Source organism: Stappia stellulata DSM 5886, from assembly GCF_000423705.1.
Lineage (GTDB): Bacteria > Pseudomonadota > Alphaproteobacteria > Rhizobiales > Stappiaceae > Stappia > Stappia stellulata.
The window spans coordinates 395,056-452,726 of the sequence record NZ_AUIM01000004.1 but is presented as its reverse complement, the minus strand read 5'-3'; the positions used below and the strand labels follow the sequence as shown (position 1 = coordinate 452,726).

Genomic DNA, 57,671 nt, shown 5'->3' with positions numbered 1-57,671 from the left:
CCCGAGGCCGATCGCCTCGCTTTCGAGCGGGCGGGGCTTGCGGTCTATGCCCCGTTTTCCTTCGAACGGGAGCAACGGCTTTCCGATGGCGGCAGCCGAAAGGTCGGCTTCGACCTGACCTTCACCCGCGACCCGAACGATGCGGTCAACGGCTTCTTCACCTGCTTCAATCGCTACCCGGAAAACTTCTGGTCGGCCGATTACCAGATCCACGCAAACGGGGTTCGCACGCTTAAGGCCATCGTTGTCGTGTGCGAGGAACCGGCGATGCATCACATCTTCTACTCGGCCTTTACCGGCGAGCGGGAAATGCGCGCCACAAGCCTCGGAATCACCATCGCCACGCCCCGGGGTGATCTCAGGCTGATGACGCCGCAGGCCTATGAGCGGCTATTCGGCGAGAGCGTGGAGCTTGTCGACCGGCAACCGCGCATCGCCGCCGCCCTGTTTTCCGGCGGGAATCGGTCGCAAATCGAGGCCCGTTGCCGGGACGCCGGGCTCGAAACACGCGTCGCGCCGGAGGGACTGGTCGTGCCGGCTTCCTTAGGGGCCGGATTGGCGCTTGTTTTCCTGTGACATTGCTGTGTAACGTTTTCAGGTCATTCGTCCGTGTCCTCTCGTGGCGGTGACCGTTCATTTTCATGGAGTTTCAAGATGGCGATCGCCGGATCCTGGATACGACCTTTGGCGATTGCCGTCGGGTTTTCGGGGGCAGTAGCTGCCTGCAGCCCGTCAGAGGAGGCTGCCGCGCCGTCCGCCCCGCCGCCGTCTGTGACCGTTGCCGCGGCTGTTAGCCAGGAAGTTCGCCAGTCCGCGGAGTTCGTCGGCCAGATTGCAGCGGTCGACAACGTCAATCTGATTTCACGCGTGTCCGGATTTCTGAACAGCAAGGAAGTCAAGGACGGCGCGACGGTGAAGGCGGGCGACCTGCTCTTCACCATTGAACGCGCGCCTTACGAGGCATCGCTTGCGTCGGCGAAAGCCGAAGCCGCACGTGCCGAAGCGGAAGCAGCCCTCAAGGCCGCAGACCTGGAACGCGACAAGGACCTCTTTGAAAAGGGGCACGTCTCCAAGGCCAAGTACCAGGCGACGCTGGCGGCCAAGGAGCAGGCGGAAGCCGCCGTCGATGCGGCCAAGGCCGCCGTTACCCAGGCCGACCTCAATCTTTCCTACACCGCCATTCACGCGCCCTTCGACGGCCAGCTCGGCAAGACAAATTTCAGTGTGGGCGATGTCGTGGGACCGTCGTCCGGCCCAATTGCCCGTCTGGTGCGGACCGCGCCGATGTACGTCAGCTTTTCGATTAGCGAGAAAGACTATCTGGACGCCATTCGCAGCAATGGCACCTCGCCGGAAGACCTGAGGGAAATCGGAAACCACCCCGATATTCATATCGTCCTTCCCAATGGCCAGAAGTATCAGGAAGACGGTGAGATCGTTTTTGTCGACAATGCCGTCGATCCCGCGACGGGGACGATCGCCATTCGCGGCCGGTTTCCGAACAGTGACAGGCTTCTGGTCGCCGGGACCTTCGTCACTGTCGTGATCGAGGCAGGCGAAAGCGCCGAGGAAATCGTGATACCGCAGTCCGCGGTGCAACGGGACCAGAGCGGTCCCTTTGTGCTTGCCATCGGCAGCCAGGAAAATGTCGAGCAGCGTCGCGTTAAGCTGGGCGAGCAGATCGACACCAAATTCGTGGTGAAGAGCGGATTGCAGGAGGGCGAGAGGGTTATCACGGAAGGGCTGCAAAAAGTACGGCCGGGCGTTCCGGTGAACGCGGTTCTTGCCGACGACAAGTCGGAGTAGGCCCGGATGTTTTCACGCATCTTCATCTATCGGCCGAAGTTCGCGCTGGTCATTTCCCTCGTCATCACGATTGCCGGCGTTTTGGGGTATTTGTCGCTGCCTGTCGAGCAGTTCCCCAATATCACGCCGCCGGTTGTGAACGTTTCCGCCAGCTACAGCGGTGCCAATTCGACCGTGCTGGAGGAGACGGTTGCGGCGCCGATCGAGGCGCAGGTCAACGGCGTCGACAACATGATCTACATGTCGTCGAACAGCAGCGACAACGGCAGCTACTCGCTGAATGTCACATTTGCGGTTGGAACCGATCCCGACATCGCGACGGTCAACGTGCAAAACCGCGTCAGCCAGGCGACCAGCCAGTTGCCGAGCGACGTCACCAAGAATGGTGTCACGGTCCAGAAGGCCAGCACCAACATGCTTCTGGTGGTGACGCTCTATTCCTCGAACGACGATCATGACGAGGTCTTTCTGTCCAATTACGCCTCGATCTACCTGAAGGACGCGCTGGCGCGCGTTCCGGGGGTGGGCAAGGCGGATGTCCTCACCGACTTCGCCTACGGCATGCGGATCTGGCTGGACCCCGATCGTCTGGCAAGCCTTGGCATGACGCCGTCGGATTTCATTTCCGCCGTCAGAGACCAGAACGTGCAGGTCGCGGCCGGCCAGATCGGGGCGCCGCCGGTGCCCGAAGGGCAGCAGTTCCAGTATACGGTGACGGCCCAGGGGCGGCTGAGCACCGCTGAGGAATTCGAGAACATCATCCTGCGCACCGGCGCCGACGGTGCGGTCGTTCGTATCCGCGACGTCGCCAGGGTTGAGCTGGGATCCCAGTTTTATTCCGCAAACGGACGCTTCAATGGCACGCCCTCCACGGTTCTGGCCGTGTATCAGGCGCCGGGGGCCAACGCCCTCGCGGTGGCGGAAGGGGTCTTGTCGCGTCTGGAAGAGCTTTCCAAGGCGTTTCCGGAGGACATGTCCTACGGCGTTCCCTTCAACACGACCAATTTCGTCGAGAAATCCCTTCAGGACGTGGTCACGACGTTGCTTCTGACGTTCTCGCTGGTGGTCGCTGTCGTCTTCGTGTTCCTCGGCAACTGGCGGGCGACACTGATCCCGCTGGTGGCGATCCCGGTGTCGTTGATCGGGACATTCGCGATCCTTCTCGCCGCGGGAATGTCGCTCAACACGATCTCCTTGTTCGCGCTTGTCCTTGCCATCGGTATCGTCGTCGACGATGCGATCATCGTGGTGGAGAACGTCGAACGGATCATCGCCGACGAGGGGCTTTCGCCGCAGGAGGCGACCGCCAAGGCGATGGGGCAGATCACGACGCCGATCATCGCAACGACGCTCGTTCTGCTCGCCGTCTTCGTGCCGACGATGTTCATGCCGGGCATCACGGGCCGGCTCTATTCCCAGTTCGCGACCACGATCTCCGTGGCCGTGGTGATTTCCTCGATCAACGCGCTGACGCTGTCCCCGGCGCTGTGTGGCCTGATCCTCAAGCCGCGAAAGGGACCGCCGACGGGTATTTTCGCGGTGTTTGAGTCTGTCGTGGACCGAATGCGGAACGGCTATGTCGGTATCGTGTCGCGGCTTCTCCCGCGATCGTTCCTGGGAATTGGCGCCGTTGCCCTCGCCATCGGGCTGATCGTCCTGCTCGGCGGCCGGCTCCCGAAGGGGTTCCTGCCGCTTGAGGATCAGGGATACCTGATGGTCGACGTGCAATTGCCGGATGGCGCGGCGCTGCCGCGGACAACCGCGGTGACCAAGGACATCGAGGGCCGGCTGGAAGGGATCGACGGCATCGAGAACGTCGTGACCGTGAACGGGTTTTCCATCCTGAACTCCGGTCTTGCGCCGAACACAGCGCTGCTGATCGTCACGCTTGAGCCCTGGGAAGAACGGGAGACACCCGCGCTCAGTGCCAACGGGATCCTTGCCCAGCTCTGGCGTGAATTCGCCACCATCTCGGGGGCGAATATCATCGCCTTCAACGCGCCGCCGATTCCGGGTCTCGGGACCACGGGCGGTGTGGAAATGAAGATCCAGCAAACCGGCGGAGGGACGCCGCAAGACCTTGCCTCCGGAATCGGCTCAATGGTCTATTCCGCCAATCAGAGGCCGGGAATCGCGCAGGCCTATTCGACATTCCGGGCCAATGTGCCTCAGCTATTCGTTGATCTGGATCGCAGCAAGGCAAAGCTGCTCAAGGTCGGGATCGGCGATGTCTTTCTGACGCTGCAGGCCTATCTCGGATCCTACTATATCAACGATTTCAACTTGTTCGGGCGCGTCTACAAGGTGATGATTCAGGCCGAGGGCACCTTCCGTGACCGGCCGGAGGACATCGGCCGTTTGTATGTGCGCTCCCAGGACGGCAACATGGTCCCCTTGCGCACGCTTGCGACGGTGGAAAACACGCTCGGGCCGCAGATCCTCAACCGGTACAACATGTTCCGGGCAGCCTCGCTGAATGCAGAGCCGAAGGCGGGAACCTCGACCGGTGTCGTGATGGCACAGCTTGAAGCCGCGGCACAGGAAGCCTTGCCCTCCGGCTACAAGTACGAGTGGACCGGCTCCGCCCTGCAGCAGCAGGGCACGGGCGCCATCGTGATCTTCATTTTGCTGCTTGCCATCCTGTTCGCCTATCTCTTCCTGGTGGCCCAGTACGAAAGCTGGACGATGCCGGTCGCTATCCTGATGTCGGTGACGGTGGCGCTTCTCGGCGCCTTCGTCGCGGTGCTGGTGACCGGGCGTGACGTCAATCTCTACACGCAGATCGGCATGATCATGCTGGTCGGGCTTGGTGCCAAGAATGCGATCCTGATCGTCGAATTCGCGATGGAGGAACGCGCGGCCGGCAAGTCGATCATCGAGGCCGCGCGGGCGGCCGCGCACTTGCGCTTCCGGGCGGTGATGATGACGGCGCTGTCCTTCCTGCTTGGCGTTGTTCCGCTTCTGGTCGCCAACGGCGCGGGGGCGGCCAGTCAGCAGGCCATCGGATTTGCTGTGTTCGGGGGAATGCTGTTTGCCACGCTCTTCGGCGTCATTTTGATCCCGGTCCTCTATGTGGTGATGCAGATCCTGCGCGAACGTGTGAAGGGGCAATATCGCGGTGCCGATACCGAGCGCACTCCGGAGGACCTCACCCCCGGCAAGGAGGCCGCGCCGCAGGCCGGTTGACATCGTCTTCGGGGCTCACATGACAAAGACCCGCCGCGCTCCTCTCGGGCCGGCGGTTTTTTTGTTTTCTGAAGGAGTTCGGGCCAGCCACATGCCGGATTGGCGCGGGCGTTTCCTGTCCGCAGTTGAACCTGGGGTAGATGAGGCGAAGGGTGTACGACCGGGCTTCGTTTTCCTCAGCCGCGAATTGGTTCCGCGCCTGTGAGGTTGGCCATACAGCAGACATGTGTTGTGGTCAGTTGGCATATCCTGGTTGAGCAGCGTCTTATAAATGCTGATTAACACTTGATAATCTGCTATGACCGCCCTCCTGGAAACACGAGAATGGCCGAGGACACTCCTTGAAGAAGGAAACTTCCCTGAACAGCCTGCGTCGCGGCTTTCTGATCCTCGAAACCTTTGGCGTTGGCGAGGACAGTCTGAGCAATGCGGAGATATCGGCGCGCACCGGAATGCCGAAATCGACCGTTTCGCGGCTGACCAGCGTTTTGTGCGACATGGGGTACCTCAGTCCGGCGCTTGAGACCGGCGGTTTCCGCATCGGTGCCGGGGCCTTGCGCCTGGGCTATTCGGCGCTGGCGAGCATGAACATTCGCCAACGCGCTCGCCGGCCCATGCAGGAGCTGGCGGACCGGGCTTCGGTTTCGGTGTCACTGGCCATCCGGCAGGGCGTGCATATGCTGTATATCGAGCAGGCGCGCGGGGCGGCTGCCGTCACCACTCGGCTGACGGTCGGCGACCGGCTGCCAATTGTCGTGTCCGCCATCGGCCAGGCCTATCTGGCTGCTTGCGATGGAGGGGAGATCGCCGAAATCGCGGAGCTGCTGGCGGAGAGCGATCCGCAGGCGGCGGCCACCCTTGGCGACAAGGTCACCGACGCCCGTCGGCAAATCGCCGAGCAGGGGTTTTGTCTGTCAATGGACACCTGGCTGCCGGGCATTCATGCCATCGCCGCGCCGGTGCTCGATCTGGATACAAAGACGCGCATGGCGGTCAATTGCGGCGGGGTGGCCACGCTGTTGCCAAAACAGCGGCTGCTGGAGGATCTGGGGCCGGCAATCGAAGCGCTCGCCTCCCACATCTCGGCGCTGCCGCCGCGCGCGCTGGTGGCCGAGGTCGAGGCCGGGCGGCAGGTCTGAAGCCCTGGCTTGTTGTTTCGGTCAAAAGAAAACCGGGCTGACATCTGGAGATGACAGCCCGGCTTCAAAGCGGATCAGCGGTCGATGGGGCCGGTGATCAGAAGCGTCCGCAATCCAGCGTGATCGTTTGTCCGGTCATTGCTTCGTTGCGGGAGAGAAACACGATTGCCTCTGCGACATCCGATGCTTCCACCCAGCGCTTCAGCGTGGTCGCCGCCAGCGAGCGTTCGGTGCGGCTCTCCGGCCAGGTTTCGGTCCAGGGCGTGCGGGTCAGGCCCGGGGCGACCGCATTGACGCGGATGTTCGGGCCCAGTCCCTTGGCTAGATTGATGGTCATGTTGACCAGCGCCGCCTTGCTGGCCGCATAGGCCATGGAGCTGGCGCCGCCGCCGAGGCCGGCAATGCTGGCCGTGTTGACGATGGCACCGCCGTCGCGCAGATGCGGGGCGGCGGCGCGCGCGCACCAGAACGGCCCCATCAGGTTGGTGTTGAGGATCTTGTCCCAGAACGCATCATCGAGACGGTCGAGGTCCGACATGGGGATCGGTTCCAGGGTGCCGGACGTACCGGCGTTGTTGACCAGAACGTCCAGCCCGCCAAGGTCGGCGGCTGCGGTCTTGACCATGCTTTCCGCCTCGGTGCGGACGGAGACGTCACCGGGGGCGGAGAGAACGCGGCCTTCGCCGTGCTCCTCAGTGAGACGGACGATCAGCGCCGGGGCATTCTCATCCCCCGGCAGGTGATTGATCGCAACGGTTGCCCCTGCGGCCAGATAGGCCTTGGCGGTGGCAAGGCCAATGCCTGAGGAGCCGCCGGTCACCAGGACCCGGGTTTGCGCGGAAATCTGCATCAGTTCAGCGAAGCTCCAGGATTTTGCGGGCTTCGGCGGCATTCGCGGTTTCCTTGCCCAGACCTTCCAAAATCTGGACGGCACGGCGCACCAGCGAGGCGTTGTCCGGTGCCAGGACGCCGCGCGACAGGTAGAGATTGTCTTCCAGTCCGACGCGCACATGGCCGCCACAAACCGCCGAAAGAGCCACGATATCGAATTCCTGCCGGCCGATGCCGAAGGCGGCCCAGTTGGCGTTCTGCGGAAGCTGCGACTGCAGGAACAGGTGGGACTGCGGCGTGGCATCCGCGCCATAGGGGATGCCGAGGCAGATCTGGAACAGCGGGGTGCCGGTGAGGGCGCCCTCGGCGATCAGCTTCTTGGCGAGCACGATGTGGCCGATGTCGAAGACTTCCAGCTCCGGCTTGGTGCCCGCGTCCTCGACCAGCCGCGCCATGGTGCGCAGATGCGCGGGCAGGTTGAGGAAGGCATGCTCGCCGAAGTTCATGGTGCCGATGTCCAGCGTGCACAGTTCCGGCTTCAGCTCCAGAACATGGGAGACGCGCTCTTCCGGAGAGCAAAGTGTCGTACCCGGACCGCCGACCTGCATGTTGTCGGCGGACGGCACGTAGCGTGCGCCGGCACCGGTGGTGAGGTTGAGGACGATGTCGACATCCGCGTCGCGGACGCGCTCGACCACTTCACGGTAAAGGGCGATGTCCATCGAGGGCGCCGCGGTTTCGGGGTCGCGCACATGAATATGCGCCACCGCTGCGCCGGCCTTGGCCGCGCCGATGGCCGAATCGGCGATCTGCTTCGGCGTTACGGGGACCGCATCGCTCTTGCTGGGGGTGTCGAAGGATCCCGTGATCGCACAGGTGATAATGACTTTGTCGGCCATACGCGTTCCACTCCGGAAGTTCAAAAAATCTGAATCGACACGGCACGGCGCACGAACATGCGCGGCGCCACGGCGCGGTAGCTGTGCCACAACCTTAACTGTTCCGCAATATGGAACAGTGTGCCATTTTGTGCTTTCCCAAGTTGTGATTTTGTGCAAGCTGCCTATAGGAGGGACGAATCCACCCTTCGACGGGTAATTTGTCAGCCGAGAGGAGAATGACTTGAACCGCTATTCGAAAAACGCATTCGCTGCCGCCGCTCTTGCCGCGACCATTCTGGGTACGGCATCGGTTTCGGCACAGGAACTGCCCAAGACCATTGCGTGGTCGTCCTATGGCGTCGGTGGCGCGAGCTACAACCAGGCCGTCGCTATCGGCAAGGCAATGAAGGAAGAGCTGGGTGTGAACCTGCGCATCCTGCCGGGCAAGAACGACATCGCCCGCACCATTCCGGCCCGTGCCGGCAAGGTGCATGCGATTGCCGGCGGCGTTGCCAGCTACTTCGCTCAGGAAGGCGTGTTCGACTTCTCCGGAACCGACTGGGGGCCGCAGCCGATCCGTATTGTCATGACCTCAATCGGCGATACCAATCTCGGGCTCGGCGTTGCCAATGATATTGGCGTCAAGACCCTGGCCGATCTCAAGGGAAAGCGCGTTGCCCGTATCAAGGCGGCTGCGGCGCTGAACTACAACACCGAGGCTCTGCTGGCTTCCGCCGGCCTGACCTGGGATGACGTTGAAGTGGTCGAGTTCTCCGGATTCGGCGATTCCTGGGACGGCATCATCTCCGACAAGGTGGATGCTGCCTTCGCCCTGATGGCGACCGGCCGTGCCTACCAGCTCGAAGCCTCGCCGCGCGGCCTGATCTGGCCGGAAGTTCCCGAGGACGACACCAAAGCCTGGGCCGCGCTCAAGGCCAAGGCGCCGTATTTCGTCTACAGCGTGGGCACCGAAGGTGCTGGCGTCAGCCCGGAGAAGCCGCATCACGGCGCGCTCTACCCGATGCCGCAGCTGATGGTCTACGCCAACCAGGATGACGATCTGGTCTATGCCATGACCAAGGCGATGGTCGACCTTTATCCGAACTACAAGGACGGTGCACCGGGTGCGTCGGGTTGGGCTCTGGAGCGGCAGAACTTCAAGTGGGCCGTTCCCTACCATGATGGCGCCATCCGCCTGTTCAAGGAAAAGGGCGTGTGGACCGACGAGATGCAGGCGCACAACGACCAGCTGATCAAGCGTCAGGACGTTCTGGCCTCGGCCTGGACCGGTTTTAAGGCGAGTGCGGGTGCTGACCTGTCCCGCGATGCTTTCGAAAAGGCCTGGCTCGACGCTCGCGCCGCAGCTCTGACCGAAGCCGGTATGGAGCCTGTCTTTAGATGACAACGACGGGCGTCGATGCGCCCTCGACTGAGGAACGGAACGATACGGTAGCGGAGTCTCTCCGCTACCGGACTCTGACCGGGACTTGGCGCGTCGTTCTGGTCCTCGCCACGATCGCTGCGGTGGGGGTTGTCGTCAACCAGCTGTTCAATCTGCAATTTCTGATTGGCTATACGCTGGTGGGGTCGTCCTTCCTCTATCTGCTTGCGCTCTTCATCCTTCCGTTCATCTTCATCGTCGCCCCGGGGAGCGCTTCTGCTCCGCGCGACAGGGTGCCGCTATACGATGTTGCGCTGGCACTGGTGGCGGCGGGCATTCTGCTGTTCTTCAACTTCAACAGCGAAACCATCGTCATGGCCGGCTGGGAGTACGTGGCTCCGGTCTCGGCCCAGATCGTCGCAGGGTTGTTCTGGCTTCTTCTGATCGAGGCCAGCCGCCGGGCCGGTGGCACGGCGCTCGGCATCATCGTTGCGACTTTCTCGCTCTATCCGCTCGTCGCGGATCTGCTTCCCGGACCCATCCAGGGATTCCCGCAGGAGCCGGAGACGGCTGCCGGTTTCTACGCCTTTTCCAGCGAAAGCGCCTTCGGTATTCCGATGCAGGCCTTTGGCGGACTTGTCGTCGGCTTCATTATCTTCGGCGCGGCCCTGCAGGCGACCGGTGCCGGCAAGGTGTTCATGGATCTGTCCTTCGCGATCCTGGGCACCGTGCGCGGGGGCGCGGCCAAGGTCTCGATCTTTTCCAGTGGCCTTCTGGGGTCGATGAGCGGCAGTGTCATCACCAACGTGCTGACCACCGGCGCCATGTCGATCCCGGCAATGCGCAAGACCGGCTTTGACAAGGAACACGCCGCCGCCGTGGAGGCCTGTGCCTCGACCGGTGCGGTCTTGATGCCGCCGATCATGGGCGCGACGGCCTTCATCATGGCCTCGTTCCTGCAAATTCCGTATTCCGACGTGGTGATCGCCGCGATCATTCCCTCGGTGCTCTACTATCTGGCGCTGTTCCTTCAGATCGACGCCTATTCGGCCCGTCGCAAGCTGAAGGGCATTCCGCGCGCGGAACTGCCCCGGGTGCGCGACGCCCTGAAAGGGGGGTGGCATCACATCTTCGCCTTCGCGCTGTTGATGTGGATGCTTCTGTTCCTGAAGCAGGAGGCTGCGGCGCCGTTCTATGCAACCGTCGTTTTGCTGGTGGTCAATCAGATTTTCGGCAAGCGGTTGAACTGGTCCGCCGCCACCAATCTGATCTATGACATCGGCCGCACGCTGGTGGAGTTGACCGCGATCCTGACCGGTATCGGCCTGATCATCGGTGCGCTGGTCGTCACCGGTCTGGCCGGAACTCTGGCCACGGATCTGATCGTTCTGGCCGGTGGCAGCGCGGTGCTGATGCTTCTGATGGGCGCGATCACCAGCTTCCTCCTCGGAATGGGCATGACGGTGACCGCCGCCTATGTGTTCCTTGCGATCATTCTGGCGCCGGGGCTTGTCTCCGCCGGTCTCGATCCGCTGGCGGTGCATTTGTTCATCCTCTACTGGGGCATGCTGTCGTTCATCACCCCGCCTGTTGCGCTCGGGTCCTTCACTGCGGCCAGCATTGCCGGCGCCAGCCCGATGCGGACCGGCCTGACCTCCATGCGGCTCGGCAGCATCATCTACTTCGTGCCGTTCTTCTTCGTGCTCAATCCGGCGCTGATCCTGAAGGGAACGCCGCTGGAGATCGCCTACATCTTGGGAACCGCCGTCGTCGGTGTCTTCTTCATCTCCGCCGGCACCCAGCGCTATCTGGTCGGCTTCGGCTCCCTGGGACGCGGCGTCGCTGGCTTGGTTGCCCAGATCCTGATGCTCGTGTCCGGCCTTTGCCTGCTCTATCCGGGCGGCGTTGGCGGGGTGTCGTCGCAGCTGGTGCTGGCTGTTGCCGTGGCGGCTGCAGTTGTCGCCATCGGGTTTGCCTGGGTCTTTCCCGAGCGTGCCGGGCCGGAGCGTGCAGGGGAGGGGGCGTAGAATGCGTGATCCCGATATGATCCAAACCGTGGCCGTGATCGGCCTCGGGACGATCGGTACCGGCTGGGCCGCCCGGTTCGCCGCCGCCGGACTGCCGGTGCGAGCCTTCGATCCCGACGCGTCACAGCGCGAAGCGCTGCCGGAAACGATCCGGCAGCTTCTGGTCGAGGGCGGACACGGCGAGGCTGCCGAGGCGATGCAGATCAGCCTGCATGACACCCTCGAGGGGGCGGCCGCCGGTGCCGATTTCATTCAGGAGAACGTGCCGGAACGCCAGTCGATCAAGGCCGATGTCCTTGGCCGCCTGGATCGGGCCGCGCCCGCTGAGGTGATTATTTCCACCAGCACCTCGGGCCTGATGCTCGGTCAGTTCCAGGAGGCACTTTCCGCCCCCGAACGGACGGTTGTCGGTCACCCCTTTCACCCGGTCTACCTGATGCCGCTGGTCGAGGTGGTGCCGGGACCGCGTACCGCACCTGAGGCGGTGGATGCCGCCGCCCGCTTTTATGAGCGGGTCGGGCATGTGGCTGTGACCTTGCAAAGGGAAGCCCCCGGCCATCTGGTCAACCGCCTTCAGGCGGCCCTGTGGCGGGAGGCGGTGGCCTGTGTCGAGGATGGCATTGCCTCGGTCGAACAGGTCGACAAGGCGGTGGTCAACTGCCTTGGCCCGCGCTGGTCGGTGGTCGGCCCGCACATGGCCTTTCACCTCGGCGGAGGACAGGGCGGCCTGCGCCATTTCGTGGAGCAGCTCGGCCCCGGGATCCAGAAGCGCTGGAACGATTTCCGCACGCCGGATCTTGCCGCGATGACCGACACGCTCGTGCGCGGTGTCGAGGAAGAGGCCGGGGGCAGGGATCTCGACACCTTGCAACGGGAACGGGATCGCAAGCTGAGCGCCTTGCTTGCGCATCTGGCCAGCTGACCCTCTTGTCGGCGTGGCCCCTTGCGGTTGCGCCGGCCCCACACCTTTTCGCATTGCCGTAAACGCCGGGCTCTCCGGCAAGAGGACTGCACACCCATGACTGACCAGACGGAGCCATCGGTCGTTTACGACGCGGGCGATGGCTATGCAAAGCTGACGCTGAACCGCCCGAAAACGCTCAATGCCTTCACCCCGGACATGCATGCCGGGCTGATGGGGGGGCTGGCGCGGGCGGAGGCGGATCCCGCTTGCCGCGCGGTGCTGATCACTGGATCGGGCCGGGGCTTTTGCGCCGGGCAGGACCTGCGCGACCGCGATCCGCGCAAGATGGACGGACCGCCCGATCTCTCCGACTCCGTCGGGCGCTACTACAACACCCTGGTGCGGCGCATTCGCGAGTTCGACAAGCCGGTGACCTGCGCCGTCAATGGTGTGGCGGCCGGCGCCGGGATCGGCATTGCGCTTGCCTGTGACATCACGCTCGCTGGCGAGGACGCGCCCCTGGCCATCGGCTTTTCCCGCATCGGGCTGGTGCCGGATGCCGGCACCAGTTGGACGCTGACCCGCCGCCTGGGCGAGGCGCGGGCCATGGGGCTGGCGCTCACCGGCGGCCGGTTGAGCGGACGCGAGGCCGCCGATTGGGGCCTGATCTGGCGGGCCGTGCCGGGCGAGGATCTGGCCACTGAGGCCGAAAACCTGACCGCGCAACTGGCGCGCGGCCCGGCGCAGGCACTGCGCCTGACCCGAAACGCCATCCGCGCCGCCGCCGATCAGCCGCTCGACGACCAGCTTGAGCTGGAGCGCGGCTATCAGGGGCAGGCGGGCCGGAGCCCGGATTACGCCGAAGGCGTTCTCGCCTTCCTGGAAAAACGCAAGCCTTGCTTTGCCGGGGCGCATGACGAAGCGGAGCACTCAAAATGACGGATGCCTTTCTCTGCGAAGGTTTGAGAACCCCGATCGGCCGGTATGGCGGAGCGCTGTCCTCGATGCGGCCCGACGATCTTCTGGCCGGCGTGCTGCGCGCGCTGATGGAAAAGGTGCCCGGGCTCGCGCCGGATGCCATCGACGATGTGATCATGGGCTGCGCCAACCAGGCCGGCGAAGACAATCGCAACGTGGCGCGCATGTCCGCACTCCTGGCCGGGCTGCCCGAAAGCGTGTCCGGAACCACCATGAACCGGCTGTGCGGCTCCGGGCTTGATGCGGTGGCGACCGCCGCCCGTGCCATCAAGGCAGGCGAAGCCGAGCTGATGATCGCCGGCGGTGTGGAAAGCATGAGCCGGGCGCCGTTTGTCATGCCCAAGGCCACAAGCGCCTTCAGCCGCGCCGCCGAGGTGCATGACACCACCATCGGCTGGCGCTTCGTCAATAAGCTGATGAAAGAGCGTTACGGCGTCGATTCCATGCCCGAGACCGCCGAGAACGTGGCCGAGGATTTCGGCATCTCCCGCGAAGACCAGGACGCGTTTGCCTTCCGGTCGCAGCAGCGGGCCGTCACGGCGCGCAGCGCCGGCCGCTTCGCGCAGGAAATTGCGCCGGTGTCCGTGCCGCAGCGCAAGGGGGATCCGGTGATCGTCGAGCATGACGAGCACCCCCGCGAGACCAGCCTTGAAAAACTCGCCGCTCTGCGCACGCCCTTTCGCGCCGGCGGATCGGTGACGGCGGGCAATGCCTCTGGCGTCAATGACGGGGCGGCCGCGCTGATCGTCGCCTCCGCGGAGGCGGTGAAGAAATACGGCCTCACGCCGCGTGCCCGCATTGTTGGTGCGGCCAGCGCCGGCGTTGCCCCGCGCATCATGGGCTTCGGGCCTGCCCCGGCGACCGAGCGGCTTTTGGCACGGACCGGCTACAAGATCGACGACATCGACCTGATCGAGCTGAATGAGGCCTTCGCTGCACAGGCGCTGGCGGTGACCCGGCATCTCGGGCTGCCCGATGACGCGGAGCATGTGAACCCCAACGGCGGCGCCATCGCTCTTGGTCATCCGCTTGGCATGTCGGGCGCGCGGCTGGCGCTGACGGCGTCCCAGGAACTGCAATATTGCGATGCACGGCTCGCCCTTTGCACCATGTGCATCGGCGTCGGCCAGGGCATTGCCCTTCTGATGGAGCGCGTGTGATGAAGCTGAGCGATCCCGTCACCATTTCCCAAAAGGGCGATCTGACGATCGTCACCATCGACAATCCGCCGGTCAACGCCACCTCCCAGGCGGTCCGCGCCGGGCTGCTTGAAGCCGTAACGCGTATCGAGGCGATGCCGGAGGTTGCCGCCGTCGTCCTCGCCTGCGCCGGGCGGACCTTCGTTGCCGGTGCCGACATCACCGAGCTGGGCAAACCGCCGCGCGAACCGCATCTGCCCGATGTGATCGCTGCCATCGAAGCCAGCCGTGTGCCGTGGGTCGCTGCGATCAAGGGCGCGGCGCTTGGCGGCGGGCTGGAAATTGCCCTCGGCTGTCATGGACGGGTTGCCGCGCCCGGCGCCAAGCTCGGCTTGCCCGAGGTCACGCTGGGGATCGTCCCGGGGGCCGGCGGCACCGTGCGTCTACCGCGCCTGATCGCAGGTGCCGATGCGCTGGACATGATCACCACCGGCAAGCCGGTCAGCGCTGAAAAGGCAATGAAGACCGGACTGGTCGATACGGTGGCCGGCGACGACCTGCTGGATGCGGCGACGGAGCGTGCTCGTGCGCTTGCCGCCGAGGGGCGCCCGGCGCCGCTGCTGGATCGGGATCCGGTCGCCCCGCTGTCGGACGCTGAGTGGGACGCTGCTGCCGAGCGCCTGCGCAAGAAATCGCGCGGGCAGGTGTCTCCGCTGGAGGCCCTGGCCGCGCTGCGCGATGCGGCGACATTGCCGGCGCGCGAGGCGCTGACCAAGGAGCGTGCGCGCTTCCTGCGTCTGTCGGCGAGCGACGAAGCCGCCGCGCTGCGGCATGTCTTCTTCTCGGAGCGCCGCGCCGGTGCCAGCCTGAAGGCGGCCGACGCCGCACCCGCCGATCTTGCCCATGTGGGCGTCATCGGTGGCGGCACCATGGGCGCGGGCATTGCTGCAGCCCTTTTGCTGTCGGGATCGCGCGTCAGCCTGATCGAGCGGGATGAGGCGAGTTGTGCCGCCGCAGCAGGGCGCGTTACGGGGATTCTGGACGGAAGCCACAAGCGCGGCCTGCTCGACGATGCCGGTCTGGCCGATGCCTCCGGGCGGCTGGAAACGGGCAGCGACTATGCCGCCCTTACGCCGTGCGAACTGGTGATCGAGGCGGTGTTCGAGGACATGGACGTCAAGACCGAGGTCTTCGCCCGTCTCGATGCGATCATGGCGCCGGACGCGATCCTTGCCAGCAACACCTCCTATCTTGACGTCAATGCGCTGGCAATCCGCACTGCCCGTCCGGAGCGGGTGATCGGGCTGCATTTCTTCTCGCCGGCCCATGTGATGAAGCTCTTGGAAGTGGTACGCACCGACAGGGTGTCGGACCGGGCGCTGGCGACGGCCGGTGCGCTGGCCAAGCGTTTGCGCAAGACGCCGGTGGTCGCCGGGGTCTGCGACGGTTTCATTGGCAACCGCATCATGAGCGCCTATCGCCGCGAATGCGACTTCATGCTGGAAGAGGGCGCGCTGCCCTGGCAGATCGATGCGGCCATGCGCGGCTTTGGCTTTGCCATGGGCATTTACGCGGTGCAGGACATGGCCGGGCTCGATGTCGCCTGGGCCATGCGCAAGCGCCGTGCTGCGACCCGTCCGGCGGATGAGCGCTATTCGCGGATTGCCGATCGCCTGTGCGAGATGGGCCGTTTCGGACGCAAGACCGACGCCGGCTGGTACCACTATGAGGATGGCAAGCCGGTGCCCGATCCGCTGGTCGAGGGGATCATCCTTGAGGAAAGCGAACGCCTTGGCATTGCCCGGCGCGATTTCAGTGAGGCCGATATCGTCGCACGCATCATGTCGCTGATGCAGGCGGAGGCCCAGGCCGTGCTCGATGAGGGCATCGCCGAAGGCCCCACCGACATCGATGTGACGATGATCCTTGGCTACGGCTTCCCCCGGCACAAAGGCGGGCCGATGTTCCTGGCCGGGCGGGTTTAACCCCGCGCGCAGCCTCCAGTGTATCTCGGTTGGCGGTGGCTGGTCCATCGCCAACCGAACCTGGCGAACCGCATTGCGCGGTCGCTTTCGGTCAAAGTCTGCGCGCTTTCGTTGCGTACCCAGCAGGCAACCAGATCCCCTTTCGAGAAAACCTCAACGGATACGGGCACGCAGGTCGGCCATGCGTGAGACCCGCCCGCCTTGTTCAGGCCGGACGCTTTCAACCGCCCTCCATTCCAAGGGGGGAGGTACCGTCTTGCCGGATCATGAAAAGCGCCGCCTGCCTGTTCAATTGCAAACTAGCGCCGAACAACCGGCGGGCCGGTGCGCCCCTGTTTGTCCGGCTATCGCCTGTGGCGTTTCTCGCGAAGGCTCAGCTTGAAGCGGAACAGGGCGACTTGGTTCGGCGAAACATGCCGGGACTTTCTCCCGTCCATCTACGAAATGCCTTGTGAAAATTGGCGGAGGAAGAGAACCCGAGGTCCTCTGAAATTTGCTCGACGCTTTTTTCTGCTTTCAGAAGTTCGCGCATGGCGATGTCACGACGCAGGCTATCCTTGATCGCCTGGAAGGATGTCTTTTCGTGATCAAGGCGCCGCATCAGGGTTCGCGGTGTCATCCCGAACGATGCGGCAGCATCGGCCAGCCGGCATGCCTCCCAATCCGCTCGGTACAGAAACTCACGCACGCGCAGCGACTGTGCATGTTCGCGGTAGCGCGTGAAGATCCAGTCTCTCGGCGCCCGCGTCACGAACTCGACCAATTCGGACTTGCTGCGCGTCAGCGGCGGACCAAGGGCGGCGGCGTCGAACGAGATCTCAGAGCGCGGGGCTTCGAAATCAACCCGCGCTGGAAAGATCACGGCGTAATCCTCGGAAAAATCGGGCCGGGCAAAGACAAAGCCAATGGAGCGCACTGGGACCTCATACCCGGCGAGCCAGGAAACCAGCCCATGCGCCAGCTTCAGGATCAGGAGATGGCCGAAACGCTGAACCTGCTGATTGCCAATCGGCACCAGCGAGAGGGTGATCCGGTCCCCGTCCTGCTCCAGTTCGAAGCGGAAATCATCGAGCAGGAGATTCCAGAAGGTCGAGAACCGATAAAGGGCGGAGGGCAGCGTATCGGCCTCCAGCACGGTGGTGAGAAGGTGCTGCAGCGCGCGCGCACGGATGGGACGGCTCCACAGTCCCATCATCTCATCCCCGCTCTCGACGGCGGCGATCTGATAGAGAAGGACAATCTGGTCCAGGGTCACTCGGGCGTCAGGGTGGGCGGGCATTTCTTCCAGCCCCGAGCGCTGCAGCAGCGCGCGCATCTGCACCTTCGAACAACACCTGCGCAACGCCTCCAGCCAGTCTGAGATCAGGCGGCGCGAGACGGTTGTGGGGCTGACGGGATCCAAGGTGGCTGTCATGGCAATTGCGGTGCGGCCTTTGTCACTTTTGGAAATGAAAATGTCATTCGATGACGTTGAGGCGGCATTTTAAGCGGAATAGGTGTCACATAACAACAGAGCGGGGAGGGGGTGGGATGATCTGCCAGGCACCGATAGATGACATCATGTTCAATATCCTGCACTTGTCGCAATGGCCCGAGGTCGGCGCCCTGCCGCGCTATGCCGGTATTGATCACGGCGACATCCGGGCCGCACTCGACGCCTTCGACCGGTTCTGCACCGGTGTGGTCGCCCCGCTGGCACAGGCGGGGGATGTGGCGGGGGCACGTCTGAGCGAGGGACGGGTGGTCATGCCCGACGGGTACGGCGCGGCCTACGAGAGGTTCGTTGAAACCGGCTGGCAGAGCCTTTCACACCCGGTCGAGTTCGGTGGAATGGGGCTGCCTCGTGCGGCCGGTGCGGCGGCGACGGAAATCGTCAACGCCGCCGACATGAGCTTTGGCCTCTGTCTGCTGCTGACGGACGGGGCCATCGATGCGCTGTCGGTCAACGGCTCGCCGGAGCAGCAGGCGCTCTACCTCGAAAAGCTGATATCCGGGCGCTGGACCGGAACCATGAACCTGACCGAGCCGCAGGCCGGGAGCGATCTGGCGCGCATCCGCACCAGCGCCACCCGCCGGGAGGATGGCACCTACGCGGTGTCCGGGACCAAGATCTTCATCACCTACGGCGAGCATGACCTCAGCGAGAACATCGTTCACCTGGTTCTGGCCCGCACCCCTGGCGCACCGGCTGGCGCGCGCGGGCTGAGCCTGTTCGTGGTGCCGAAATTCCTGCCGGAGCCCGATGGCGCTCCCGGCGAGCGCAATGCGGTCACCTGTGGCAGTCTCGAACACAAGCTCGGCGTTCGCGCCAGCCCGACGGCGGTGCTGAATTACGAGGGCGCAACCGGTTTCCTCGTTGGTGAGGAAAATCGCGGACTGGAATATATGTTCGTGATGATGACCTCGGCCCGCTTCGCGGTGGGCGTACAGGGCGTTGCTATCGCCGAACGCGCCACGCAGCATGCGTTCGCCTATGCCCGCGAGCGTGTGCAGAGCCGCCCGGTCGATGGCAGCTCGGCCGACAGCGTGCCAATCATCCAGCATCCGGAGACGCGCCGTACGCTGATGCGGATGCGCGCTACGGTCGAGGGCTGCCGCGCGCTCGCCATTGCGGCCGCCGGCTGGCTCGACCTGGCCGAGAACGGCGACGAGGCCACCCGGCACGACGCCACGGCTATGGCGGAGTTTCTGGTGCCGCTGGTCAAGGGATACTGCACCGAGAGCGCGGTCGAGGTCGCCTCGCTGGGGCTACAGGTGCATGGCGGCATGGGCTTCATCGAGGAAACCGGTGTCGCCCGGTTCTACCGCGATGCGCGCATACTGCCGATCTACGAGGGCACCACGGCGATCCAGGCCAACGATCTCCTGGGACGCAAGGTCCAGCGGGATGGCGGGGCCACCGCGCGACGCTTTGCCGGCATGGTTGTCGAAACCGTTCATGCCCTTGCCTCGGGCGATGCGCAGGCGCAGTCGGTGGCCGCCCGGCTGGACATGGCCCGTGCGGAGTTCGAAGCGAGCCTCGATCACCTGCTCGCAACGCTCGGGCGGGATGCCAACGCGGCCTATGCGGGCAGCGTCCCGTTCCTGATGCTGAGCGGCAACCTGGCCGCCGGGTGGCAGTTGGGCCGTGCAATGCTGGCGGCCAAGGCGGCACTGGCGCGCGACGAGACTTGCGAATTCATGACAAGGAAGTGCGCCACCGCGTCCTTCTATTCCCACAACATCCTCGTGCAATGCGCGGCCGACCGCGCCCGCATCACCGAAGGCGCCGCCAGCCTGCTGGACGCCGCCCTCTAGACCGTAAACCGAATGGGCACTCCGCGTGCCCGCCTCAAGGAGCTTCACATGTCTCAGGACACCCGTTTCGACGGCTATATCAATCTTTTGATCGAACTGCGCAACAATGGTGTTGCCATCGTGTCCCTAAACCGCGCTGCCAAGCGGAATGCGCTGGACCTGGCAACCATCGACGAACTGGTGCGCTTCTTCGGCTCGGCCCATCGCGATGGGGTGCGCGCCGTGGTCTTGCGGGGCGAGGGAGACCACTTCTGCGCCGGGCTCGATCTCATCGAACACTGGAAGGCAGATCGCACCCCGGACGAGTTCATGCATGTCTGCCTGCGCTGGCATGAGGCGTTCAACAAGATGGAGTATGGCGGCGTGCCGGTGGTCGCCGCGCTCAAGGGCGCAGTGGTTGGCGGAGGACTGGAACTGGCCGCCGCCGCGCATGTGCGGGTGATGGATCAGACCACTTATTTCGCCCTTCCCGAAGGGCAGCGCGGCATTTTCACCGGCGGCGGAGCCACCATCCGGGTCAGCGACCTGATCGGCAAGGCCCGGATGATCGACATGATCCTGACGGGGCGGGTCTATCAGGGACAGGCGGCCGTCGATCTGGGGCTTGCGCAATACATCACCGAGGGATCAAGCTTCGATATGGCGCTGGACCTGGCGGACAAGATGGCGGCGAATTTGCCTCTGACCAATTTCGCTATCTGCTCGGCGATCAGCCATCTGCAAAACATGTCCGCCATGGACGCTGCCTATGCGGAATCCGTGGTGGCAGGGATGGTCAACACCCAACCGGCTGCACGAGAACGGCTTGAGGCCTTTGCCAACAAGACGGGTGCCAGAATACGTCCCAACAGTTGATCTGGTGGCAGTCCAGGCACGCGATCGGGCCTTGCCATGGCAGGGCCCGGTCCGCAGCGCCGGCCGCCCGGACTGACGATGATAATCTCTAAGTCATTGGGAAAAATGGTGAGCCGACAGGGGCTCGAACCCTGGACCTACTGATTAAAAGTCAGTTGCTCTACCAACTGAGCTATCGGCTCACTCACCGGGGGTTCTATAAACGCGGGAAGATGCAATCGCAACCCTTGGATCGGCCTCGCAGGAGGCCGCCTTGGAGTTTTGCAAGGTTTCTTGTTTCGGCCCGTTGCGCCGCAAGGCGCTGTCCCTGGCGACCAGGCCATGATGTCCGCGCGCCGGCGTGGCGGGGATACGCCGGGATCCGGGGGGCGGGCCCACGTCCCAACCCTTCGGTGAGCTGAAGTTGCGGCCGCTTGCCTGCGTGCGGGACCTCTCGGCCTCTCGGTATTCCCGGCATTTACGCTTTGTGGACAACTCTGTGGTGGTATAGGGTTTCAGTTGGAAATGGATGACGGTCGCGTCTCTGCCGACATGGTGGGACAAGCTCCTGAAAAAGCATCATTCGTTTCCTGTACCACGATGCAGCCGGACGGCCCTTCGGCTGCAACAACGGGTAGAGTGATGTCGGATACCTTTGAGGACAAACCGGATGGCGACTCGGACACGATGGCCGATGCCGCGGGGTTCGAGTTCCTGAAGGGGCACATTGCCGCGACGATGGCGCTCATCCACGGACTGATCGCGCAGAATGCCCTCGATCGCCACGCACTGGATTCCTTTTTTACCGATTATCTGGCACGCCTCCCGCACACCCGAGAGACGCTTGCGCTTCGACTGGTGATCGATCAGTGGCGACAGGGACTCAGGGACGGACAGGACGAGCATCAGCTGCGCCGGCATTTCCTCGAGGTCGTGTCCGGCGGCCGCAAAGGCGAGTAAGCCTATCCTGCAGGCCGTATCGGTCCCGGGGCCGCGATTTCCATCCTCGCGTCACACGCATCCCGTGCGTTCCCGCATCCGGGAAAGAGCTTGGAAAAACGAGAGTTTTCTGTCTAACCTAACGGCGACTGCACACGTGCGGTCACGCGGGTGGCGGTTTGTTGCCGCCCGCAACTGGATTCGGGACGAACGCGGTGCGCAAGGCATTCCGGTCGCATGGCCCGCTTGAGAAGGTCTCGCGATCTTCGGGCCATATACACGTCCGCCGCCGACCGCGATCGTTCCGGATATTCGACCTGCCTGCCTGTGGCCACTTGGTTGGTCGGGAGGGGAGGTCGGTTGCAACAGTCAATCTGCAGCCAATAAACGGGAGGCATTGCAGTGAACATTCTTAAGACGACAACGCTCGGTCTTGCGCTGGCCGGCAGTCTCGCCTTTTCCGGCGCGGCCCAGGCCGAAACATTCATCACCATCGGCACCGGCGGTCAGACCGGCGTCTACTATCAGGTCGGCGGCTCGATCTGCCGCCTGGTGAACCGCGGATCGAGCGAGCACGACATCAAGTGCACGCACACCACCGGCGGATCGGTCGCCAACATCAACGGCATTCGTGCCGGCGATCTCGACATGGGCGTTGCCCAGTCGGACTGGCAGTATCATGCCTATAACGGAACCGCCCCGGATACGTTCCCGGACGGCAAGTTCGAGGAGCTGCGCGCCGTCTTTTCCGTGCACCCCGAGCCGTTCACCGTCGTGGCGCGTGCCGATTCCGGCATCGAGACCTTTGACGATCTCAAGGGCAAGCGCGTCAACCTCGGCAATCCGGGCTCCGGCGCCCGCGCGACCTTCGAAGTCGTGATGGACAAGATGGGCTGGTCCACCGACGATTTCGCGCTGGCCGCAGAGCTGAAGTCCGCCGAACAGGCGGCAGCGCTTTGCGACAACAAGATCGATGCGATCGTCTTCACCGTCGGCCACCCGGCCGGCACCATCAAGGAAGCCACGACGTCGTGCGAATCCAAGCTGATCACCGTCGACAACGACGTGATCCGCAAGCTCGTCGACGACAACGCATTCTATGCGATGGCGACGATTCCGGGCGGCATGTACACCGGTACGGACGAAGACACCACGACCTTCGGCGTCGGTGCCACCTTCGTCTCCTCGAGCAACACCTCGCCCGAGGTCATTTACGAGGTCACCAAGGCGGTGTTCGAGAACTTCGACCGCTTCAAGAAGATGCATCCCGCCTTCGCCAATCTGAACGAAGCCGACATGATCAAGAACAACCTGTCGGCCCCGCTTCATGAGGGTGCGGTGAAATACTACAAGGAACGCGGCTGGATGTAATCGGCACGCGGCCGGCGCGGGAGGTCGATCCTTCCGCGCCGGTTGTCTTTCTGGGGGGGGGACGTTGGAACGTCGGCCCCGCCACACCGCCCGGCGATGCAGCGGCGGTGATGTTTGAAGACGCGCAACTGGGGGGGGCAGCGCAATGACCGAAGAACCTGCAAAGGGTCAGTATAGTTCATCGGACCTGGACGATCTGGTCGCATCCGTCGACACCGGCGGTCGAAATCCCGTCAACCATCAGGTTGCGCTGCTGATTTCCGGACTGGCGCTGGCCTGGTCGCTGTTCCAGATCTGGATTGCCTCGCCCTTGCCCTATGTGATCGGGGTCGGCGTCTTTTCCGGCCGCGAAGCGCGCCCCATCCATCTGGCCTTCGCGCTGTTTCTCGCCTTTCTCGTGTTTCCGGCGTTCCGCACGTCGCCGCGTCGCTATGTGCCGCTGAACGACTGGCTGCTGGCAATCGGTGCGTCGGCCTGCGCGCTCTATCTCTTCGTGTTCGATACCGAACTGGTGCAAAACATCTTCGGGTCCCGCCTCGCGGACCGGCCCAACAATCCCAACACCACGGATGTGGTCGTTGCGGTTTTTGGCGTCATCTTCCTGCTTGAGGCGACCCGCCGTTCGCTCGGCCCCCCGCTGATGATCGTGGCGATGGTCTTCCTCGGCTACACCTTCCTCGGGCCTTATGCGCCGGGACTGCTTGCCTGGAAGGGCGCGAGCTTCAACGCGGTCGCCTATCACCAGTGGCTGTCGACGGAAGGCGTGTTCGGCATCGCGCTCGGCGTGTCCACCGATCTGGTGTTTCTCTTCGTGTTGTTCGGGGCGCTGCTCGACAAGGCCGGCGCCGGCAACTACTTCATCAAGGTCGCCTTTTCGCTGATGGGCCACTTCAGCGGCGGTCCGGCGAAGGCCGCGGTCGTTGCCTCGGGAATGACCGGTCTGATTTCCGGTTCGTCGATTGCGAATGTGGTGACCACCGGGACCTTTACGATTCCCATGATGCGCCGCGTCGGCTTTTCACGGGAAAAGGCCGGGGCCGTCGAGGTGGCGTCCTCCGTCAATGGCCAGATCATGCCGCCGGTGATGGGTGCCGCCGCCTTCCTGATGGTCGAATATATCGGGATTTCCTATTTCGAGGTGGTCAAGCACGCCTTCCTGCCGGCGATCATCTCCTACATCGCGCTGGTTTATATCGTTCATCTGGAAGCGCTGAAGCAGGGCATGGAAGGCCTGCCGCGCGCCGGCGAGGTCAAGCCGCTGAAATGGGCGTTGCTGTCCTTCGGCATCACCATGGCCGTGCTCCTGGCCGCCGCCAGCGGCGTTTACTACCTGTTCCTGGCGTTTCAGGCGCTTGGAACCTCTGAAATGCGGCTGTTGGCGGTCGCGATTGTGCTGGCCATCCTGTTCGCCTTCGTCAAGCTGGTTGGGGCCCGCGTGGACGCCGACAGTCGTGGTCGCATCCTGTCGACCGGTGCGATGGTGATCGGCGGATCGGCGGTTGCCGCGTTCGGGCTGTTCTATTTCATGAACGTGCTGCAGTCGTTGGCGGGCGAGGCGACCCTGTGGGTCGTCTCTGTCCTGATCATCGCGGTCTACGTCGCGCTCATCCGCTATTGCTCGGCGTTTCCCGAGCTTGAGATGGACGATCCCAACAAACCGGTGCTGCGCCTGCCGGAGGCGGGGCCGACGGTGAAATCCGGCCTTCATTTCCTGCTGCCGGTCTTTGTCCTGATCTGGTGCCTGATGGTGGAACGCCTGTCGCCGTCGCTGTCAGCCTTCTGGGCAACCGCGCTGATGATCTTCATCCTGCTCACACAGCGACCGCTGTTCGCGATGTTCCGCGGGCAGGACCTTGGCGGAACGGCGGGGCAGGGCTTCTCGGAGCTGATCGACGGCATGATCGCGGGTGCGCGCAACATGATCGGCATCGGTATTGCCACGGCCGCCGCCGGCATCATCGTCGGCGCGGTGTCGCAGACCGGCGTCGGTGCCGTGCTTGCCGCTCTGGTGGAGTTCCTGAGCCAGGGACAGATCCTGCTGATTCTGCTCTTCACCGCGATTCTCAGCCTGATCCTCGGCATGGGGCTGCCGACGACCGCCAACTACATTGTCGTGTCGTCACTGCTCGCGCCCGTAATCGTGGCGCTCGGCCAACAGAACGGGCTGATCGTACCGTTGATCGCGGTGCATCTCTTCGTGTTCTATTTCGGCATCATGGCGGATGTGACGCCACCGGTGGGGCTTGCGTCCTTCGCGGCGGCGGCCGTGTCCGGCGGCGACCCGATCCGCACGGGCTTCGTGGCGTTCTTCTATTCGCTGCGCACCGCACTCCTGCCGTTTCTGTTCATCTTCAACACAGACCTGCTTCTGATCGACGTCACCTTCATGGAAGGGGTGATCGTGTTCATCGTGGCGACGGCGGCGATTCTGGTGTTCACCGCGGGTGCACAGGGCGTTTTCCTGGTTCGTTCGCGTCTTTGGGAATCGGCGGCGCTGATCCTCGTGGCCTTCACGTTGTTCCGGCCCGGTTTCTGGATGGACATGGTCTATCCGCCGTTCAACATGGTCGATCCGGTGAACATCGAGGAGGCGGTCGGCAACGCGCCGCCGGGATCGGAACTCCGGGCGACGGTGGATGCCTTCGACGATGTCGGCGATCCCATTACACTGACGATGATGATCCCGGTCGGCAACGAACCGACGGGGGCGGAGCGGCTCGAGGCCTTTGGTCTTGAAACGCTGGTTCAGGACGGCAATCTCATCGTCGACAATGCCGTCTACGATTCGCCAGCCCAGGCGGCCGGCTTCGATTTCGACCAGACGATCAAGACACTGGCCGTCGCCAGTTCGCAACCGCCGCGCGAGCTCTTCTATCTTCCGGCGCTCGCGCTTCTGGGTGTGATCTACATGTTGCAGCGCCGGCGTCGGCGAAACGCCGCCGAGCTGCGCGCAGCCGCGAAGGGAGAACCGGCATGAGTGCGCTCTTCAAGCATGTCCTGGCCTGCGTCGACCTTGGCGATGTGGCTTCCTCCAGGCAGGTCGTTCTCGCCGCGCGGGAAATCATGTCGCCGGAAAGCGTGCTTCACATCTTCACCGCCGTTCCCGATTTCGGGCGCTCCATCGTCGGGTCGTTCTTTCCCGACGACTTCGAGACGACCGCCATCGACAAGACGCGCGAGGAACTGCACGGCTTTATTGACGAACAGGTTCCAGATGGCATTCGCGTCCAGGCGGTGATCGGCCACGGCAACATCTATGAGGAAATCATCGAAGCCGCCGAAAAGGTCCAGGCGGACCTGATCGTGATCGGGTCGCATCGTCCAGAACTGAAGGACTATTTGCTTGGGCCGAACGCCGCGCGGGTCGTGCGCCATGCGCCGGTTTCCGTGCTGGTGGTGAGAAAGACCTGATCGTCTCGCTGTCACGCTGCCCGGCCGGCTTGCCGGAAGCAATGACTGCGCGGCCGGGGAGGGCTATGCGTCCCGCGAGAAGGCGTGTGCGGCGAGAATGCCGCGCAGGCTGCCCTCGATCAGCCATGCCAGTCCGGCGCGCGCACCGATGGCAATCGAGATCATCACCACGGGCGCGGATACCGACAGTGTCGAGGCGGCGGTGATGCCCTGTCCGATGGTGCAGCCGTAGGCCATCACGCCGCCGGTCCCCATCAGGAAGGCGCCGACGATGTGGCGGCGCAACTCGCGCACGTCGTCACAGGCTTCCCAGCGGAACTCGCGCTTGAAGAGCGCGCCGGCAATTGCCCCGGCGACCACGCCGACGACAGAGCCGATCCCGAAGGTCACCGTCGCCCCGGAGAAGGTCATCATATAGACCAGTGTGTCGCCGAGCGGGCGCACGAAGGTAAAGGATTCCAGTCGTTGCGGCGCGAAGGGATCGCTGCCGACGAGGCCGGTGGCGAGCCAGCCGCCGACAATCGCGAGACCGACCGCAACGCCGCTGACGACAAGGCGGGTCTCCGCCCGGAAACTCGCGTCCTTCAGCGCCCAGAACGCGAGGCTGGCCGCGATCAGCAGTCCGATTGCCGGACCGGTGTCCAGGCCGGTAAACGCATCGAAGATGCCGTCGAGCGCCATGCCGCCGGTCGCCTCGAACGACAGGATCCAGGGATCGATCGCCGCCTGGCGAACGACGCCCGTCAGGCCGCGCATGGCCATATAGGCGGAGACGGCCATGACCAGGAAGGTCACCACGGCCCGGAGATCTCCGCCGCCGATGCGGGCAAGCGTGCCGTAGCCGCATGTGCCGACAAGCGCCATGCCGACGCCGAACATCATTCCGCCGAGCACGGCTCCCAACCAGGGAAAGCCGCTGGACAGATAGATGGAGTGATGGAAGTCCAGGATCCCGAGATGCGCGAGTGCCTGTGACAGCGCGGTCGCCACCGCGATCGCAAGCGCCCAGCTGCGCAGCCTGCGCTTGTCACCGCCGAGAAAGGCATCCTCCAGCGCACCCATGGTACAAAACCGCCCGACGCGGGCGGCCAGACCGAGCACCAGTCCGCCGGCGAACCCGTAAATGGCAACCGTTTGTGCTGTGTCAACGTCCATTGCCCGCGCCTCCCGATCGCGTCGTCAACGGATGTGTCGCGCGCCTCTTTATGGGCGGTGTGCGGATTGGCCGGTCCTGTCAGTCCCGGCAGAAAACATCGTAGACCGATTCAATGATCTTGCGGGCGTCTTCGTTTGCCAAGCTGTAATATACTGTTTTGCCCTCTCGCCGTGTGGACACGAGCTTGTCCATGCGCAAACGCGCCAACTGCTGCGAGACCGTGGGCTGTCGCAAGGACAGGAGCGCCTCCAGCTCGGTGACGGATTTCTCGCCTTCCGCCAGGATGCACAGGATCAGAAGCCGGCTTTCATGGGCAATTGCCTTGAGGAAATCGCTCGCCGTTTTCGCCCGGTCGATGATTTTCTCGAGATCAGAAGAACACTCGAGATCCTGAGTGCTGGGAAGAGACACGATGTGATCCTTGTTGTACGTCGCCCGGTGTTCGGGCAATCCAATAGCAGTGGCAGCTTCGCGTTCCGGCACAGGCCGAACCGAGACGCATCCGGGCCTGCGTGCTTGCGACGGTTTGCATATACTGCCATCCGGCCGCGCTGGGAAGCCGGTGCCTCTTCATCCAGGGGAGGGCGTGTCCGTGCGCAAACGTGCGCCATCCCCGGTGCGCTGTCTGAATTTTTCCACCATCTGGCCGAGCAGGCCCCAGAAGAAATCCTCGCCCGGATAGCCGCGAATGCGGCCGTACTCGCGTCCCTCGTGCACGAGCGCGAAACTCGGTGTGAAAACCTCCCGCCGCAGCCATGCGAGGTCTTCCGGCATCTTCTCGTGGATGTCCACCCGGCGCAGGGGCGCGAGCTTGCCTTCCTCGGTCTTCGGATAGATCGGGCCGATTTCCGCGTTCCAGCGCTCGCACCACTCGCAACCCCGCTGCTCGAACATGACGAGTTCCGCTGCCTTTGCCGGGAGCGAGGGGAGGATGACGGACGCAAGGAGCAATGCAAGTGCTGCGAGTGCGTATCGGGGAAAAAAGCGTGTTACGGGTCTGATCATGGAGCGTGCGATGTCCGCTTGGTTGCGTGGCAGGCGAGCAGGGCATTTGCAGTGTAGCGCAAAAGAAACTGGATCATATGCAAAAATAGGAATACGAATCCGGGACGTGAGGTCACATTGTCGTGTGATGAGCGGGACGGCACGGTGCATTGGATGTCAAACGCGATATGTTGCGCCGTCCGCCCCGGTGGTTGCCGCAAGGCCATTCGGTTCTCCCCATGTCTCGGGGCGGTGTTGTCCTGCCTGCGAACGGATTTTCTGCATGTTTCAAGAAGTCACACTCATCGGTTCGTTTTTTGCCGGTCTCCTGTCTTTCGTGTCGCCCTGCGTTTTGCCGCTTGTGCCGCCCTACCTCGGGTTTCTGGCCGGCGTCTCGCTTGACGAGCTTACCGGCGAGGGCGTCGAGCGCGCGGACCCGCGCCGGGTCTTCTTTGCCTCGCTTGCCTTTGTTCTCGGGTTCTCGACCGTGTTCGTCGCGCTGGGGGCAAGCGCGTCCTTCATCGGTCAGTTCGTCACGCAGTACATCCAGATCTTCGGCTATATCGCCGGGGTGGCCATTATCATCATGGGGCTGCATTTCCTTGGCGTGTTCCGCATCGGCCTGCTTTACCGCGAAGCGCGCGTCCATGTGGAACGCAAGCCCGCCGGCCTGATCGGGGCCTATGTCATCGGCCTGGCCTTTGCCTTCGGCTGGACGCCGTGCGTCGGTCCGATCCTCGCGGCGATCCTGTTCGTCGCCGGAAGCGAGGAATCGGTGCTGCAGGGAGCGACGCTGCTCGGGGCCTATGCCTTGGGAATCGGCGTGCCGTTCCTGGTCGCCGGGATGTTCGCCGGACCCTTCATGCGGTTCATGTCGCGGTTTCGCAAGCATATGGTCACCGTGGAACGGGTGATGGGCGTGGTGCTGATCCTGACCGGCATCGCCTTCATGACGGGCCAGATGGCCGCGCTGTCGTTCTGGCTGCTCGAAACCTTCCCGACGCTTGGCACAATCGGCTGACGTTACGTCGCTTTCAGGGCTCCGTCTCCCGGCGTCGCGCGGGTTGTGCGACGCCGCGCGAACGCGTGTGCGCCACGCAACATGAGTGCGATCGACCCGGACGGGCAGGCATCCGCCGTCCGATGTATTCTGATAATCGAATATGTGAATTGATCCGGGCATAAGTTGCTGCTACGTTTCCCGCATGCGTCGTGGATCAACGGCCGATCAAAAAAATCAAAGGCCGGGTTCGCCGGCAGAGGGAAGGAAAAACGCCCATGAGTGTCATTCGCCAAGGCACGATAGCCGCTTGCGTGCTCCTGCTCGGAGTTGCCACGGCCTCCGCCAGTGATATCGCCTCCTTTGAGGTCGTGGACGGAACGATCCCCCAGCCCCTCACGGATGTGGCCGGCGACCCCGTTGCCGGCAAGCAGGCCGTGGTCGACCGCAAGCTCGGCAATTGTCTCGCCTGCCATACCGCGGCGGATCTTGCGAACGAGCCGTTCCACGGCGAGGTGGGGCCGCCCCTTGATGGCGTTGCCGATCGCTGGGACGAGGCGACGTTGCGCATGATCGTCGTCAATCCCAAGATGGTCTACGACGGAACGATCATGCCGGCCTTTCATCGTGTGGAGGGCTTGAATCTCGTGATGGACAAGTTCGCCGGCAAGCCGATTCTCACGGCGCAGCAGGTCGAGGACGTCGTCGCCTATCTGAAGACCCTTTCGGAATAAGAGACGCGCAATGAATGCATCCGCCCCTCGTGTGCGGGCGGATCCGCTCAGAATGAGGATGCACAGAATGACTATTACTCGACGCCAGGTGTTTGCCCTGGGAGCCGGTGTCGCCGCGGTCGCCTTGACCGGCCTGCCGCGCGTAACGTTTGCCGAGGAAGACAAGGTCCAGGCCGCGATCGATGCCTTTTCGGGTGGCGCGACGCCGGAGACGGCGAATGTCTCCCTGACAGCGCCGGAAATTGCCGAGAACGGCAACACCGTGCCGATCAGCTTCGCCGTGGACAGTCCGATGAGCGACGATGACCACATCACGGAAGTGACCTTGCTTGCCGCCGGCAATCCGTCCCCGGATGTCGCGACCTTCCATTTCACGCCGATGTCCGGCGCGGCGGAAGCCACAACACGCATGCGGCTCGCCAAGACGCAGGATGTCATCGCGCTCGCGAAAACCTCCACGGGCAAGGTCTACATGGATCGCAAGACCGTCAAGGTGACGATCGGCGGCTGCGGCGGCTGATCCGGTCAAAACGCCCTTATTCGAGACATACACAGGCAGGAGGGCCACATGGCCAAATCGAAACCCCGCGTAAAGGTGCCCAAGACGGCATCGAAAGACGAAGTCATCACCATCAAGACGCTGATTTCGCACAAGATGGAATCCGGGCAGCGCAAGGACAAGGACGGCAACGTCATCCCGCGCCAGATCATCAACAAGTTCACGTGCGACTTCAACGGCAAGACCGTGTTCTCATGCGACCTCGAGCCGGCGATCTCCGCCAATCCCTACCTTGAGTTCAGTGCCAAGGTTCCGGAATCCGGCACGTTCAAGTTCACCTGGTTGGATGATGATGGGTCGGAATACTCGACGGAATCCAAGATCGCGGTCGAGTAAGCGCGGTTTGGCTGGCGGCCGCGGTGCCGCCAGTCCTGGTTCTGGAAGAAAACAAAGATAACAAGACGAACCGAAGGGTTCGCGCTGGAGGGAAAGCCACAATGAGGAATCTCCCGGGTATTTTCGTCGCCGGCGCTGCCGCAACCGCCATACTGGCGACGAGCGGTGTGTTGGCCGACCAATCCAACCTGCCAAGCATCGATGGTGTCGAGTTGAAGACACGCGCCGAGGCGCCGAAAGACCATCCGCTTCCCGAAATCATTTCGGGTTTCGAATTCCGTACCAAGGAAACGCAAGCGCTGGAGCTGGACGATTTCACCAATCCCGGTTTCCTGCTGGTGGAAAGTGGCGAGGAGACATGGTCGACCGCCGAAGGCTCCGCCGGAAAGTCTTGCGAGAGCTGTCACGGCGACGCAGCGGAAAGCATGAAGGGCGTGCGCGCCGCGATGCCGAAGTGGAACGAGGCCGCCGGACGTCCCTTCACCCTGGAAAACCAGATCAACGAGTGCCGGACCGAACAGATGGGTGCCGATGCCTGGAAATGGGAATCGGACGACATGCTGGCGATGACGGCCTACGTCGGTCTTCAGTCGCGCGGCATGCCGGTCGATGTCGACATCGAGGCCGGTGACATGATGAGCTGGTGGGAGAAGGGCAAGGACTTCTACTACACGCGCTTCGGTCAGCTCGATCTGGCTTGCGCCAATTGTCACGAAGCCAATTACGGCAACTACATCCGTGCCGACCGTCTCAGCCAGGGGCAGTCGAACGGGTTTCCGACCTATCGGTTGAAGTGGCAGAAAATGGGCTCGCTGCATCGCCGCTTCAAGGGCTGCATGGACAACATCCGCGCCGAGGCCTTCAAGCGCGGATCGGATGAGTTCGTCGCGCTCGAAACCTATCTTGCCTGGCGCGGCGAGGGGCTTTCCGTGGAGACGCCGGCAGTGCGCAACTGACGCCGGAAAATCCGCAAATTTGACAGTGGCGGCGGGGCCGGGTCCGCGATCCCGCACTGCGCCGCCGCCGTTGACCGACCGGACACCGGTTTCGCGCTCCCGTGCGCCGGTGGGGCCCGGTCCGACAGCGATCCCCCGGGATCGAAAAAACACCGTATCGGAACTGGTTCGCTGGCGGTGATCTCGCCGGAACGGCGGAGCCATGTCCTTTGAATGATGCCTCCAGAAGGTGGATTGCAGGATGATTTCCAGACGTGAATTCCTGATGGCAGCCGTGGCGACATCGGCGATGGTCGGTGGCTCGGGCTTTGGCAAATGGAGCCGGCTCGCGGCCCAGCAGGCGCTGCGTGAAGACGATATCCTCGGGTTCCAGCCGCTTGGCAATGTCACGCTGGTGCATCTCACCGACATTCACGCCCAGCTCATGCCGGTCTATTTCCGCGAGCCGTCGATCAACCTCGGCGTTGGCGAGGTCAAGGGACTGCCGCCGCATGTGAGCGGCGCCGATTTCCTGAAGCTCTATGATATTCAGCCCGGCTCTCCCGCGGCCTATGCTCTGACGTCGCAGGATTTCGACGCGCTGTCGCAGACCTATGGTCGCATGGGCGGGATCGACCGCATCGCCACCGTGCTGAAGTCGATCCGGGCGGATCGCGATGCCAACACGCTGTTTCTCGATGGCGGCGACACCTGGCAGGGCAGTTATACCTCGCTCAAGACCGGCGGCGCCGACATGATCGAGGTGATGAACGCCCTGCGCCCCGACGCGATGACCGGCCATTGGGAATTCACCTACGGCAGCGACCGCGTCGAGGAAATCGTCGCGGATCTGCCCTTCGCCTTCCTGGGCGGCAACATTCGCGACACCGAATGGGACGAGCCTGTCTTCAAGGCCTACAAGATGTTCGAGCGTGGCGGCGTGAAGATCGGCGTCGTCGGTCAGGCGTTTCCCTATACCCCGGTCGCCAACCCGCGCTGGATGTTCCCGAACTGGTCGTTCGGCATCCGCGAGGAAGACGTCCAGGCGAATGTCGACGCGGCCCGTGCCGATGGCGCCGAGGTGATCGTGATGCTGTCGCACAACGGCTTCGACGTCGACCGCAAGCTGGCAAGCCGCGTGTCGGGCATCGACGTCATCCTGATGGGTCACACCCACGACGCGCTCCCCGAACCGGTGAAGGTCGGCAAGACCTTGCTGATCGCCTCCGGGTCCAACGGCAAATTCCTGTCCCGCCTCGATCTCGACGTGCGCGAAGGCGAGGTGAAGGACTTCCGCTTCAAGCTGATCCCGATCTTCTCCGACGTGATCGCTCCCGACGCGGAGACAACCGCGCTGGTCGAGAAGGTGCGCGCGCCCTATGCCGACGAGCTCGGCCGCGAACTCGCGACGACGGAATCGCTGCTCTATCGCCGTGGCAACTTCAACGGCACCTTCGACGATCTGATCTGTGACGCGCTGATCGATCAGCGGGATGCGGAAATCGCGATGTCGCCCGGCTTCCGCTGGGGCACAACCGTGCCCTCCGGTCAGGCGATCACCGTGGAGGATCTCCACAACGCCACCTCGATGACCTATCCGCAGGCCTATCGCTCTGAAATGAGCGGTGCGCTGATCAAGGAGATCCTCGAGGACGTGGCCGACAACCTGTTCAACGCCGATCCCTATTACCAGCAGGGCGGCGACATGGTTCGCGTCGGCGGGATGGCCTACTCCATCAATCCGACGGCCGGCATCGGCAGCCGGATTTCCGACATGACCTTCCTCAAGGACGGCTCGCCGATCGACCCCGATCGCAACTACGTGGTCGCCGGTTGGGCCAGCGTCAACGAAGGCACGGAAGGTCCTGCGATCTGGGATGTCGTGGAGGGGCACCTCAAGGAACGCGGGACGGTCAAGCTGGAAGGCAATCGTGCGGTCAAGGTCGTGGGCATGTGACGGGTCTCTCGCGGACCCGTCTGCGCCTTCAATGTTCATGTATCTGAATAAATGGATTTGATCCGATCGAACCGGAGAGAGAAAATGTCGAAATCTGATACGCCGGAGAAAGGCATCGCCAGTCCCTCCAGGCGCAACCTCCTCAAGGCGGGGCTTGCGGCGGGCGGTCTGGCCGCGACGGCCGGATTCGCGCGGGCAGCCGAGCCGGATCCCTACAACCTGCCGCCCAATGTCGCCGACTGGAGCCGCTATCTCGGCGTTGGCGTCGACAACGCGCCTTACGGCATGCCGTCCGAGCATGAATCGGAGGTGGTGCGGCGCAGCGTCGAATGGCTGACGGCCTCGCGCGAAAGCTCGATCAATTTCACCCCGCTGCATGATCTCGACGGCATCATCACGCCGAACGGGCTGTGCTTCGAGCGTCATCACGGCGGCGTCGCCGAGATGAATCCGACCGATTACCGGTTGATGATCAACGGCCTGGTCGACAAGCCGCTGATCTTCACGCTGGAGGACTTGAAGCGCTTCCCGCGTGAGAACCGGCTCTATTTCCTGGAGTGTGCGGCCAATTCCGGCATGGAATGGCGCGGCGCCCAGTTGAACGGCTGCCAGTTCACGCATGGCATGGTCCACTGCGTGATGTATACCGGCGTGCCGCTGAAATACATTCTGGAAGAAGCGGGCCTCAAGACCAACGCCAAGTGGATCATGCCGGAAGGCGGCGACGCGGCCGGAATGAACCGCTCCGTGCCGATCGAAAAGGCGCTCGACGATTGCATGGTCGCCTTCAAGATGAACGGCGAGGCGCTGCGCCCGGAGCAGGGCTATCCGGCCCGTCTTGTCGTTCCCGGCTGGGAAGGCAACATGTGGGTCAAATGGCTGCGCCGCATCGAGGTTGGCGATCAGCCGTGGCATGCGCGCGAAGAGACGTCGAAGTACACCGACCTTCTCGCCAGTGGCAAGGCGCGTCGCTTTACCTGGGTAATGGACGCAAAGTCCGTGATCACCAACCCGAGCCCGCAGGCGCCGATCACCCACGGCAAGGGCCAGACGGTGCTGACCGGTCTGGCATGGTCCGGCAACGGCCGCGTCACGCGGGTCGATGTCACGCTCGATGGCGGCAAGAACTGGCATCAGGCGCGCATCGACGGGCCGAGCCTGCCCAAGGCGCTGCACCGCTTCTATTTCGAGTTCGACTGGGACGGATCCGACCTGCTGCTGCAGTCGCGCGCCTATGATGACACGGGCTATGTGCAGCCGACCAAGGACGAGCTCAGGGCCGTGCGCGGCGAGAATTCCATCTATCACAACAACGGCATTCAAACGTGGCACGTGATGGCCAATGGAGGGGTCGAAAATGTCGAGATTTCTTAAGGTCCTCACGGTTGCCGCCGGCGTTTCCCTCGTTGCAGGCGCGGCCGGCGCCGGCAAGCTCGGGCTGGGCACCGAGGCGACGCCCGAAGAGATTGCGGGATGGAACATCGATGTCCGCCCGGACGGCCAGGGTCTGCCCGAGGGACGCGGAACGGTCGCCGAGGGCGAGGTGGTCTTTGCCGAGCAATGCGCGGTCTGCCATGGCGATTTCGCCGAGGGCGCCGGGCGCTGGCCGGTGCTCGCCGGCGGCTGGGACACGCTCAAAAGCCAGCATCCGGTCAAGACGATCGGGTCCTATTGGCCCTATCTGTCGACGGTCTATGATTACATTTACCGGTCCATGCCGTTTGGCAACGCACAGAGCCTGACGCCCGACCAGACCTATGCGATCGTCGCCTATCTCCTGTACATGAACGATGTGGTGACGGACGACGAGTTCGAGCTTTCGAATGAGAATTTCACCTCGATCCGCATGCCGAACGAGGATGGCTTCATCGAGGACGACCGGCCCGACACGCCGCTGGTCTCCGAAGTCGAGCCTTGCATGACCGATTGCAAGGACGAGGTGAAGATCACCAAGCGGGCGCGCATTCTCGACGTGACACCGGACGAGGACGGCGACACGGCGGGGATCAGCGTCGACTAGGATAAACGCCGGTCGGATCGGCGAACAGGGAGAACGCGGCATGCGGGGATCAGGCGGATGGGCATTGGTTCTCGCGGCCGCGTTTTTCGTTGTCTCCAGCGGGGACGCCCCGGCCAGCGATCCGCTTCTGGAGCAGGGCCGCAAGATCTTCCGCAAGTGCCAGTCGTGTCATCAGGTCGGCGTGAACGCCAAGCACACCGTCGGTCCCTTTTTGAACGATATCTACGGCAGGCGAGCCGGAACGCTTGAGGGTTACCGGTACTCCAGGGCGATGGAACTGGCCGGACAGGACGGACTGGTGTGGAGCGAGGATGCGCTCTCCGCCTATCTGGAGGATCCCAAGAGCGCTGTGCGCGGAACCAAGATGAACTTCGGCGGCTTGCGCGATCCGGACGACCGCCGCGCGGTTGTGGCCTTCCTGCGCCAGTTCTCGCCGGGGGCGGCGAACATCCCCGAGACCCCGCCGACCGCGCCGCTGAAAAATGCCGACCCTGAGGTTCCGTCGCACATTCTGGCGCTTGAAGGCGATCCGGACTACGGTGAATATCTGTCATCGGAATGTGTGACCTGCCACCAGGCGGATGGCGAGGACAAGGGCATTCCCTCCATTACCGGATGGCCGAACGAGCGCTTCGTGACGGTGATGCATGCCTACAAGAGCAAGAGCCGGGACAATCCGGTCATGCAGTCCATTGCCGCCAGCCTGTCGGATGAAGAGATCGCCGCGCTTGCGGCCTACTTCTCCCGCACGGGTCAATAACGGGAAGCTGACCATCGTGAGGATGGGGATCGCTGCGCGTTTTTCGGGAGGATGCGACATGACGGGAATTTCGAGACGCCATTTCACGCAAGGACTGGGCGCTGTCGCGGGCGCCGGCGTTCTGGCCGGTCGCGGTCGCGCGGCCTTCGCTCAAGGACGGCCGAAGGTGGTGATCATCGGCGGCGGCGCCGGCGGCGCGACCGCGGCGCGCTATCTCGCCAAGGACAGCGAGGGCGCGCTCGACATCACGCTGATCGAACCGACCAAGACCTATTATACCTGCTTCTTTTCCAACCTCTACATCGGCGGATTCCGCTCGTTCGACTCCATCGGTCATTCCTACGCGACGCTGGCCTCCGACTATGGCGTCAATGTCGTCCACGACTGGGCAACCGGGATCGACCGCGATGCCAAGGAGGTGGCGCTGGCCTCGGGCGGGCGGGTTTCCTACGACCGGCTGGTGGTCGCGCCGGGCATCGACTTCGATTACGACAGCGTGCCGGGCTATTCGATCGAGGCGGCCGGGATGATGCCGCATGCCTGGAAGGCGGGCACGCAGACGGCGCTCCTGAAGAGCAAGATCGAGGCGATGCGCGAGGGCGGAACCTATGTGATGGTCGCTCCGCCGAACCCCTATCGGTGCCCGCCGGGGCCCTACGAACGCATTTCGATGGTCGCGCACCATCTAAAATCGACAAATTCTGGCGCAAAAATTGTGATTCTTGATCCAAAAGAAGCGTTTTCAAAGCAGGCCTTGTTCATGGAAGGCTGGGAGAAGCACTATCCCGGAATGATCGAATGGCTGCCGAAATCGATCATCGGCGACATCATCAACGTGGATGCGCGCGCGGGGACAATCGAGACGGACTTCGACACGTTCAAGGCCGATGTCGCCAATGTTATCCCCGCACAGACCGCCGGCACCATCGCCCGCGACGCCGGGCTCGCCAATGACAGCGGTTACTGCCCGATCGAACCGGCGACGCTGCGCAGCACCATGGATGCCGCGATCCATGTGCTGGGCGACAGTTGCATCGCCGGCGACATGCCGAAGTCTGGCTTTTCGGCAAACAGTCAGGCCAAGGCCGCGGCCATGGCCATTCGCGCCGACCTGCTGGATGCGAAAGCCTTCCCGCCGCGTTTCTCCAATACCTGCTGGAGCCTGATTTCGACCGACAACGGCGTGAAGGTCGGGGCGCGCTATGAGGCGGGCGAAGACAAGATCGCCAAGACCGACGGTTTCATCAGCCAGACCGGCGAGGATGACGAGCAGCGCAAGGCGACCTATGAGGAATCGCTTGGCTGGTACGCAGGCATCACGACCGACATGTTCGGCTGACGGCGGCATTTTCCGGCACGACAATGGGGGTGGTCCGTCGGACCGTCCCTTTCTCGTCGGGTCGCAAGGCCGTTCAGGCGCGCCCGGCCGCGGACCGGCTGCGCTGTCCGCTCAGGCGATCGGTGAAGGGAATGCGTGCGATGAGCCATGGCGGCGCGGTTGCCAGCACCAGGCCGCTCATGATCAGCACGAAGCCCGCGAAGTGATAGGCATGCAGCTCCTCGCCGAGGAAGATCACGGCCATCATCACGCCGTAGGGCGGCATGAGATACATGAACAGCCCGGTGGTCGAGGGACCCACGACCTTGATGCCGTACTGGAAACAGGAAAAGGCGAGGACGGAGGACACCAGCGCGATGCCGAAGATCGAGAGCCAGGCGTCGCCGGAGGTTGGAAACCGGCCGGTTTCGGCGATTTCGACAAGGGTGAAGGGGAACAGTGTGATCGCGCCGGCTAGCGCGAGCGCGGCAAAGAGCGAGAGCGTCGGGATCTCCGCCAGCGACTGGCGCTTCAGCAGCACCGAATAGACCGCCCAGCTCAGGGCGGCGAGCGCGAAGATGATGTCGCCGACGTTGAATTCCAGCGCGAGAAGCATGGAGAGCGACCCTTTCACCACGATCGCCACGACGCCAAGGATGGCCAGCACGATGCCAATGCCCTCGCGAAGCCCGACCTGGCGTCCGCGAAACAGCCATTCCAGCAGGACGATCAGGATCGGCGCGGAGGTGTAGATCAATGTGCCGTTCGTCGCCGTGGTGTAATTGAGCGCGAAATAGACGCCGGCGCCGCAGAACCACATGCCGAGCAGTCCCATCATGCCGAGCAGAGTCCACTGCCGCAGCAGGATATCGCGGTGGCTCACCAATCCCTTGTGGGCGAAGGGCAGCAGGATCGCGAAGGCGAGAACCCAGCGCAGGAACGCCAGAGTCCAGGGTTCGACGCTCGAAATCGCCGCGCGCCCGATCACCAGGTTCGATGAGAAAAACAGCGGCATGACGAGCAAGAGGGCAAACGCCCGGTGCCGTTGGTCGGCGGAATCGAACATCGATTGAACCTGCGCATGAGATCACGGGCCGGGTTCGGCCGCCGCAAGGCGGTCAGCCGCGCCGCGTCAGCGACGTGCCGCCGTGTCCCTCGGGAAGAGGGTCGGTTGGCAAGTGATATCGCCGGAGGCAAGGTAAACGCAAGCGGCAGCCGCATCGGCGGCGTTGGGAAAGGGCCCCGCCATCAGCCGGATGTCGTCCGGGCTTTGCGCATCCTCGACGTATCGCGCGAAAATCCCGGCGGGAAGAGCCGGTTGGGTCTCGCGGATGTCCGCCCAGCGCGCTTCGGCTTCCTCACGGTTTGCGAATCCACCGAGATCGAGCGCGAAGTCGCTGCGTGCGATCCGGTTGCCGCTCTCGCCCGATATGCGACCGGCGGCGCCGGACACGGGCAGCGCGGTGGACGACGGCTTTTCCTCCGGACGCGGACCCGGCGTGGCGGACGCGGCCGGATCGACGGTCTCGGCGGTCGGAACCGAGGCCACGCTTTTCGGGGCGGGCACGCCTGGCAGGGCGACGATGCGCACCGGTTCGCTCAGGCTTGCGGGAAGACCTTCCTCGGCGAAACGGGCTTTTTCCGGCTTGTCGGGGGCATGCCTTGTTGCCGGATCGACCGGCGCGGGCAGGGTCTCGACCGGAACGGGTTTTCCGGCAATCGCCTCGACGGCGGCATCCATCTTTTCCTCGAAGCCCGTGGGGGCGGGCGAGGGTGTGGCGGGCGCGTCGTCCTGCACGTCGTCGCGTTGTTCTTCGGCGAGAATGCTCCTGCGTTCCTGAAGCACGGCGACCGTTCGCTTGAGGGCGGCAACCTCGCGGCGCAGGGTTTCGACTTCGCCCTGGATCCGGTGCCTGGCCTGGGCGGCATCGACGCCGCCGGCGGATGGGTAGATCTCGAAACCCGCTCCGGATTTCGATCCGATCGAAGCCGTGGTGCGCACGTCTCCCGCCGGCGGGAGCTGCGTGGCCGAGAACCGCGGCGCGGAGGGCACGCCCGGCCGGGTCAGGAACACGGAGGAAAGGCCGACGATACCGAACAGCAACGCCGCGCCGCCCCACAGCGAAATGCGCCCGGTGTCGCCGAGCTTGCGTCCCCGGATGGGCGCTTTCTTGCTGTGTTCGAGCGGTTTCACGCGTTGGGTCCCTGAGAGGTTCTCATGCAGGTTCTAGAAAACCCCGAACAGGGTTAACAAGCGATAAAAGTCGGCGATTGCGCGATCAATATCGCGGTTTGTACCGCGCGGATGGTGCCGCATTCGCTGTCTGTCACGAACTGAAACAGGTTTTGATTGTGCGCGAAGGATCTTCGGGCACTAGAAGGGGCTGCAAATCTGGCGCGCAGGGGCGCGGCTTGAGCAATTCGGAGACAGACATTCATGTGCGGAATCGTTGGGATCCTGGGAAGCGGCGATGTGGCGGGGCAGCTCGTGGACGCGCTGAAGCGACTGGAATACCGGGGCTATGATTCGGCGGGTGTCGTCACGGTCGACGAGGGCACCCTCAGCCGGAGCCGCGCGCCCGGCAAGCTGAGGAACCTTCAGGAAAAGCTGGAGCGCTCGCCCTTGTCGGGAGCCACGGGGATCGGCCACACGCGATGGGCAACCCATGGCGCAGCGACCGAAAACAACGCTCATCCGCATGTCGCGCCCGGCGTCGCGGTCGTGCATAACGGCATCATCGAGAATCACCTCGAATTGCGCCGGGAGGTCGAAGCGGACGACGCGCGCCTTTCCAGCGAAACCGATACGGAAGTCGTGGCGTTTCTCGTGTCCAGGGAGATTCAACGGGGGCGGTCGCCAAGGGACGCCGTCGCCACGGTGTTGCCGCGTCTTTCGGGGGCGTTTGCGCTCGCCTTCGCATTCGAGAACGAGCCGGATCTCCTGATCGGTGCGCGTCGGGGATCGCCGCTGGCGGTCGGGCACGGCGACAACGAGATGTACCTGGGATCTGATGCGATTGCGTTGTCGCCCTTCACCGACCGGATCATCTATCTGGAAGAAGGTGACTGGGTCGTGTTGTCGCGCGCCGGATGCGAGATTTTTGACCAGGCCAATGAGCCGGTCACCCGGAAGACGATCACCAGCGAGGCCGTGTCCCAGACCATCGAGAAGGGAAACTATCGGCATTTCATGGAAAAGGAGATCCATGAGCAGCCGGAGGTGATCGGCCACACAGTGTCGCGCTATCTCGATCTGTCGACGATGACGACCGTGCTGGATGCCGGCAGCGAGGTGGATTTCACCGGTTTGAACCGGTTGATCATTTCCGCCTGCGGAACCGCCTATTATGCCGGGCTGGTGGCGAAATACTGGTTCGAGCGCATCGCGCGGCTTCCGGTGGAGATCGATGTCGCCTCGGAGTTCCGCTATCGCGAGGCGCCCTTGAGCGACAGCGACATGGCGGTGTTCATCTCGCAGTCCGGCGAGACGGCGGACACGCTTGCCTGCCTGCGCTACTGCAAGGCGCAAGGCGCGCGCACGGGCGCAATCGTCAATGTGCCGGAATCGACCATTGCCCGCGAGGCGGATCTGGTGTTTCCGACGATTGCCGGACGCGAAATCGGGGTTGCCTCGACCAAGGCCTTCATCTGCCAGCTCTCGGTTCTGGCGGTGCTTGCCATTCATGCCGGTCGCCAGCGCGGACATCTCGACGATGCCCGGGCGGCCGAGCTGGTGCAGGCGCTGTCGGAGTTGCCGGCGCAGCTCAGCCGCGCGCTGGCGATTGAGCCGGAAATCGAGAAGCTCGCACAGCCCTTGTCGCGGGCGCGTGACGTTCTCTATCTCGGGCGTGGCACGAGTTTCGCGCTTGCCATGGAAGGCGCGCTGAAGCTCAAGGAGATTTCCTACATTCACGCCGAGGGCTATGCGGCCGGCGAACTCAAGCACGGTCCGATCGCCCTGATCGACGAGGATGTGCCGGTGATCGTCATCGCGCCGCACGACGGCCTGTTCGAAAAGACGATGTCGAACATGCAGGAGGTGGCTGCGCGGGGCGGAAAGATCGTGCTGATCACCGATCAGGCCGGCTTTGCCGCCTGCAGCACGCCGACATGGAAAACCATCGTCCTGCCGAATGTTCCGGAGTTCATCGCGCCGATCGTGCATTCCGTGCCGGTGCAGCTTCTGGCCTATCACACCGCGGTGTTCATGGGCACGGATGTGGACCAGCCGCGCAATCTGGCGAAATCCGTCACTGTCGAATAGACGGGCGGGTTGGCCGGAGACCAAAAACGCCGGCGAGAGCCGGGCGTTTGAGAGTGACGAAAGACCCTGAGGGGGCGTCGTCCCGGCCGAATGCAAAGAAAGCCGGGATCGGGGAGGCACAGACTGTCGGTGTCTTCCAGATTGAGAAACATGCGCTTCGGGCTCTCCTATACCGGGTCGCGCTCCCGCTTGCCCGGTACGACGCTCGGAGCAGATCCACTTTTGTCGACAATCTGAAACGCCCGGCCTTGGCCGGGCGCTTTGTGTTTTTGGCGAGGCGTTGCCTCAGTTCGCGCCTTCATCCTGCGGGGCGTCTTCTCCATCTTCGTCCTCATCCTCTGCGGGCCTGGGGCAGAGCATTCCAAGAGATCCGACGGAGACGCAGGATCGACACCAGGTGATGCCCTGCGTTTCCTCCTGACGCAGCAACTCTTCCTCGCTCATGCCCTCCGGTGCGGGAATGCAGCTTCTGCCGCAGGGCTCCAGCGACGGATTTTCCGCACTCAGCAGGCTGTAGAGGCGGCCCGAGGCGCACAGCGCGTCGTCAGGGGCAAAATCGCCGTCGCCGGAGCGCCGGCCGGTATCCGCCGCATCATCGTCCCGCGCCGGCGTTTCGTCCTCCGGCTCCGGTTCGGCCGGCGTCGCCTCGTCGGGCTGGCAGGCCTGGAACAGCTTTGCCAGGGTTTCCGGATCGCTGTAGGGGGCCGACGCGTCTCCCAGGTCGTTCTCCGAGCGGAACGCTTTCCAGGCGCCGCGGGTCTTGCGGCCCGAAACACCGTCGACGGGTCCCGCGTCGTAGCCGGCTTCTTTCAGGCAAGCCTGGATCCAGCGGATGTTTTCACTGCCGCTCGGGGTGGGGTCCTCCTTCTTGCAGCCGGTGCCGAAGGAACGATAGCCCTTGGCGCAGACGCAGCGGTTGCGGCTGTCGGAATAGACGAAGGGGAAGGTGCAGGACTGGCTGTCGCGGCGCACGCATTCGCCCCGGGAAACGATATAGCCCGAGGGGCAGATGCAACCGCCGGCACTGCGTGAGTATTGCCACGGGGCCTCGCAGGCCTGCGGGCGCACCACCGGCGGAATCGGGACCGGCAAGATGCAGCGTCGCTGCGCGGGTGAATAGACATACGGCAGACGACAGTTCGGCCGGCGCGGCGGCGTGACGCAGCGGCCGTTGCGCAGAACGCGCGGCGGGCGGCAGACAGTCGGGCGCGGCGGCCTCACGCAGCGCCCGTTGCGCATGACGCGCGGCGGTGCGCAGACGTTGGGGCGCGGCATCACACAGCGGCCGTTGCGCATGACGCGCGGCGGCGGACAGAGGTTGGGGCGTGGCAGCACGCAGCGGCCGTTGCGCATGACGCGTGGCGGCGAGCAGGCGTTGGGGCGCGGCAGCACGCAGCGCCCGTTGCGCCGCACGCGCGGCGGGGCGCAAATCAGCGGGCGCCTATTGGGGTCGATGACTGGTCCGTTGGGCCGGATGTCGATGATCTGCGCGTTTGCCGGGCGCAGGCCGCCTGGAAGGGTGAGGCTCGACAGGCAGATGGCGAACACGGCAAGAAGGCTCGTGACACGACCGGGCCACCGGGATCGTCCGCGTCGAGGGGCTTTGCGTTCCCACGTCGTTGCGTCGGATGGCGTGCGGGTGAACATGACGTTTCCTCTCGTCTGTTTCTTGCCCGCAGACACGGCTTGGCGAAAATCGGCCGGGGGCGGGGTTCGTGAAGTCTGCGCCCGCACGCGCCATCCGGCCGTGATCGGCATCACAGAGTGTCACACGCCCGTGATCGTTGGTAAACGCACAAGACCCACCTGGACCGGAGCATCAGCCCTTCGGCGAAGCCGACGGGCGCGACAGGACGTAGGCGGCACAGGCCATCAGCACGAGCGCGAGGAAAGCGGCAAGCGGCACATCCGGCCGCACGGTCAGGAAAAAGACCAGGTAGCCGCTGGCCATGCCGGCGACGGCGGCGATTTTGGCCGGAACGGAAATCGCCCTGTTGGCGCGCCACGCGCGGATCGCCGGGCCGATGCGCGGATGGTTCAGGAGCCAGCGCTCGAGCCGGGGCGAGGAGCGGGCAAAACAGGCAGCCGCCGCGATAAAGAACACGGTCGAGGGCAGGATGGGCAAGAACGCACCGATCATGCCGATCGCGATCAAGCCGCCGCCGAGGCAGGCAAAGACGATCCGGGTGGCGCGATCGTGGCGGGGACGCCGGCGTCGGGCGGGCGGGGGTGGCGAATTTCTCGTCATTTTTCGCCTATCGATTCCCCAATCGCTCGAACTGCATTATGTATTGCGCGATACACCAGATGCAGGCAAACGCGGAATGTCCATTGCGCAAGATCTGGCGCGCAACTTGCACTGTGATCGTTCATGACTCACGCAGGGTACGACAGGACAATGAGCGGCGAAACGACTCCCGGACACACTGAAGACAGCGGCGGCAAGGTGCCCCGGCCGCGCCCCGTCACGCGGCTGAGAAACTATTTTCTGACCGGGCTGGTGATTGCCGGTCCGCTCGGCATCACAGCTTATCTTACCTGGTCCATCGTTCAATGGGTCGACGGATGGATCAAGCCGTTGATCCCGGGCGTGTACAATCCGGACACCTATCTTCCGTTCCCGATCCCCGGGATCGGTCTGATCGTGGCCTTCCTCGGGCTGGTGGTGATCGGCTTCCTGACCGCCAACATCGCGGGACGGACGCTGATTTCCTATGGCGAATCCCTTTTGGGTCGCATGCCGGTCGTCCGCAACCTCCACAGCGGGCTTAAACAGATCTTCGAGACGATCCTCGCCGAGCGCTCCAACAGCTTCAAGAAGGCGGCGATCATCCAGTATCCGCGCCCGGGCCTTTGGGCGATTGTCTTTATTGCAACAAACGCGCGCGGCGAGGTCGCGCACAAGCTCCACGACTACAACGAAGATGTCACCGCCGTGTTTTTGCCAACGACCCCGAACCCGACCTCCGGGTTCTTGTTGTTCGTGCCGCGCGAGGAGATCATCGAACTGGACATGACCGTCGAGGCCGCGGCCAAGCTGGTGATTTCCGCCGGTCTCGTCAGCCCCGACTGGGACACGGTGCTGCCTCTCAAGGATGCCAAGACCGCGCCTGGCACGGACCGCGCGCTGGAAACGGCGGACTGACGGCTGTCGTCTCCGCTCAGCCGGCGCGCAGCAGGCGGATCGCCTCGTCGCGCGAGAAGAGATAGAGCAGCACCCGCAAGGCCTGTCCGCGGGGGTTTGTCAGCTCCGCGTCCGTCTCCAGAATGAGCCTTGCGTCGTCGCGTGCAACTTCAAGCAGGTCTGCCTGTTCGGCGGCATCGGCGATGCGGAAGCCCGGTGATCCCGACTGGCGCGTGCCCAGGATCTCGCCTTCGCCGCGCAGTCTGAGGTCTTCTTCGGCAATCAGGAAGCCGTCGTTGGTCTCGCGCATGATCGACAGGCGCGCGCGTGCCGTCTCGCCAATCGGCGTCTTGAACAGGAGCAGGCAGGTCGAGGCCTCCGATCCGCGTCCGACGCGGCCGCGCAGCTGGTGCAATTGCGACAGGCCGAAGCGCTCCGCGTGCTCGATCACCATGATGGTGGCGTCGGGCACGTCGACACCGACCTCGATCACGGTGGTCGCGACCAGAAGTTGGACCGGACCGTCCTTGAAGGCGGACATGGCCGCAGCCTTCTCGTCGCTTGTCATGCGCCCGTGAACGAGCGCCACGCGGGGGCCGAGGAGCTGTTGCAGCACCTCGAAGCGCTCCTCCGCAGCCGCGAGGTCCGATTTCTCGGACTCCTCCACGAGCGGGCAGACCCAATAGGCCTTCTTGCCGTCGTCGAGCGCGGCCCGCAGGCGCGCCACCACATCCTCCATGCGCTCAAGCGGGACGGTGACCGTCTTGATCGGCTGACGTCCGGCCGGCTTTTCGGTGAGACGGGACACGTCCATGTCGCCGAAGAAGGTCAGCACCAGCGTGCGCGGGATCGGGGTCGCCGTCATCACCAGCATGTCGACGCCCTTGCCCTTGGCGGAAAGCGTCAGGCGCTGGTGCACGCCGAAGCGGTGTTGCTCGTCGACGATGGCAAGGCCGAGATTGGCGAAGTCGACATCGTTCTGGAACAGCGCGTGCGTGCCGACGATGAGATCGACCTCGCCGGCCTCAAGCGCGGCGCGGGTCTCGCGCTTGTGTTTCGCGGTGTCGCGTCCCGTCAGGCAGGCGATGCGAATGCCGGCGGCCTCGCACAGGGGCGCAAGCGAGAGGAAGTGCTGCCGCGCCAGGATCTCCGTCGGTGCCATGAACACGGTCTGCGCCCCGGCCTCGATCGCCGCCGCCGCCGCCATCAGCGCGACGATGGTCTTGCCGGCGCCGACATCGCCCTGCAACAGCCGCAGCATGCGCACCGGCTCCTTGAGGTCGCTCTCTATGTCGCCAACGGCAGCCTCCTGGCCCGAGGTCAGCGAATAGGGCAGGGCGGCAAGGATCTTTTCCTTCAGCCGTCCGTCGAACCGCCGGGCGATCCCCTTGGTCTGGCGCATGGACCGACGCACAAGTGCCAGGGCCAACTGGTTTGCCAGAAACTCGTCATAGCTGAGCCGCATGTGCGCGGCCCTGGCCTCCTCCTCGCCCAGCGCTTCGGCGGGAGGTCGGTGCAGGACGCGAAGCGCGGCATGCACGCTCGGCCATTCGGTCTTGCGTGCATGCGCGCCGTCAAGCCAGTCGGGCAGGTCGGGCACAAGCTCAAGCGCTGCCGCCATCGCCTTTTGCAGCATCTTGGAGGACAGGCCCTGCGTCAGCGGATAGACCGGTTCGACCAGCGGAAGGCTTGCCGCATCCTCCGCCATCACCATGTGATCGGGGTGGATCATCTGCGGCTGGCCGTTGAACCATTCGACGCGTCCCGAGACGACCATGTCGGCGCCGACGGGAAGCGTCTTTTCCAGCCAGCTCTGGCGGGCGTGGAAGAACACGAGGGAAATGTCGCCGCTGTCGTCATGTGCCAGAATGCGATAGGGCGCGCGGCTGCCGCGCGGCGGGGCCTGGTGCCGGTCGATGTGGACGTCGAGGGTCACGATCGCGCCTTCCTCGGCCCGCGCGACACCGGGCCGCAGGCGGCGGTCGATCACGCCGGTGGGCAGATGCAGGAGCAGGTCGATCACATAGGGTTCGCGGTCGCCACCGACTCCCAGCAACGTTGCAAGATGGCGCGCGGTGCGCGGACCGATGCCCGGCAGGGCCGAGATGGGAGCAAAGAGAGGATCGAGCAGCGTGGGGCGCATGGGATCTTCGGGGTCTCGCGCTGTTTCGGGCGGTTTCGGGAGAGCCGCGGGTTGCAGGTCGGTCTGGCATTGCCGCGGCGCATTGAGTTTCGCGCCGGGGCCGCTATAACCCGCGAACCCGTGAAGTTCTGTCAAGTGCAAGCGCCAAAATCAAACACGAGCGCGAGGAAGACCATCATGCCCGATTCACCGGACCCGACAACGCACGGCTTGCCGGACCCGCAGGATGCCCGGCGCAAGCGCATGCTCTACCGGTGCCAGCACCGGGGGATGAAGGAAATGGACATCCTGCTTGGAAACTATGCCAAGGCCCATCTGGACAGCCTTGGCGCGGACGATCTCGACACGCTGGAACGGCTGATGGATGTGCCCGACCAGGACCTGTTCTCCTGGATGATCGGAAGCGTTGCGGTCCCTGCGACCTACGATACGCCGGTGTACCGGGCAATCGTGGCGTTTCAGCGAACCGGCTGACGGCCGCGCCTCCCTGGCGCGCGTGCGGCATGTCGTCCGGAGGCGAAGACAGACAAGGCGGTGATCCGCCTGAATTTGCGCAAGGATATGCGAGTTGCTTGAGAAGGTGCTTTCGCAACGCGGCAATGCCGTCGTCACCGGGGTTCCAGACGGGGCGGAGGCGCTTGTGCTCGGCCGGCTTCTGGCCGATGGCGCGGCCGGATTGCGGCTTGTCTTCGTGGCGCGCGATGCCGCTCACGCCCGGTCCGTCCAGGAGGCGCTGGGCTATTTCGCGCCAGCCGCCGAGGTGCTCGACCTTCCGGCCTGGGACTGCCTTCCCTATGACCGCGTGTCGCCCAATCCGGCCATCGTGGCCCGGCGTCTGACAACGCTCGCCCGTCTTGCAAGCGCCGAGCCGCTCGCGGCTCCGACGGTGCTGATGACCACGGCCAATGCGGTGCTGCAGCGCCTGCCATCGCGCGATTTCGCCGCCAGCCAGTCGTGGCGGGCGAAACCCGGGAACGTCATCAAGCTCGCCGATCTCGTGGCCTGGCTGGAGACGAACGGGTTTGCCCGGGCCTCCACGGTCCAGGACACTGGCGAATACGCCGTGCGCGGCGGCATCGTCGACATCTATGCGCCCGGCATGGAGCAGCCCGTCCGGCTCGATTTCTTCGGCGACACGCTGGAATCGCTGCGCTCCTTCGACACCCAGACCCAGCGCACTACAAAGCAGCTCAAGCGGCTCGATCTCGTCGCGATGAGCGAGGCGGTCCTGTCGCAGGAGGCGATCTCGCGCTTCCGCAAGGGCTATGTCGCGCGGTTCGGCGCATCCGAGCGCGACGACATCCTCTATCAGTCGATCAGCGAAGGCCGTCGCTACGCCGGCATGGAGCACTGGCTGCCGCTGTTCCATGAAACGCTGGAAACGATCTTCGACTATGCGGGCGAGACGCCTTTCGTGCTGTCGGCCGCTCTCGAGGACGTCGTGCGCGAGCGTCAGGAGCAGGTTTCCGAGCATTATGCGGCCCGTCGCGAGGTTCGCGAAAGCAGCGGGCGCACCGGCTCCGTGCCCTACAAGCCGTTGCCGCCGGAAGCGCTCTATCTCACCGACGCGGAGTGGGCGGCCGGCCTGGCGGACGGCACCTCGCTCCGGCTATCGGCTTTCGACGTGCCACCGGGCACCGGCGTGACCGCCGTGCCGCTCGACGGTCGTCAGGGCCGCAGTTTCGCCGCCGAGCGCGCCGCCGGCGACGTCAATGTGTTCGATGCACTGACCGCCCATGTGTCGGCCCGGCGCAAGGCGGGAAACCGCATCGTGATTGCCTGCTGGAGCGAGGGCTCGCGCGAACGCCTGTCGCATGTGCTGGCCGATCACGGTCTGGACCGCACGGTTCCGGTGGCAAGCGATGCCGATGCGCAAGCCCTGCCGAAAGGCATGACGGCGCTTGCGCTTTTGGGTGTGGAGCAGGGCTTCGAGGTCGGCGATCTGACGCTGATCTGCGAACAGGACATTCTCGGCGACCGGCTGGTGCGCCAGCGCCGGCGCAAGTCCTCCGGCGCCAATGTGCTGACCGAGGCCTCGAGCCTGTCCCAGAACGATCTCGTCGTCCACGCCGAGCACGGCATCGGACGGTTCCTCGGGCTGAAGACGATCGAGGCGGTGGGCGCGCCGCACGACTGCCTTGAACTGCAGTATGCCGGCGGCGACAAGCTGTTCCTGCCGGTGGAAAACATCGAGCTCCTGACCCGTTACGGGTCGGAGGACACCGAAGCGCAGCTCGACAAGCTGGGCGGCGGGGCCTGGCAGGCGCGCAAGGCGCGCATGAAGAAGCGCATCCTCGAGATCGCCGACGGGTTGATCAAGACGGCGGCGGCCCGGGCGCTCAAGACCGCGCCGGCGATCTCGCCGCCGGAAGGCGCCTATGACGAGTTTGCCGCCCGCTTCCCCTATGACGAGACCGACGACCAGCTGAACGCCATCGATGCGGTGTTCGAGGATCTCGTGTCCGGCCGGCCGATGGACCGGCTTGTCTGCGGCGATGTCGGCTTCGGTAAGACCGAGGTCGCGTTGCGCGCCGCCTTTATCGCGGCGATGACGGGCCGGCAGGTGGCCCTCGTCGTGCCGACGACACTGCTTGCGCGCCAGCACTACAAGACCTTCGCCGAACGGTTCCAGGGCCTGCCGATCCAGGTCGCGCATGCCTCGCGGCTGGTGCCGGCCAAGGAACTGTCGGCAACCAAGAAGGGGCTGGCGGACGGCTCCATCGACATTGTCGTCGGCACCCATGCGCTGCTCGGCAAGGGCGTTGCCTTCCGCGACCTCGGTCTGCTCATCATCGACGAGGAGCAGCATTTCGGGGTCAAGCACAAGGAGCGCCTCAAGGAACTCAAGTCCGAGGTCCATGTGTTGACGCTCTCGGCCACGCCAATCCCGCGCACGCTGCAACTGGCGCTCACGGGCGTGCGCGAACTGTCGCTGATCGCGACGCCGCCGGTCGACCGCCTGGCGGTGCGCACCTTCATTTCGCCGTTCGATCCGGTTGTCGTGCGCGAGGCGTTGCTGCGCGAGCGCTATCGCGGCGGGCAGAGCTTCTATGTCTGTCCGCGCGTCTCGGACCTCGCCGACACCAAGGCGTTTCTCGACGACGCCGTGCCGGAGGTGAAGGTGGCGGTCGCCCATGGCCAGATGCCGCCGGGCGAGCTGGAAGACGTCATGAACGCCTTCTACGAGGGCAAATACGATGTGCTGCTGTCCACCACCATCGTGGAGTCCGGCCTCGATATTCCGACCGCAAACACGCTGATCGTGCACCGTGCGGACATGTTCGGCCTGTCGCAGCTCTACCAGCTGCGCGGGCGTGTGGGGCGGTCCAAGACGCGGGCCTATGCGCTGTTCACGGTGCCGGCCAACAAGTCGCTGACCGCAACGGCCGACCGCAGGCTGAAGGTGTTGCAGTCGCTCGATAGTCTGGGGGCGGGCTTCCAGCTCGCCAGCCACGATCTCGACATTCGCGGCGCCGGCAACCTGCTCGGCGAGGAACAGTCCGGTCACATCAAGGAGGTGGGCTTCGAGCTCTACCAGCAGATGCTGGAAGAGGCGGTCGCCTCGCTCAAGGACGGGGGCGATGCGGGGCTCGAGGAGGCCTGGTCACCGCAGATCCAGGTCGGCACGCCGGTGCTCATCCCGGAGAGCTATGTCGCCGATCTTCCGCTGCGCCTGTCGCTCTACCGCCGTCTTGCCGATCTTGCGGCCCCCGAAGAGATCGATGCCTTCGGGGCGGAGCTGATCGACCGCTTCGGCCCGCTGCCGGACGAGGTCGAGCACCTTTTGAAGATTGTTTACATCAAGGGCCTGTGCCGCAGGGCGAATGTGGAAAAGATCGACGCCGGGCCGAAGGGCATCGTCATCGCCTTCCGCGGCAACGCGTTCCCGAACCCGGCCGGTCTTGTCTCCTACATTGGCGAGCAGGGCGTTCTGGCCAAGATCCGCCCGGACCAGAAGGTGGTGCTGTCGCGCGACTGGGAGACGGCGGAACAGCGCCTCAAGGGCTCGGCGGCGGTGCTTTTGAAGCTCGTGCGACTGGCGGAGGCGGACAGCAAGGCGGCGTGAGCGCCGCGCGGGCCTGAAAACGGCGGCCGGACACACGGGGCAAAAAAGCTGTATCCGGCCGCGATGGATGACGCGTTGGAAACGCCTCATTAAGGCTGTTGGGCGATGATGATCCGTATCGAGCGGTTCGTATTCAGTCAGGTCTCGTCGCCCCGTGTTTGTCAAAACAACCCGTCATCGTCGCAAGACCCTCTGGCAACGCCTCGTCGCACCGACGGTCGCTGCCCTTCTGGTCGGCTATTTTGCGTTTCACGCGCTCAACGGCGAGCTCGGGCTTGTCGGCAAGGCGCGCCTCGACCACCGCTATGCCAAGCTTCAGCAGGAATTCGCGACGCTCAAGGCCGAGCGCGACGAGCTGTTGCGCAAGGTCGTTTTGCTGCGGCCCGAGAGCCTCGATCCGGACATGATCGACGAACGCGCGCGCGCCAGCCTGAACCTCGTTCACCCCAACGAGCTTGCCATTCTGCGCCCGTCGCCCCGTCTCTAGTTTAACCGAAATCCGATTGAAATTCCGTTTTGAACCATTTTTTGGTTCAACGGATATTATCTATGATATTTCAAATGGTTGAATGTTGCATTCTGCCCTCCGCGTCACCTTTCATTGACTTTTGCAATGGAGTACCTTCCGCTGAGTTGCTGAAGGGGAAACGCGGCCTCCATGTGGGGCTTTTCAAGCGAGATGAGGGTCATGGCTGCAACGTCAAGGAAGACCACCGGCACACGGGCGAAAAGCACGAGCCGGTCAAGAGGTGGGGCGGCCAAGGCGTCGCCCGCGATCATCGAATTCGACAAGGAGCAGGAGCTGGCCGCCTATCGGCACATGCTTTTGATCCGCCGCTTCGAGGAAAAGGCCGGCCAGCTTTACGGCATGGGCCTGATCGGCGGTTTTTGTCATCTCTACATCGGACAGGAAGCGGTTGTCGTCGGCATGCGCATGGCGTCGAAGGACGGCGACCAGATGATCACCGGCTATCGCGATCATGGCCACATGCTGGCCATGGACATGGACCCCAAGGGCGTGATGGCGGAACTGACCGGGCGCCGGGGCGGCTATTCCAAGGGGAAGGGCGGCTCCATGCACATGTTCTCCAAGGAAAAGCAGTTTTACGGCGGGCACGGCATCGTCGGCGCGCAGGTGTCGCTTGGCACGGGCCTCGGCTTCGCCAACCGCTACCGCGAGAACGGCGCGGTCGCGATGACCTTCTTCGGCGACGGCGCCTCCAACCAGGGCCAGGTCTACGAGAGCTTCAACATGGCGCAGCTGTGGAAGCTGCCGGTCATTTATGTGATCGAGAACAACAAATACGGCATGGGCACCAGCGTCGAGCGCGCCTCGGCGACGACGGACCTGTCGCAGCGTGGCGCGTCCTTCGGGATCCCCGGCGAGCAGGTCGACGGCATGGACGTGCGCGCCGTGATGGCGGCGAGCGAAAAGGCGCTCGAGCATTGCCGCACCGGCAAGGGGCCGTACATCCTGGAGATGATCACCTACCGCTACCGCGGGCACTCCATGTCCGACCCGGCGAAATACCGCTCCAAGGACGAGGTGCAGAAGATGCGCACCGAGCACGATCCGATCGAGCAGGTGCGCAAGCGGCTTCTGGATAACGAGTGGGCGAGCGAGGACGACCTCAAGGCCATCGACAAGAAGGTGCGCGAGATCGTCGCCGAGTCCGCGGAATTCGCGCAAAACGATCCGGAGCCGGATGCGTCCGAGCTTTATACCGATATTCTTCTTTGAGGGTGGGGACGCACGATGCCGATTGAAATCTTGATGCCGGCCCTCTCGCCGACAATGGAAGAGGGCACCCTGGCGAAATGGGTGAAGAAAGAAGGCGACAGCGTCACCGCGGGTGATGTGATCGCCGAGATCGAAACCGACAAGGCGACGATGGAAGTCGAGGCTGTCGACGAGGGCACCATCGGAAAGATCCTCGTTGCGGAAGGCTCGGAGAACGTGAAGGTCAACACGCCCATCGCCATGTTGCTGGGCGAGGACGAGGATGCGTCCGCGCTCGATTCAGCCTCCGCCTCCGCGCCCGCGCCCGCGCCCGCGGCCAAGGAAGAGGCGTCCGCGCCGGAATCTTCCGCCGGACCGGAGGCCGCGCCCGTCTACGCACAGCCTGTCGCGCCGGCGCCCGACGATGCGCAGGACCCCGACATTCCCGAAGGCACGGCGATGAAGACCTCGACCGTTCGCGAAGCGCTGCGCGACGCGATGGCGGAGGAAATGCGCCGCGACGGCGATGTGTTCCTGATGGGCGAGGAAGTCGCCGAATACCAGGGCGCCTACAAGATCTCGCAGGGCCTGCTCGACGAATTCGGCCCCAAGCGCGTGATCGACACGCCGATCACCGAGCATGGCTTCACCGGTCTCGGCGTCGGCGCCGCGATGGCGGGCCTGCGCCCGATCGTGGAGTTCATGACCTTCAACTTCGCCATGCAGGCGATCGATCAGATCATCAACTCCGCCGCCAAGACGCTCTACATGTCCGGCGGCCAGATGGGCGCGCCCATCGTGTTCCGCGGCGCCAATGGCGCGGCGGCGCGCGTCGGTGCCCAGCACAGCCAGGACTATGCCTCCTGGTATGCGCATGTCCCGGGCCTCAAGGTGGTGCAGCCCTGGTCGGCCGCCGATGCCAAGGGGCTGCTGAAGGCCGCCATCCGCGATCCGAACCCGGTCGTTTTCCTGGAAAACGAGATCCTTTACGGCCAGTCCTTCGAGATCCCGGACATGGACGATTTCGTCCTGCCCATCGGCAAGGCGAAGATCGAGCGCAAGGGCAGCGACGTCACGCTCGTCTCCTGGGGTATCGGCATGACCTATGCCACCAAGGCCGCAGACGAACTGGCCTCGCAGGGGATTTCGGCCGAGGTCGTCAACATGCGCAGCATCCGTCCGCTCGACATCGACACGGTGATCGCGTCGGTCAAAAAGACCGGGCGTCTCGTCACGGTGGAAGAAGCCTATCCGATGTGCTCGGTGTCCTCCGAGATCGGGTTCCAGGTGCAGCAGCTGGCGTTCGACTGGCTCGATGCGCCGATCCTGCGGGTGACCGGCAAGGATGTTCCGATGCCCTATGCCGCAAACCTGGAAAAGCTGGCGCTGCCGACGGTTGCGGAAGTCATCGATGCGGTGAAAGCCGTCACCTACACGGACTGAGGCGAGGGACAGACGATGCCGATCAAGATTTTGATGCCTGCCCTGTCTCCGACCATGGAAGAGGGCAATCTGGCCAAATGGCTGGTCAAGGAAGGCGACAGCGTCACCTCGGGTGACGTGATCGCCGAAATCGAGACCGACAAGGCGACGATGGAAGTCGAGGCCGTCGACGAGGGAACCGTCGGCAAGATCCTTGTTTCCGAGGGCTCCGAAGGGGTGAAGGTCAACGAGGTGATCGCGCTGCTCCTGGAAGAGGGCGAGGATGCCTCCGCGCTCGAAGGTGCCGACAGCGGTATCGGCGGCGATGGCGGTGGTCCGAAGGCCGATGCGGAACCGGAAAAGGCGAAAGCCGACTCCGCGCCGCAGGGCGATGCGAAACCGGCGCCTGCCGCCGCAGCGCCCGAGCTTGCCAAGGCCCCGCCGCCGCCGGCTGCCGCCGATGGCGGGCGGATTTTCGCCTCGCCGCTGGCGCGTCGGCTTGCCGCGCAAAACGACCTCGACCTCAAGGCGCTGTCGGGCAGCGGTCCGCACGGTCGCATCGTCAAGCGCGATGTCGACAAGGCGGTGTCTGAAGGCACCGGCAAGGCAGCCGCGGCTCCCGCCGCCGCCGAAGCGCCGAAAGCCGCCGCTCAGGCACCTGCCATGGCGAAGGGCCAGTCGAGCGAGCAGATCCTCAAGAACTTCGAGGATGGCTCCTACGAGCTCGTTCCGCACGACGGCATGCGCAAGACGATTGCCCGTCGCCTGCAGGAATCCAAGCAGACCATCCCGCACTTCTACGTCACGGTTGATTGCCGTCTGGACGATCTGCTGGCACTTCGCGCCCAGCTCAACGCGGCCGCGCCGACCGACAAGGACGGCAAGCCCGCCTACAAGATCTCGGTCAACGACATGACCATCAAGGCGCTGGCGCTGGCGCTGCGCGACGTTCCGGCCGCCAATGTGTCCTGGACCGCCGAGGCCATGGTCAAGCACAAGCACGCCGATGTCGGCGTTGCCGTGTCCATTCCTGGCGGGCTGATCACCCCGATCGTGCGTCAGGCCGAGATGAAGCCGCTGTCGGTCATCTCCAACGAGATGAAGGACATGGGCGCGCGGGCCAAGGCCAAGAAACTGAAGCCCGAGGAATACCAGGGCGGCACGACGGCGGTTTCCAACATGGGCATGATGGGCGTGCGCGACTTCGCGGCGGTGGTCAATCCGCCGCATGCGACGATCCTGGCCGTCGGCGCCGGCGAAAAGCGGCCCGTCGTCAAGGACGACGCGCTCGCCATCGCCACGGTGATGACGGTCACGCTCTCCACCGATCACCGGGCCGTCGACGGCGCGCTCGGGGCGGAGCTTCTCGCGGCCTTCAAGCAGTACATCGAAAACCCGATGTCGATGCTGGTGTGAATGCCAGGCGGCGCGCGCACGTGACGCGCGCCGCATCTTTTCAAGGATTGCCGTTCTACCGGAGCGCGCGCCCCGCCGCAGCGGCTCCCATGATCCATCTGGAGGGGACTTCATGAGCGCGACGTCATATGACGTGATCATCATCGGCTCGGGACCGGGCGGCTATGTGACTGCCATCCGGGCGGCCCAGCTCGGACTGAAAACCGCCATCGTGGAGCGCGAGCACCTGGGCGGCATTTGCCTCAACTGGGGCTGCATTCCGACCAAGGCGCTGTTGCGCTCCGCCGAAATTCTCGACCATGCAAATCACGCCAAGAGCTTCGGCCTGACGCTCGAGGGCAAGATGACCGCCGACGTCAAGGACGTGGTCAAGCGCTCGCGCGGCGTCTCCGCCCGTCTCAACGGCGGCATCGGCTTCCTGATGAAGAAGAACAAGATCGACGTGATCTGGGGCGAGGCGAAGCTGACCAAGCCCGGCGAGATTACGGTCGGAAAATCCTCGAAACCGGTCGTCGAGCCGCAGCACCCGGTTCCCAAGGGCGTGAAGGGCGAGGGCACCTATACGGCCAAACACATCATCGTCGCGACAGGCGCCCGCCCGCGCGCGCTTCCCGGCATCGAGCCGGACGGAAAGCTGATCTGGACCTATTTCGAGGCGATGAAGCCGGACACGTTGCCCAAGTCCATCGTCGTAATGGGGTCGGGGGCCATCGGCATCGAGTTCGCCTCCTTCTACCGCTCCATGGGCACGGAGGTGACCGTCGTCGAGGTGATGTCGCAGGTCATGCCGGTGGAAGATCCGGAGATTTCCGCGATTGCGCGCAAGGCGCTTGAAAAGCGCGGCATGAAGATCCTAACCGAGGCGAAGGTCGCCAAGGTCGACAAGGCGGCGAATTCGATCACCGCCCATGTCGAGACCAAGGACGGCAAGACGCAGACGATCACCGCCGACCGGCTGATCTCCGCCGTCGGCGTGCAGGGCAACATCGAGGGGCTTGGTCTGGAAGGCCTCGGTGTAAAGACGGACCGGGGCTGCATCGTCATCGACGGCTACGGCAAGACCAATGTGCCGGGCGTCTACGCCATCGGCGATGTCGCCGGCCCGCCGATGCTCGCGCACAAGGCCGAGCATGAGGGCGTTGTCTGCATCGAGAAGATCGCCGGCCTGCCGAATGTGCATGCGATGGACAAGAACCTGATTCCGGGCTGCACCTATTGCAATCCGCAGGTTGCCTCCGTCGGCATCACGGAAGCCAAGGCCAAGGAGCAGGGCCGCGAGGTCCGCGTCGGGCGCTATTCGTTCAACGCCAACGGCAAGGCCATCGCCCTTGGCGAGGACAACGGCATGATCAAGACCGTCTTCGACAAGAAGACGGGCGAGCTGCTCGGCGCGCATATGGTCGGCGCGGAAGTGACCGAACTGATCCAGGGCTTCGTGGTCGCCATGAACCTGGAGACCACCGAGGAAGAGCTGATGCACACGATTTTCCCGCATCCCACGCTTTCGGAGATGATGAAGGAAAGCGTGCTCGACGCCTACGGACGCGTTCTGAACGCCTAGCAGCGCAAAAACGCCGGGCAGTGCGTCTCTTGAGTTGAGCGCCGGAACCTTTACGCTCGGCACGCGCTGTCGGGCGCACACACGCAA

46 protein-coding genes and 1 tRNA gene (1 of these 47 running past the window's edge) are annotated in these 57,671 nt (G+C 64.1%); 35 read left to right on the top strand and 12 right to left on the bottom strand.

Annotated features, from left to right (window positions below; genetic code table 11):
* From G572_RS0102280 to G572_RS22105, 4 genes are all read left to right on the top strand, one after another.
* On the top strand, positions 1–576 hold the 3' portion of the coding sequence (locus tag G572_RS0102280) for a VOC family protein (RefSeq protein WP_029057107.1). Its footprint begins 288 nt before the window's first position; 576 of the gene's 864 nt are visible here — the last part of the coding sequence; its start codon lies beyond the left edge, outside the window; it ends in the stop codon at positions 574–576.
* Positions 577–654: 78 nt separating this feature from the next.
* Complete coding sequence (locus G572_RS22110) at positions 655–1,806, top strand: efflux RND transporter periplasmic adaptor subunit (RefSeq protein ID WP_037545108.1); 1,152 nt, start codon at positions 655–657, stop codon at positions 1,804–1,806.
* Between the two features lie 6 nt (positions 1,807–1,812).
* Positions 1,813–4,992 carry an efflux RND transporter permease subunit gene (locus G572_RS0102270; RefSeq protein ID WP_029057106.1) on the top strand — a complete coding sequence of 1,060 codons (3,180 nt, stop codon included), beginning with the start codon at positions 1,813–1,815 and terminating at the stop codon, positions 4,990–4,992.
* A 341-nt stretch (positions 4,993–5,333) separates the two neighbouring features.
* Positions 5,334–6,131 carry an IclR family transcriptional regulator gene (locus G572_RS22105; protein WP_051241476.1) on the top strand — a complete coding sequence of 266 codons (798 nt, stop codon included), beginning with the start codon at positions 5,334–5,336 and terminating at the stop codon, positions 6,129–6,131.
* A gap of 97 nt (positions 6,132–6,228) precedes the next feature.
* Here G572_RS22105 and G572_RS0102260 read toward each other — a convergent pair whose 3' ends face one another.
* Together G572_RS0102260 and G572_RS0102255 are read right to left on the bottom strand one after the other, a co-directional pair.
* On the bottom strand, positions 6,229–7,023 hold the full coding sequence (locus tag G572_RS0102260; protein WP_245566136.1) for an SDR family NAD(P)-dependent oxidoreductase: 795 nt from the start codon (positions 7,021–7,023) through the stop codon (positions 6,229–6,231).
* Complete coding sequence (locus tag G572_RS0102255) at positions 6,986–7,861, bottom strand: beta-keto acid cleavage family enzyme (RefSeq protein WP_029057104.1); 876 nt, start codon at positions 7,859–7,861, stop codon at positions 6,986–6,988. Before G572_RS0102255 ends, G572_RS0102260 begins: the two co-directional genes overlap by 38 nt.
* Before the next feature lie 223 nt (positions 7,862–8,084).
* On the opposite strand from G572_RS0102255, the gene G572_RS0102250 reads away from it, so the two are divergent.
* From G572_RS0102250 to G572_RS0102225, 6 genes are all read left to right on the top strand, one after another.
* Complete coding sequence (locus G572_RS0102250) at positions 8,085–9,245, top strand: TAXI family TRAP transporter solute-binding subunit (RefSeq protein ID WP_029057103.1); 1,161 nt, start codon at positions 8,085–8,087, stop codon at positions 9,243–9,245.
* Positions 9,242–11,251, top strand: coding sequence for a TRAP transporter permease (locus G572_RS0102245; protein WP_029057102.1), 2,010 nt, complete (start codon positions 9,242–9,244; stop codon positions 11,249–11,251). Before G572_RS0102250 ends, G572_RS0102245 begins: the two co-directional genes overlap by 4 nt.
* Position 11,252: 1 nt before the next feature.
* Positions 11,253–12,173 carry a 3-hydroxyacyl-CoA dehydrogenase NAD-binding domain-containing protein gene (locus G572_RS0102240; RefSeq protein WP_029057101.1) on the top strand — a complete coding sequence of 307 codons (921 nt, stop codon included), beginning with the start codon at positions 11,253–11,255 and terminating at the stop codon, positions 12,171–12,173.
* A gap of 96 nt (positions 12,174–12,269) precedes the next feature.
* A complete protein-coding gene (locus G572_RS0102235; protein WP_029057100.1) occupies positions 12,270–13,094 on the top strand; it encodes an enoyl-CoA hydratase-related protein in 825 nt (274 codons plus the stop codon).
* Positions 13,091–14,293 carry a 3-oxoadipyl-CoA thiolase gene (gene pcaF, locus G572_RS0102230; protein ID WP_029057099.1) on the top strand — a complete coding sequence of 401 codons (1,203 nt, stop codon included), beginning with the start codon at positions 13,091–13,093 and terminating at the stop codon, positions 14,291–14,293. The genes G572_RS0102235 and pcaF overlap by 4 nt, the downstream gene beginning before the upstream one ends.
* Positions 14,293–16,257: a 3-hydroxyacyl-CoA dehydrogenase NAD-binding domain-containing protein gene (locus G572_RS0102225; protein ID WP_037545104.1), complete on the top strand. Its 1,965-nt coding sequence runs from the start codon at positions 14,293–14,295 to the stop codon at positions 16,255–16,257. The genes pcaF and G572_RS0102225 overlap by 1 nt, the downstream gene beginning before the upstream one ends.
* A gap of 373 nt (positions 16,258–16,630) precedes the next feature.
* On the opposite strand, the gene G572_RS0102220 is transcribed toward G572_RS0102225, so the two are convergent.
* The gene (locus G572_RS0102220; RefSeq protein ID WP_029057097.1) at positions 16,631–17,671 is read right to left on the bottom strand and encodes an AraC family transcriptional regulator; all 1,041 of its coding nucleotides are present in this window, start codon (positions 17,669–17,671) and stop codon (positions 16,631–16,633) included.
* A 116-nt stretch (positions 17,672–17,787) separates the two neighbouring features.
* Here G572_RS0102220 and G572_RS0102215 point away from each other — a divergent pair, with 116 nt between their 5' ends.
* Together G572_RS0102215 and dmdD are read left to right on the top strand one after the other, a co-directional pair.
* Positions 17,788–19,554 carry an acyl-CoA dehydrogenase family protein gene (locus G572_RS0102215; protein ID WP_029057096.1) on the top strand — a complete coding sequence of 589 codons (1,767 nt, stop codon included), beginning with the start codon at positions 17,788–17,790 and terminating at the stop codon, positions 19,552–19,554.
* Positions 19,555–19,602: 48 nt separating this feature from the next.
* Complete coding sequence (dmdD, locus tag G572_RS0102210; RefSeq protein WP_029057095.1) at positions 19,603–20,409, top strand: methylthioacryloyl-CoA hydratase; 807 nt, start codon at positions 19,603–19,605, stop codon at positions 20,407–20,409.
* 106 nt (positions 20,410–20,515) lie between these two features.
* Here the strand turns inward: dmdD and G572_RS0102205 are convergent.
* A tRNA-Lys gene (locus G572_RS0102205) sits at positions 20,516–20,591 on the bottom strand.
* Positions 20,592–21,030: 439 nt separating this feature from the next.
* On the opposite strand from G572_RS0102205, the gene G572_RS0102200 reads away from it, so the two are divergent.
* The 4 genes from G572_RS0102200 to G572_RS0102185 all read left to right on the top strand — a co-directional run bounded on the left by G572_RS0102200 (position 21,031) and on the right by G572_RS0102185 (position 26,109).
* A complete protein-coding gene (locus G572_RS0102200) occupies positions 21,031–21,348 on the top strand; it encodes a hypothetical protein (RefSeq protein ID WP_208979003.1) in 318 nt (105 codons plus the stop codon).
* Between the two features lie 387 nt (positions 21,349–21,735).
* On the top strand, positions 21,736–22,698 hold the full coding sequence (locus G572_RS0102195) for a TAXI family TRAP transporter solute-binding subunit (protein WP_029057093.1): 963 nt from the start codon (positions 21,736–21,738) through the stop codon (positions 22,696–22,698).
* Positions 22,699–22,843: 145 nt separating this feature from the next.
* The gene (locus tag G572_RS0102190; protein ID WP_029057092.1) at positions 22,844–25,675 is read left to right on the top strand and encodes a TRAP transporter permease; all 2,832 of its coding nucleotides are present in this window, start codon (positions 22,844–22,846) and stop codon (positions 25,673–25,675) included.
* Positions 25,672–26,109 carry a universal stress protein gene (locus tag G572_RS0102185; RefSeq protein ID WP_029057091.1) on the top strand — a complete coding sequence of 146 codons (438 nt, stop codon included), beginning with the start codon at positions 25,672–25,674 and terminating at the stop codon, positions 26,107–26,109. Before G572_RS0102190 ends, G572_RS0102185 begins: the two co-directional genes overlap by 4 nt.
* A gap of 63 nt (positions 26,110–26,172) precedes the next feature.
* Here G572_RS0102185 and G572_RS0102180 read toward each other — a convergent pair whose 3' ends face one another.
* The 3 genes from G572_RS0102180 to G572_RS22100 all read right to left on the bottom strand — a co-directional run bounded on the left by G572_RS0102180 (position 26,173) and on the right by G572_RS22100 (position 28,159).
* Entirely contained in the window at positions 26,173–27,264 is a 1,092-nt protein-coding gene (locus tag G572_RS0102180; protein WP_051241473.1) for a YeeE/YedE family protein, read from the bottom strand.
* 79 nt (positions 27,265–27,343) lie between these two features.
* On the bottom strand, positions 27,344–27,676 hold the full coding sequence (locus G572_RS0102175) for an ArsR/SmtB family transcription factor (protein WP_029057089.1): 333 nt from the start codon (positions 27,674–27,676) through the stop codon (positions 27,344–27,346).
* Between the two features lie 159 nt (positions 27,677–27,835).
* Positions 27,836–28,159, bottom strand: coding sequence for a transcriptional regulator (locus G572_RS22100; RefSeq protein WP_342664754.1), 324 nt, complete (start codon positions 28,157–28,159; stop codon positions 27,836–27,838).
* Positions 28,160–28,532: 373 nt separating this feature from the next.
* Here G572_RS22100 and G572_RS0102165 point away from each other — a divergent pair, with 373 nt between their 5' ends.
* The 10 genes from G572_RS0102165 (at position 28,533) to G572_RS0102120 (ending at position 37,889) form a co-directional block, all read left to right on the top strand.
* Positions 28,533–29,270 (top strand): cytochrome c biogenesis CcdA family protein, encoded by a 738-nt coding sequence (locus tag G572_RS0102165; protein ID WP_029057088.1) that lies wholly within the window; start codon positions 28,533–28,535, stop codon positions 29,268–29,270.
* Positions 29,271–29,527: 257 nt separating this feature from the next.
* Positions 29,528–29,983, top strand: a complete 456-nt coding sequence (gene soxX, locus G572_RS0102160) for a sulfur oxidation c-type cytochrome SoxX (protein WP_037545101.1) — start codon at positions 29,528–29,530, stop codon at positions 29,981–29,983.
* Between the two features lie 67 nt (positions 29,984–30,050).
* Positions 30,051–30,503 carry a thiosulfate oxidation carrier protein SoxY gene (gene soxY / locus G572_RS0102155; protein ID WP_029057086.1) on the top strand — a complete coding sequence of 151 codons (453 nt, stop codon included), beginning with the start codon at positions 30,051–30,053 and terminating at the stop codon, positions 30,501–30,503.
* A gap of 48 nt (positions 30,504–30,551) precedes the next feature.
* Positions 30,552–30,878 carry a thiosulfate oxidation carrier complex protein SoxZ gene (soxZ, locus tag G572_RS0102150; RefSeq protein WP_029057085.1) on the top strand — a complete coding sequence of 109 codons (327 nt, stop codon included), beginning with the start codon at positions 30,552–30,554 and terminating at the stop codon, positions 30,876–30,878.
* A 101-nt stretch (positions 30,879–30,979) separates the two neighbouring features.
* Positions 30,980–31,834: a sulfur oxidation c-type cytochrome SoxA gene (gene soxA / locus G572_RS0102145; RefSeq protein WP_029057084.1), complete on the top strand. Its 855-nt coding sequence runs from the start codon at positions 30,980–30,982 to the stop codon at positions 31,832–31,834.
* 241 nt (positions 31,835–32,075) lie between these two features.
* A complete protein-coding gene (gene soxB / locus G572_RS0102140; RefSeq protein ID WP_029057083.1) occupies positions 32,076–33,770 on the top strand; it encodes a thiosulfohydrolase SoxB in 1,695 nt (564 codons plus the stop codon).
* A gap of 84 nt (positions 33,771–33,854) precedes the next feature.
* Positions 33,855–35,144, top strand: coding sequence for a sulfite dehydrogenase (gene soxC, locus G572_RS0102135; RefSeq protein WP_037545095.1), 1,290 nt, complete (start codon positions 33,855–33,857; stop codon positions 35,142–35,144).
* Positions 35,128–35,790: a c-type cytochrome gene (locus G572_RS0102130; RefSeq protein ID WP_029057081.1), complete on the top strand. Its 663-nt coding sequence runs from the start codon at positions 35,128–35,130 to the stop codon at positions 35,788–35,790. Before soxC ends, G572_RS0102130 begins: the two co-directional genes overlap by 17 nt.
* 40 nt (positions 35,791–35,830) lie before the next feature.
* Positions 35,831–36,550, top strand: a complete 720-nt coding sequence (locus G572_RS26600; protein WP_037545092.1) for a c-type cytochrome — start codon at positions 35,831–35,833, stop codon at positions 36,548–36,550.
* A 58-nt stretch (positions 36,551–36,608) separates the two neighbouring features.
* The gene (locus G572_RS0102120) at positions 36,609–37,889 is read left to right on the top strand and encodes an NAD(P)/FAD-dependent oxidoreductase (protein WP_029057079.1); all 1,281 of its coding nucleotides are present in this window, start codon (positions 36,609–36,611) and stop codon (positions 37,887–37,889) included.
* A 73-nt stretch (positions 37,890–37,962) separates the two neighbouring features.
* On the opposite strand, the gene G572_RS22095 is transcribed toward G572_RS0102120, so the two are convergent.
* Together G572_RS22095 and G572_RS0102110 are read right to left on the bottom strand one after the other, a co-directional pair.
* Positions 37,963–38,934 carry a DMT family transporter gene (locus tag G572_RS22095; RefSeq protein ID WP_084649828.1) on the bottom strand — a complete coding sequence of 324 codons (972 nt, stop codon included), beginning with the start codon at positions 38,932–38,934 and terminating at the stop codon, positions 37,963–37,965.
* Between the two features lie 66 nt (positions 38,935–39,000).
* The gene (locus G572_RS0102110) at positions 39,001–40,062 is read right to left on the bottom strand and encodes an SPOR domain-containing protein (protein WP_029057078.1); all 1,062 of its coding nucleotides are present in this window, start codon (positions 40,060–40,062) and stop codon (positions 39,001–39,003) included.
* Between the two features lie 243 nt (positions 40,063–40,305).
* Between G572_RS0102110 and glmS the strand changes: the two genes are divergently transcribed.
* Positions 40,306–42,132, top strand: a complete 1,827-nt coding sequence (gene glmS / locus G572_RS0102105; RefSeq protein WP_029057077.1) for a glutamine--fructose-6-phosphate transaminase (isomerizing) — start codon at positions 40,306–40,308, stop codon at positions 42,130–42,132.
* Positions 42,133–42,417: 285 nt separating this feature from the next.
* On the opposite strand, the gene G572_RS26510 is transcribed toward glmS, so the two are convergent.
* Together G572_RS26510 and G572_RS22090 are read right to left on the bottom strand one after the other, a co-directional pair.
* Positions 42,418–43,224, bottom strand: a complete 807-nt coding sequence (locus tag G572_RS26510) for a peptidoglycan-binding domain-containing protein (protein WP_208979002.1) — start codon at positions 43,222–43,224, stop codon at positions 42,418–42,420.
* 727 nt (positions 43,225–43,951) lie between these two features.
* Positions 43,952–44,380 (bottom strand): YbaN family protein, encoded by a 429-nt coding sequence (locus tag G572_RS22090; protein WP_084649827.1) that lies wholly within the window; start codon positions 44,378–44,380, stop codon positions 43,952–43,954.
* A gap of 150 nt (positions 44,381–44,530) precedes the next feature.
* On the opposite strand from G572_RS22090, the gene G572_RS22085 reads away from it, so the two are divergent.
* Positions 44,531–45,277, top strand: coding sequence for a DUF502 domain-containing protein (locus G572_RS22085; RefSeq protein ID WP_051241469.1), 747 nt, complete (start codon positions 44,531–44,533; stop codon positions 45,275–45,277).
* Between the two features lie 16 nt (positions 45,278–45,293).
* Here the strand turns inward: G572_RS22085 and recG are convergent, their stop codons facing one another.
* Entirely contained in the window at positions 45,294–47,399 is a 2,106-nt protein-coding gene (gene recG, locus G572_RS0102085; RefSeq protein WP_029057075.1) for an ATP-dependent DNA helicase RecG, read from the bottom strand.
* Positions 47,400–47,576: 177 nt separating this feature from the next.
* Between recG and G572_RS0102080 the strand changes: the two genes are divergently transcribed.
* The 7 genes from G572_RS0102080 to lpdA all read left to right on the top strand — a co-directional run bounded on the left by G572_RS0102080 (position 47,577) and on the right by lpdA (position 57,584).
* Positions 47,577–47,873 (top strand): FAD assembly factor SdhE, encoded by a 297-nt coding sequence (locus tag G572_RS0102080; protein ID WP_051241468.1) that lies wholly within the window; start codon positions 47,577–47,579, stop codon positions 47,871–47,873.
* Between the two features lie 94 nt (positions 47,874–47,967).
* Positions 47,968–51,465, top strand: coding sequence for a transcription-repair coupling factor (gene mfd, locus G572_RS0102075; RefSeq protein ID WP_029057073.1), 3,498 nt, complete (start codon positions 47,968–47,970; stop codon positions 51,463–51,465).
* Positions 51,466–51,619: 154 nt separating this feature from the next.
* The gene (locus G572_RS0102070) at positions 51,620–51,952 is read left to right on the top strand and encodes an FtsB family cell division protein (RefSeq protein WP_051241467.1); all 333 of its coding nucleotides are present in this window, start codon (positions 51,620–51,622) and stop codon (positions 51,950–51,952) included.
* A gap of 201 nt (positions 51,953–52,153) precedes the next feature.
* Positions 52,154–53,206, top strand: a complete 1,053-nt coding sequence (gene pdhA, locus G572_RS0102065; RefSeq protein ID WP_029057071.1) for a pyruvate dehydrogenase (acetyl-transferring) E1 component subunit alpha — start codon at positions 52,154–52,156, stop codon at positions 53,204–53,206.
* 15 nt (positions 53,207–53,221) lie between these two features.
* Positions 53,222–54,628, top strand: coding sequence for a pyruvate dehydrogenase complex E1 component subunit beta (locus G572_RS0102060; RefSeq protein WP_029057070.1), 1,407 nt, complete (start codon positions 53,222–53,224; stop codon positions 54,626–54,628).
* A gap of 15 nt (positions 54,629–54,643) precedes the next feature.
* Complete coding sequence (locus G572_RS0102055; protein WP_029057069.1) at positions 54,644–56,023, top strand: pyruvate dehydrogenase complex dihydrolipoamide acetyltransferase; 1,380 nt, start codon at positions 54,644–54,646, stop codon at positions 56,021–56,023.
* Between the two features lie 112 nt (positions 56,024–56,135).
* Positions 56,136–57,584 (top strand): dihydrolipoyl dehydrogenase, encoded by a 1,449-nt coding sequence (lpdA, locus tag G572_RS0102050; RefSeq protein WP_029057068.1) that lies wholly within the window; start codon positions 56,136–56,138, stop codon positions 57,582–57,584.
* Positions 57,585–57,671 lie beyond the last annotated feature (87 nt).

What these genes read in the sequence shown, in the direction of transcription:
- G572_RS0102185 (WP_029057091.1), top strand. Translation starts at nt 25,672, where the DNA reads ATGAGTGCGCTCTTCAAGCATGTCCTGGCCTGCGTCGACCTTGGCGAT.
- soxX (WP_037545101.1), top strand. Translation starts at nt 29,528, where the DNA reads ATGAGTGTCATTCGCCAAGGCACGATAGCCGCTTGCGTGCTCCTGCTC.
- soxA (WP_029057084.1), top strand. Translation starts at nt 30,980, where the DNA reads ATGAGGAATCTCCCGGGTATTTTCGTCGCCGGCGCTGCCGCAACCGCC.
- G572_RS0102245 (WP_029057102.1), top strand. Translation starts at nt 9,242, where the DNA reads ATGACAACGACGGGCGTCGATGCGCCCTCGACTGAGGAACGGAACGAT.
- pdhA (WP_029057071.1), top strand. Translation starts at nt 52,154, where the DNA reads ATGGCTGCAACGTCAAGGAAGACCACCGGCACACGGGCGAAAAGCACG.
- G572_RS0102215 (WP_029057096.1), top strand. Translation starts at nt 17,788, where the DNA reads ATGATCTGCCAGGCACCGATAGATGACATCATGTTCAATATCCTGCAC.
- G572_RS22100 (WP_342664754.1), bottom strand. Translation starts at nt 28,159, where the DNA reads ATGTTCGAGCAGCGGGGTTGCGAGTGGTGCGAGCGCTGGAACGCGGAA.
- soxY (WP_029057086.1), top strand. Translation starts at nt 30,051, where the DNA reads ATGACTATTACTCGACGCCAGGTGTTTGCCCTGGGAGCCGGTGTCGCC.
- soxB (WP_029057083.1), top strand. Translation starts at nt 32,076, where the DNA reads ATGATTTCCAGACGTGAATTCCTGATGGCAGCCGTGGCGACATCGGCG.
- G572_RS0102255 (WP_029057104.1), bottom strand. Translation starts at nt 7,861, where the DNA reads ATGGCCGACAAAGTCATTATCACCTGTGCGATCACGGGATCCTTCGAC.
- G572_RS0102055 (WP_029057069.1), top strand. Translation starts at nt 54,644, where the DNA reads ATGCCGATCAAGATTTTGATGCCTGCCCTGTCTCCGACCATGGAAGAG.
- G572_RS22095 (WP_084649828.1), bottom strand. Translation starts at nt 38,934, where the DNA reads ATGTTCGATTCCGCCGACCAACGGCACCGGGCGTTTGCCCTCTTGCTC.
- G572_RS0102120 (WP_029057079.1), top strand. Translation starts at nt 36,609, where the DNA reads ATGACGGGAATTTCGAGACGCCATTTCACGCAAGGACTGGGCGCTGTC.
- G572_RS0102060 (WP_029057070.1), top strand. Translation starts at nt 53,222, where the DNA reads ATGCCGATTGAAATCTTGATGCCGGCCCTCTCGCCGACAATGGAAGAG.
- G572_RS0102190 (WP_029057092.1), top strand. Translation starts at nt 22,844, where the DNA reads ATGACCGAAGAACCTGCAAAGGGTCAGTATAGTTCATCGGACCTGGAC.
- pcaF (WP_029057099.1), top strand. Translation starts at nt 13,091, where the DNA reads ATGACGGATGCCTTTCTCTGCGAAGGTTTGAGAACCCCGATCGGCCGG.
- G572_RS0102180 (WP_051241473.1), bottom strand. Translation starts at nt 27,264, where the DNA reads ATGGACGTTGACACAGCACAAACGGTTGCCATTTACGGGTTCGCCGGC.
- dmdD (WP_029057095.1), top strand. Translation starts at nt 19,603, where the DNA reads ATGTCTCAGGACACCCGTTTCGACGGCTATATCAATCTTTTGATCGAA.
- G572_RS22085 (WP_051241469.1), top strand. Translation starts at nt 44,531, where the DNA reads ATGAGCGGCGAAACGACTCCCGGACACACTGAAGACAGCGGCGGCAAG.
- G572_RS0102220 (WP_029057097.1), bottom strand. Translation starts at nt 17,671, where the DNA reads ATGACAGCCACCTTGGATCCCGTCAGCCCCACAACCGTCTCGCGCCGC.
- G572_RS22110 (WP_037545108.1), top strand. Translation starts at nt 655, where the DNA reads ATGGCGATCGCCGGATCCTGGATACGACCTTTGGCGATTGCCGTCGGG.
- G572_RS0102225 (WP_037545104.1), top strand. Translation starts at nt 14,293, where the DNA reads ATGAAGCTGAGCGATCCCGTCACCATTTCCCAAAAGGGCGATCTGACG.
- G572_RS26600 (WP_037545092.1), top strand. Translation starts at nt 35,831, where the DNA reads ATGCGGGGATCAGGCGGATGGGCATTGGTTCTCGCGGCCGCGTTTTTC.
- lpdA (WP_029057068.1), top strand. Translation starts at nt 56,136, where the DNA reads ATGAGCGCGACGTCATATGACGTGATCATCATCGGCTCGGGACCGGGC.
- G572_RS0102200 (WP_208979003.1), top strand. Translation starts at nt 21,031, where the DNA reads ATGTCGGATACCTTTGAGGACAAACCGGATGGCGACTCGGACACGATG.
- recG (WP_029057075.1), bottom strand. Translation starts at nt 47,399, where the DNA reads ATGCGCCCCACGCTGCTCGATCCTCTCTTTGCTCCCATCTCGGCCCTG.
- G572_RS0102165 (WP_029057088.1), top strand. Translation starts at nt 28,533, where the DNA reads ATGTTTCAAGAAGTCACACTCATCGGTTCGTTTTTTGCCGGTCTCCTG.
- G572_RS0102240 (WP_029057101.1), top strand. Translation starts at nt 11,253, where the DNA reads ATGCGTGATCCCGATATGATCCAAACCGTGGCCGTGATCGGCCTCGGG.
- G572_RS0102235 (WP_029057100.1), top strand. Translation starts at nt 12,270, where the DNA reads ATGACTGACCAGACGGAGCCATCGGTCGTTTACGACGCGGGCGATGGC.
- soxC (WP_037545095.1), top strand. Translation starts at nt 33,855, where the DNA reads ATGTCGAAATCTGATACGCCGGAGAAAGGCATCGCCAGTCCCTCCAGG.
- G572_RS22090 (WP_084649827.1), bottom strand. Translation starts at nt 44,380, where the DNA reads ATGACGAGAAATTCGCCACCCCCGCCCGCCCGACGCCGGCGTCCCCGC.
- G572_RS0102260 (WP_245566136.1), bottom strand. Translation starts at nt 7,023, where the DNA reads ATGCCGCCGAAGCCCGCAAAATCCTGGAGCTTCGCTGAACTGATGCAG.
- G572_RS0102130 (WP_029057081.1), top strand. Translation starts at nt 35,128, where the DNA reads ATGTCGAGATTTCTTAAGGTCCTCACGGTTGCCGCCGGCGTTTCCCTC.
- G572_RS0102270 (WP_029057106.1), top strand. Translation starts at nt 1,813, where the DNA reads ATGTTTTCACGCATCTTCATCTATCGGCCGAAGTTCGCGCTGGTCATT.
- soxZ (WP_029057085.1), top strand. Translation starts at nt 30,552, where the DNA reads ATGGCCAAATCGAAACCCCGCGTAAAGGTGCCCAAGACGGCATCGAAA.
- glmS (WP_029057077.1), top strand. Translation starts at nt 40,306, where the DNA reads ATGTGCGGAATCGTTGGGATCCTGGGAAGCGGCGATGTGGCGGGGCAG.
- G572_RS0102080 (WP_051241468.1), top strand. Translation starts at nt 47,577, where the DNA reads ATGCCCGATTCACCGGACCCGACAACGCACGGCTTGCCGGACCCGCAG.